General features: G+C 43.0%; 53 protein-coding genes and 1 riboswitch (2 of these 54 cut by a window edge). Of the genes, 16 read left to right on the top strand and 37 right to left on the bottom strand.

The features are described 5' to 3' along the window. Positions 1–1,518 carry the 5' portion of an acetate--CoA ligase gene (acs, locus tag FTU58_RS06930; protein WP_180062250.1) on the bottom strand. The gene continues 426 nt to the left of window position 1, outside the view, so the window shows 1,518 of its 1,944 coding nt (coding positions 1–1,518); its start codon is at positions 1,516–1,518; its stop codon lies beyond the left edge, outside the window. A 470-nt stretch (positions 1,519–1,988) separates the two neighbouring features. On the opposite strand from acs, the gene FTU58_RS06925 reads away from it, so the two are divergent. Further along, a complete protein-coding gene (locus tag FTU58_RS06925) occupies positions 1,989–2,975 on the top strand; it encodes a mechanosensitive ion channel family protein (protein ID WP_131261199.1) in 987 nt (328 codons plus the stop codon). Here FTU58_RS06925 and FTU58_RS06920 read toward each other — a convergent pair. The 5 genes from FTU58_RS06920 to prfB form a co-directional block, all read right to left on the bottom strand. Next, the gene (locus FTU58_RS06920) at positions 2,949–3,662 is read right to left on the bottom strand and encodes a 16S rRNA (uracil(1498)-N(3))-methyltransferase (RefSeq protein ID WP_180062249.1); all 714 of its coding nucleotides are present in this window, start codon (positions 3,660–3,662) and stop codon (positions 2,949–2,951) included. The genes FTU58_RS06925 and FTU58_RS06920 overlap by 27 nt on opposite strands. A 2-nt stretch (positions 3,663–3,664) precedes the next feature. Beyond that, positions 3,665–4,945, bottom strand: coding sequence for a 3-deoxy-D-manno-octulosonic acid transferase (locus FTU58_RS06915; RefSeq protein ID WP_180062248.1), 1,281 nt, complete (start codon positions 4,943–4,945; stop codon positions 3,665–3,667). 84 nt (positions 4,946–5,029) lie between these two features. Continuing rightward, positions 5,030–6,109, bottom strand: coding sequence for an alkene reductase (locus tag FTU58_RS06910; protein WP_096901672.1), 1,080 nt, complete (start codon positions 6,107–6,109; stop codon positions 5,030–5,032). Between the two features lie 20 nt (positions 6,110–6,129). Next, positions 6,130–6,429, bottom strand: a complete 300-nt coding sequence (locus FTU58_RS06905) for a helix-turn-helix transcriptional regulator (protein ID WP_180062254.1) — start codon at positions 6,427–6,429, stop codon at positions 6,130–6,132. A gap of 166 nt (positions 6,430–6,595) precedes the next feature. Continuing rightward, positions 6,596–7,691, bottom strand: a protein-coding gene (prfB, locus tag FTU58_RS06900) for a peptide chain release factor 2 (RefSeq protein WP_104852716.1) whose coding sequence is annotated in 2 segments (ribosomal slippage) — positions 6,596–7,618 and positions 7,620–7,691 — 1,095 coding nt in all. Because the reading frame shifts where the segments join, the coding sequence is not laid out codon by codon here. A 572-nt stretch (positions 7,692–8,263) separates the two neighbouring features. Here prfB and FTU58_RS06895 point away from each other — a divergent pair. Beyond that, the gene (locus FTU58_RS06895) at positions 8,264–9,040 is read left to right on the top strand and encodes a putative porin (protein ID WP_004974263.1); all 777 of its coding nucleotides are present in this window, start codon (positions 8,264–8,266) and stop codon (positions 9,038–9,040) included. Positions 9,041–9,214: 174 nt separating this feature from the next. After that, positions 9,215–9,964, top strand: a complete 750-nt coding sequence (locus FTU58_RS06890) for a putative porin (RefSeq protein ID WP_004974262.1) — start codon at positions 9,215–9,217, stop codon at positions 9,962–9,964. Between the two features lie 58 nt (positions 9,965–10,022). Here the strand turns inward: FTU58_RS06890 and recJ are convergent, their stop codons facing one another. The 10 genes from recJ to FTU58_RS06840 all read right to left on the bottom strand — a co-directional run bounded on the left by recJ (position 10,023) and on the right by FTU58_RS06840 (position 23,780). Further along, complete coding sequence (recJ, locus tag FTU58_RS06885) at positions 10,023–11,726, bottom strand: single-stranded-DNA-specific exonuclease RecJ (protein ID WP_180062247.1); 1,704 nt, start codon at positions 11,724–11,726, stop codon at positions 10,023–10,025. A 13-nt stretch (positions 11,727–11,739) separates the two neighbouring features. Further along, a complete protein-coding gene (gene pdxH, locus FTU58_RS06880; RefSeq protein ID WP_096901662.1) occupies positions 11,740–12,396 on the bottom strand; it encodes a pyridoxamine 5'-phosphate oxidase in 657 nt (218 codons plus the stop codon). 14 nt (positions 12,397–12,410) lie between these two features. After that, positions 12,411–13,742: a phosphoglucosamine mutase gene (gene glmM / locus FTU58_RS06875; RefSeq protein WP_131261207.1), complete on the bottom strand. Its 1,332-nt coding sequence runs from the start codon at positions 13,740–13,742 to the stop codon at positions 12,411–12,413. A 142-nt stretch (positions 13,743–13,884) separates the two neighbouring features. Further along, the gene (guaB, locus tag FTU58_RS06870; protein ID WP_004974257.1) at positions 13,885–15,351 is read right to left on the bottom strand and encodes an IMP dehydrogenase; all 1,467 of its coding nucleotides are present in this window, start codon (positions 15,349–15,351) and stop codon (positions 13,885–13,887) included. Positions 15,352–15,679: 328 nt separating this feature from the next. After that, positions 15,680–16,045, bottom strand: a complete 366-nt coding sequence (locus FTU58_RS06865; RefSeq protein ID WP_004974255.1) for a YkgJ family cysteine cluster protein — start codon at positions 16,043–16,045, stop codon at positions 15,680–15,682. Positions 16,046–16,151: 106 nt separating this feature from the next. After that, a complete protein-coding gene (locus FTU58_RS06860; protein ID WP_004974253.1) occupies positions 16,152–16,949 on the bottom strand; it encodes an MBL fold metallo-hydrolase in 798 nt (265 codons plus the stop codon). A 185-nt stretch (positions 16,950–17,134) separates the two neighbouring features. After that, the gene (locus tag FTU58_RS06855) at positions 17,135–17,710 is read right to left on the bottom strand and encodes a TMEM165/GDT1 family protein (RefSeq protein WP_004974251.1); all 576 of its coding nucleotides are present in this window, start codon (positions 17,708–17,710) and stop codon (positions 17,135–17,137) included. Positions 17,711–17,782: 72 nt separating this feature from the next. After that, a riboswitch (yybP-ykoY riboswitch) is annotated at positions 17,783–17,942 on the bottom strand. A 98-nt stretch (positions 17,943–18,040) separates the two neighbouring features. Then, positions 18,041–20,023, bottom strand: coding sequence for a 2-oxo acid dehydrogenase subunit E2 (locus FTU58_RS06850; protein WP_180062246.1), 1,983 nt, complete (start codon positions 20,021–20,023; stop codon positions 18,041–18,043). A 2-nt stretch (positions 20,024–20,025) separates the two neighbouring features. After that, positions 20,026–22,728: a pyruvate dehydrogenase (acetyl-transferring), homodimeric type gene (aceE, locus tag FTU58_RS06845; RefSeq protein WP_096901655.1), complete on the bottom strand. Its 2,703-nt coding sequence runs from the start codon at positions 22,726–22,728 to the stop codon at positions 20,026–20,028. A gap of 368 nt (positions 22,729–23,096) precedes the next feature. Continuing rightward, complete coding sequence (locus tag FTU58_RS06840; RefSeq protein ID WP_004974246.1) at positions 23,097–23,780, bottom strand: M23 family metallopeptidase; 684 nt, start codon at positions 23,778–23,780, stop codon at positions 23,097–23,099. A 106-nt stretch (positions 23,781–23,886) separates the two neighbouring features. Here FTU58_RS06840 and FTU58_RS06835 point away from each other — a divergent pair, with 106 nt between their 5' ends. Continuing rightward, positions 23,887–24,327 carry a DciA family protein gene (locus FTU58_RS06835; protein WP_004974242.1) on the top strand — a complete coding sequence of 147 codons (441 nt, stop codon included), beginning with the start codon at positions 23,887–23,889 and terminating at the stop codon, positions 24,325–24,327. Positions 24,328–24,424: 97 nt separating this feature from the next. Here the strand turns inward: FTU58_RS06835 and lpxC are convergent, their stop codons facing one another. The 8 genes from lpxC to gshB form a co-directional block, all read right to left on the bottom strand. Then, a complete protein-coding gene (lpxC, locus tag FTU58_RS06830) occupies positions 24,425–25,327 on the bottom strand; it encodes a UDP-3-O-acyl-N-acetylglucosamine deacetylase (RefSeq protein WP_004974240.1) in 903 nt (300 codons plus the stop codon). A gap of 123 nt (positions 25,328–25,450) precedes the next feature. Next, positions 25,451–26,632, bottom strand: a complete 1,182-nt coding sequence (gene ftsZ, locus FTU58_RS06825; protein ID WP_004974238.1) for a cell division protein FtsZ — start codon at positions 26,630–26,632, stop codon at positions 25,451–25,453. Positions 26,633–26,791: 159 nt separating this feature from the next. Continuing rightward, positions 26,792–28,054 carry a cell division protein FtsA gene (gene ftsA, locus FTU58_RS06820; protein ID WP_004974236.1) on the bottom strand — a complete coding sequence of 421 codons (1,263 nt, stop codon included), beginning with the start codon at positions 28,052–28,054 and terminating at the stop codon, positions 26,792–26,794. Positions 28,055–28,121: 67 nt separating this feature from the next. Next, complete coding sequence (locus tag FTU58_RS06815) at positions 28,122–28,976, bottom strand: cell division protein FtsQ/DivIB (protein WP_004974235.1); 855 nt, start codon at positions 28,974–28,976, stop codon at positions 28,122–28,124. Between the two features lie 2 nt (positions 28,977–28,978). Then, a complete protein-coding gene (locus tag FTU58_RS06810) occupies positions 28,979–29,908 on the bottom strand; it encodes a D-alanine--D-alanine ligase (RefSeq protein WP_004974232.1) in 930 nt (309 codons plus the stop codon). A gap of 56 nt (positions 29,909–29,964) precedes the next feature. Next, on the bottom strand, positions 29,965–31,413 hold the full coding sequence (gene murC / locus FTU58_RS06805) for a UDP-N-acetylmuramate--L-alanine ligase (protein WP_096901645.1): 1,449 nt from the start codon (positions 31,411–31,413) through the stop codon (positions 29,965–29,967). A gap of 3 nt (positions 31,414–31,416) precedes the next feature. Then, positions 31,417–32,520, bottom strand: coding sequence for an undecaprenyldiphospho-muramoylpentapeptide beta-N-acetylglucosaminyltransferase (gene murG / locus FTU58_RS06800; protein ID WP_004974229.1), 1,104 nt, complete (start codon positions 32,518–32,520; stop codon positions 31,417–31,419). 319 nt (positions 32,521–32,839) lie between these two features. Continuing rightward, positions 32,840–33,784 carry a glutathione synthase gene (gene gshB / locus FTU58_RS06795; protein WP_004974228.1) on the bottom strand — a complete coding sequence of 315 codons (945 nt, stop codon included), beginning with the start codon at positions 33,782–33,784 and terminating at the stop codon, positions 32,840–32,842. 116 nt (positions 33,785–33,900) lie between these two features. Here gshB and FTU58_RS06790 point away from each other — a divergent pair, with 116 nt between their 5' ends. Next, positions 33,901–34,116, top strand: coding sequence for a DUF3565 domain-containing protein (locus FTU58_RS06790; protein ID WP_096901642.1), 216 nt, complete (start codon positions 33,901–33,903; stop codon positions 34,114–34,116). A 112-nt stretch (positions 34,117–34,228) separates the two neighbouring features. On the opposite strand, the gene FTU58_RS06785 is transcribed toward FTU58_RS06790, so the two are convergent. Then, entirely contained in the window at positions 34,229–34,735 is a 507-nt protein-coding gene (locus FTU58_RS06785; protein WP_096901639.1) for a hypothetical protein, read from the bottom strand. Positions 34,736–34,950: 215 nt separating this feature from the next. After that, a complete protein-coding gene (pyrE, locus tag FTU58_RS06780) occupies positions 34,951–35,601 on the bottom strand; it encodes an orotate phosphoribosyltransferase (RefSeq protein WP_096901637.1) in 651 nt (216 codons plus the stop codon). A gap of 39 nt (positions 35,602–35,640) precedes the next feature. On the opposite strand from pyrE, the gene FTU58_RS06775 reads away from it, so the two are divergent. Together FTU58_RS06775 and FTU58_RS06770 are read left to right on the top strand one after the other, a co-directional pair. Next, positions 35,641–36,459, top strand: a complete 819-nt coding sequence (locus FTU58_RS06775; protein ID WP_179988755.1) for an exodeoxyribonuclease III — start codon at positions 35,641–35,643, stop codon at positions 36,457–36,459. Between the two features lie 544 nt (positions 36,460–37,003). Further along, on the top strand, positions 37,004–37,351 hold the full coding sequence (locus FTU58_RS06770) for a Spx/MgsR family RNA polymerase-binding regulatory protein (RefSeq protein WP_026438350.1): 348 nt from the start codon (positions 37,004–37,006) through the stop codon (positions 37,349–37,351). Between the two features lie 95 nt (positions 37,352–37,446). On the opposite strand, the gene FTU58_RS06765 is transcribed toward FTU58_RS06770, so the two are convergent. Further along, positions 37,447–37,884: a DUF2147 domain-containing protein gene (locus FTU58_RS06765; RefSeq protein WP_004974208.1), complete on the bottom strand. Its 438-nt coding sequence runs from the start codon at positions 37,882–37,884 to the stop codon at positions 37,447–37,449. Positions 37,885–38,038: 154 nt separating this feature from the next. Here FTU58_RS06765 and FTU58_RS06760 point away from each other — a divergent pair, with 154 nt between their 5' ends. Further along, positions 38,039–38,950 carry an alpha/beta hydrolase gene (locus tag FTU58_RS06760; RefSeq protein WP_004974206.1) on the top strand — a complete coding sequence of 304 codons (912 nt, stop codon included), beginning with the start codon at positions 38,039–38,041 and terminating at the stop codon, positions 38,948–38,950. A gap of 107 nt (positions 38,951–39,057) precedes the next feature. On the opposite strand, the gene FTU58_RS06755 is transcribed toward FTU58_RS06760, so the two are convergent. From FTU58_RS06755 to FTU58_RS06730, 6 genes are all read right to left on the bottom strand, one after another. Beyond that, the gene (locus FTU58_RS06755; RefSeq protein WP_096901633.1) at positions 39,058–39,621 is read right to left on the bottom strand and encodes an FMN-dependent NADH-azoreductase; all 564 of its coding nucleotides are present in this window, start codon (positions 39,619–39,621) and stop codon (positions 39,058–39,060) included. A 166-nt stretch (positions 39,622–39,787) separates the two neighbouring features. Continuing rightward, a complete protein-coding gene (locus tag FTU58_RS06750) occupies positions 39,788–40,468 on the bottom strand; it encodes a glutathione S-transferase family protein (protein ID WP_180062245.1) in 681 nt (226 codons plus the stop codon). Then, a complete protein-coding gene (gene dsbD, locus FTU58_RS06745; RefSeq protein ID WP_180062253.1) occupies positions 40,465–42,297 on the bottom strand; it encodes a protein-disulfide reductase DsbD in 1,833 nt (610 codons plus the stop codon). Before dsbD ends, FTU58_RS06750 begins: the two co-directional genes overlap by 4 nt. 172 nt (positions 42,298–42,469) lie before the next feature. Continuing rightward, complete coding sequence (locus FTU58_RS06740) at positions 42,470–43,240, bottom strand: transporter (RefSeq protein ID WP_179994152.1); 771 nt, start codon at positions 43,238–43,240, stop codon at positions 42,470–42,472. Positions 43,241–43,256: 16 nt separating this feature from the next. Beyond that, entirely contained in the window at positions 43,257–43,799 is a 543-nt protein-coding gene (locus FTU58_RS06735; RefSeq protein WP_136144366.1) for an ankyrin repeat domain-containing protein, read from the bottom strand. 164 nt (positions 43,800–43,963) lie between these two features. Next, positions 43,964–44,329, bottom strand: a complete 366-nt coding sequence (locus FTU58_RS06730) for an HPF/RaiA family ribosome-associated protein (RefSeq protein WP_004974190.1) — start codon at positions 44,327–44,329, stop codon at positions 43,964–43,966. A gap of 545 nt (positions 44,330–44,874) precedes the next feature. Between FTU58_RS06730 and FTU58_RS06725 the strand changes: the two genes are divergently transcribed. From FTU58_RS06725 to FTU58_RS06710, 4 genes are all read left to right on the top strand, one after another. Further along, on the top strand, positions 44,875–45,606 hold the full coding sequence (locus tag FTU58_RS06725; protein WP_179988758.1) for an outer membrane protein OmpK: 732 nt from the start codon (positions 44,875–44,877) through the stop codon (positions 45,604–45,606). 173 nt (positions 45,607–45,779) lie between these two features. Beyond that, positions 45,780–46,562, top strand: coding sequence for a sulfite exporter TauE/SafE family protein (locus FTU58_RS06720; protein ID WP_180062244.1), 783 nt, complete (start codon positions 45,780–45,782; stop codon positions 46,560–46,562). 176 nt (positions 46,563–46,738) lie between these two features. Beyond that, a complete protein-coding gene (locus tag FTU58_RS06715; RefSeq protein ID WP_096901624.1) occupies positions 46,739–48,154 on the top strand; it encodes a DASS family sodium-coupled anion symporter in 1,416 nt (471 codons plus the stop codon). Between the two features lie 137 nt (positions 48,155–48,291). Next, positions 48,292–48,993 (top strand): phospholipase D family protein, encoded by a 702-nt coding sequence (locus FTU58_RS06710; RefSeq protein ID WP_004974184.1) that lies wholly within the window; start codon positions 48,292–48,294, stop codon positions 48,991–48,993. A gap of 76 nt (positions 48,994–49,069) precedes the next feature. On the opposite strand, the gene parE is transcribed toward FTU58_RS06710, so the two are convergent. Beyond that, on the bottom strand, positions 49,070–50,950 hold the full coding sequence (parE, locus tag FTU58_RS06705) for a DNA topoisomerase IV subunit B (protein WP_004974183.1): 1,881 nt from the start codon (positions 50,948–50,950) through the stop codon (positions 49,070–49,072). Between the two features lie 14 nt (positions 50,951–50,964). Then, positions 50,965–51,549, bottom strand: a complete 585-nt coding sequence (locus tag FTU58_RS06700; protein ID WP_179988760.1) for a YqiA/YcfP family alpha/beta fold hydrolase — start codon at positions 51,547–51,549, stop codon at positions 50,965–50,967. 308 nt (positions 51,550–51,857) lie between these two features. Between FTU58_RS06700 and FTU58_RS06695 the strand changes: the two genes are divergently transcribed. Then, on the top strand, positions 51,858–53,189 hold the full coding sequence (locus tag FTU58_RS06695; RefSeq protein WP_154320171.1) for an alpha/beta fold hydrolase: 1,332 nt from the start codon (positions 51,858–51,860) through the stop codon (positions 53,187–53,189). Between the two features lie 137 nt (positions 53,190–53,326). Here the strand turns inward: FTU58_RS06695 and FTU58_RS06690 are convergent, their stop codons facing one another. Both FTU58_RS06690 and gshA read right to left on the bottom strand, forming a co-directional pair. Then, on the bottom strand, positions 53,327–53,860 hold the full coding sequence (locus FTU58_RS06690; protein WP_180062243.1) for a disulfide bond formation protein B: 534 nt from the start codon (positions 53,858–53,860) through the stop codon (positions 53,327–53,329). Between the two features lie 18 nt (positions 53,861–53,878). After that, the gene (gene gshA / locus FTU58_RS06685; RefSeq protein ID WP_180062242.1) at positions 53,879–55,456 is read right to left on the bottom strand and encodes a glutamate--cysteine ligase; all 1,578 of its coding nucleotides are present in this window, start codon (positions 55,454–55,456) and stop codon (positions 53,879–53,881) included. Positions 55,457–55,774: 318 nt separating this feature from the next. Here gshA and FTU58_RS06680 point away from each other — a divergent pair, with 318 nt between their 5' ends. The 3 genes in view from FTU58_RS06680 to FTU58_RS06670 are tightly spaced (at most 45 nt apart) and all read left to right on the top strand, a layout consistent with a single transcriptional unit that may run on beyond the window. Then, the gene (locus FTU58_RS06680; protein ID WP_180062241.1) at positions 55,775–56,314 is read left to right on the top strand and encodes a DUF924 family protein; all 540 of its coding nucleotides are present in this window, start codon (positions 55,775–55,777) and stop codon (positions 56,312–56,314) included. Positions 56,315–56,359: 45 nt separating this feature from the next. Beyond that, the gene (locus tag FTU58_RS06675; protein ID WP_104852739.1) at positions 56,360–56,935 is read left to right on the top strand and encodes a hypothetical protein; all 576 of its coding nucleotides are present in this window, start codon (positions 56,360–56,362) and stop codon (positions 56,933–56,935) included. An 18-nt stretch (positions 56,936–56,953) separates the two neighbouring features. Continuing rightward, positions 56,954–57,671, top strand: the 5' portion of a protein-coding gene (locus tag FTU58_RS06670; RefSeq protein WP_180062240.1) for a DUF445 domain-containing protein. The gene runs 611 nt beyond the window's last position; the window shows 718 of its 1,329 coding nt (coding positions 1–718); its start codon is at positions 56,954–56,956; its stop codon lies beyond the right edge, outside the window.

Below are 57,671 nucleotides of genomic sequence, written 5' to 3'. Positions count from 1 at the left end.
GCCATCTTCATCACGGCGTGCACCATCTCCTGTAAAATACGCACCCGGATAGGTCGAAAAATACGCTTCAATAAAACGTGCAGGGTCGCCCCAAATACCGCGCATTTGCCCTGGCCATGAATCTTTCATAATTAAATTGCCTTCGGTCGCGCCTTCCAGTTCATTACCTTCGGCATCGACAATAGCAGGTTGCACGCCAAATAATGGGCGGGTTGCCGAACCGGGTTTCAGTGGCGTTGCACCCGGCAATGCTGAAATTAATATGCCCCCAGTTTCGGTTTGCCACCATGTATCTACAATTGGGCAACGTCCTTCACCTACTACGTTGTAATACCAGTTCCATGCTTCAGGATTAATTGGCTCACCGACTGAACCAAGTAAACGCAAGCTGCTGCGGTCACTTTCACGTACAAAACGATCTCCCTCTCGCATCATGGCGCGAATGGCAGTCGGCGCGGTATATAAAATGGTGATGTTGTGTTTATCAACAATATGCCCTGTGCGCGCCCAGCTTGGATAGTTCGGCACCCCTTCAAACATCACGGTAGATGTACCATTCGACAATGGCCCGTATAAGACATAAGAATGCCCTGTAATCCAGCCTACATCTGCGGTACACCAAAACACATCATCCTGTTTCAGGTCAAAGACTTCTCGAAACGTGCTGTTCACATAGGTCAAATAACCGCCTGTGGTATGCAAAACGCCTTTGGGTTTTCCAGTCGAACCCGAGGTATATAAAATAAATAGTGGATCTTCGGCATTCATCGGCTCGGGTGGGCAGATATCATTCACCGACATAATTTCCATGTGATACCACAGGTCGCGTTCGGGCAGCATCTCAATCGGATTGCCTGTACGATGCACCACAATCACATTTTGCACACAGTCAGTACCTGCTACTTTTAGGGCAGCATCGACATTAGCTTTTAAATAAATTGGCTTACCACCACGCATGGCCGAGTCGGCAGTGACAATTAACTTGGCCTGACAATCTTCAATTCGGCTAGCCAAAGCATCGGGAGAAAAACCACCAAAAACCACACAATGCACTGCACCAATCCGCGCACAGGCCAGCATGGCAATCGCAGCTTCGGAAACCATCGGCATGTACAGCACCACCCGATCTCCTTTTTGCACCCCGTTCTTTTTCAGCACGTTGGCAAAACGGCAGGTTTCATCATGCAAAGAAGCAAAAGAAACCACTTTATGCCGAGATGGATGATCTCCTTCCCAAATAATTGCAGGTTTATGCGGATGTTCTTTTAAATGGCGGTCTAAGCAATTGGCACTGACATTCAGTTGCCCATCGGCAAACCATTCAATTTTAAAATGCTCAGGGTCAAAGCTGGTATTTTTGACTTGGGTAAAAGGTTTAATCCAATCTAAGCGTTGGGCCTGCTCTGCCCAATAAGTTTCAGGGTCATCTATAGATTGTTGATAGCGTTGAAAATATTCTGCCTCAGTGGTGCGGGCAGTCTTTTTAAATTCATCTGGAACAGGATATACGTCTTTCATCTGCTACTTCCTTGATGTTCTCGCATCTCATCACGAGATGTATGCCACGTTATTGATTATTATTTCTGCATATTTACAGTATGAACTTTCTTTTTTATGGCTCACCATTCGGCTTTAGTCGCATAAGTTTTATACAAAAAATAGCATGCCAAAGCGTTGATCAAATGCCATGTTCTTGCATTCATACTTTTCAGGTTTACATTCCACTGTACTGCACATTGCATTATTTTTAAAGAAAATATCGTCTAATAACCGTGAGTATTAACATTTTTTTTACGCAGCCAATCATTCATACCTGCGACCCTGTCTTACAGATAAAACCACATACAACTCGCAGTTTAAATGCTACAAAATAGTACGCTCATCACTTCTATCCAAGTTGTCTAAAATACTGGCAAGTAAGCATTGCTCATTAACCAAATTGAGTTTTTCAGGCAAAATAGTCGCTTCATTTTGAATTCGGAATTATCGTGGCAGAATCCAAACCCTCACTCAGTGAAGTTTCTGAAAACACCAGTCAGCTGTTGCAGGAAGCCACTGAAAAAACCACGCAAACCGTGATCAATCATACGGCCAAGTACAATGACGCCTACTCCACCATCGACAAAATTATGGAAGGATTTTGGGAACGTGTGCCGTATTTGATGATTGCAGCCGTGGTGCTGATTCTGTTTTGGCTGCTTGCCCGACTGTTTAAATGGTTTATTCGCAAGACCCTGAACAATCGTTCCTATACCCGACAAAATTTGGTTTTGGTGCTGAATCGGGTCGGTAGTTCCGCAATTATTTTCTTTGGTTTTCTGATTGCGATGGTGATTGCAATTCCGGGTTTTACCCCAAGCCAACTGATGAGTGCTTTGGGTCTAGGCTCTGTTGCAATTGGTTTTGCTTTTAAAGATATTTTCCAGAATTTATTATCGGGCGTGCTGATTTTGATTGGTGAGCCATTTAAAATTGGTGATGACATTATCGTAAATAATATGGAAGGTACGGTAGAAGATATTCAGATTCGTGCCACCTTCCTGCGCTCTCCCGATGGACGTCGCATCGTGATTCCAAATGCTACGGTGTATACCAGTGCCGTGACGGTCAATACGGCTTATACCCGTCGTCGTTGCGAGTTTGTGGTCGGTATTGGTTATGAAGATGACGTACAAAAAGCCAAAGATATTATTTTGGCCATTTTAGACCGTGACATAAAAATCTTGAGCCAACCTGCATTTAGCGTCAATGTCACTGCCTTGGCCGATTTTTCGATTAATTTAAATGTGCGTTGGTGGGTAAATACGACGGAAACCACCACTTCAGCATCCATCAGTGAAGTGCAAGAACGGGTAATTGCCGCTTTTGCCGAACATCACATTTCGATTCCTTATCCTGTGCAGGAAGTGAAAGTTTATCGTGGTGATGCAGCAGTCAATGAAGATGATTCAGCCCGCACTAAACAAACGCCCTAAAACATAAGCAATCACAGTTTCAGTACGAATAATACGGTTGCCCAAGTGCCGCGCTTGGCAGCCGTTTTTTTCGAGCAAATCAATTTCGTAGGGAATAAATCCACCTTCTGGGCCAATCACAATACTGCATGGATGTTGGATGGCATGTGGCATAGCTTGATCGGTATAAGGATGCGCCACATAAGCAGGACAATCGGCAGAAATCAAACTGGGGAAAACATCTTCCACAAAGGGTTTAAAGCGTTTATAAAGTTGAATCTCAGGTGCAATGGTATCGCCTGCTTGTTCCAATCCCAACGTTATATATTGATCGAGCTGCTGCAAAAATGGCGTTTGCCAATAGCTTTTATCAACCCGATAGCTGTGCAGCAAAATAATTTTTTCCACACCTAGCGTCACGCTATCCATAATTAAACGACGCAATACTTTGGGGCGCGGTAAAGCCACAATCAGGGTCACAGGCAGTTTTTTCGGTACAGCTTCTTCATACAGGGCTTTGACTTGAATCCGCTGCTCACTAACGTCCACCACTTCGGTCAAATAACGCTTGCCACCGCGAATCCCGACTTTTAAGCTGTCACCGACTTGTACACCGACATGCGTGTGTAAATGCTGCACTTGGCGCTGGGCGCTAATAGACCACACTTCATTTGTGGTCTGCCGAGGGTCAAGCAAAACGATATTCATATTTAAAGATACTGATTCATCACGTGAATATGCTCAGTCAAAGAGCCACGATTTTTATACATAATCACTTGAGCATTTTGATTCAGCTGAGCACGCAACGCAGGTTCAAACAACAATTGCGTTAACGTATTTACAGCTTGTTCAGCATCTTCGACCACATACACGGCTTCTGCTGCAACAAACTCATCCACAATACTTTGAAAGTTAAAATAATTTTTGCCCAATACCGTGGCGACATTTAAGGCCAAAGGCTCTAAAATATTATGCCCACCGCCAGGTTCATTCAGCGAACCACCGACATAACAGGCCTGACTTAAGGCGTACCACAACCACATTTCACCCATGCTATCGGCTAAATACACTTGTGTTTCGGGTTGAATCGCTTCAGCCAAACTACGGCGCTGCATATTGAGTTGCAGTTTTTTCACCTGCACAGCAACTTCATCAAAACGTTCTGGATGGCGCGGCACAACAATACATAACAGTTCAGGATGCTGTGCGAAATAAGGTTTCAAAGCAGTCAATAATTGCTGTTCTTCAGGCGCATGGGTACTGGCAAGGGTGATAATTTTGCGATGTGCCAATTGCCATGTCTGTTGCAACTGCGCGGCTTGCTCTACAAAATCTTCTGGCGCAGTAATATCAAATTTAATATTACCCACCACGTTTGTACGCTCGGCAGGCATCCCCAATGCGATAAAACGCTGCTGTGTGGCAGAGTCTTGCGCCAAAAGTTGCTGCAAATTTTGCAACATGCCGCGAGTTAATCCTTTAACTTTGGCATAACCTTTGGCCGATTTTTCCGAAAGCCGCGCATTAATCAACAAACACGGGACTTGAAAATGCTGCGCCTGATCAATCAAATTAGGCCACAATTCTGTTTCGACCAGTGCCAATAATTTAGGCTGATATTTCTGATAAAACTCACGAATTAAATGCACCTGATCGGCAGGTAAATACACGGCTTGAAATAAATCTAAATACGGTGCTTTTAAAAATAATGATTTGGCGCGTGCCTGCCCCGTTTTGGTGGTATTGGTGACTAAAACGGGATGTCCCACTTTTAAATAATGTTCAATTAAAGGTTGTGCGGCATTAGTTTCCCCCACCGACACCACATGAAACCAAATGGCATGTAAATTTTTAGCAGGCTGAAATGGGCCAAAACGCTCAAGCAGTTCTTGTTGTAATTGCTCAGGATATTCGGCACGTTTACGAATACGTGACTGATAAATCGGTTTTAACAGCGCCAAGGCTGCGTTATACCAAAATGGAGTAGCCAAAAGATGCGCCCCAAAGAAAGATTATCGGCAAAATATAACAGAGCCACACGCGCATGTTAATTGCATGTGGCGCTATACTGGCTTTTATTCTACAGCGTGTTGTGTTTCCGCCAAAGTTGGATAATCGATATAGCCTTCTGCAACGGCTGTACCAATCATGTTTTCCAGCTTGAGTTCGTTTAAAGGTACATCTGCCAATAAACGCTCATACAAGTCTGGATTGGCAATATACGCCTTACCAAATGACACCGCATCGGCCTTGCCCGAAGCCAATAATTCCACGGCATCAGCACGACTTAAACGCATGTTCGCGATATATGGCACACCGCCTGAACGTACTTTCATTTCTTGGGAAATGCTGTCTTCGGCTAAATATTCGCGGGTAAAGAAAAACGCGATTTTACGCTGCCCCAATTGCTGCATGACATAGCCAAAGGTTTCACGTGGATCATCATCTCCCATGTCGTGCTCATCGCCACGTGGTGCTAAATGCACACCGACTCGACCTGCGCCCCAGACTTCAATTAAGGCGTCCATCACTTCTAACAAGAAACGCGCACGATTTTCAACCGAACCACCGTATTCATCGTCACGTTGGTTGGTTTTGCTTTGCAGGAATTGATCAATCAAATAACCATTGGCTGCATGCAACTCTACCCCATCAAATCCTGCTTCTTTGGCACGGATGGCGGCTTGTTTATATTGCTCGGTAATGGTGTGGATTTCTGCAATTTCTAAGGCACGTGGCAACACATATTCACGTTTAGGACGCAACAAACTGACATAACCTGCTTGTTGTACCGCACTTGCCGATACTGGTGTTGCACCATTGAGTAAATCTGGATGTGAAACACGACCTACATGCCACAGTTGCGCCACAATCAAACCACCTTTGGCATGCACGGCATCGGTAACGAGTTTCCAACCCTGCACTTGAGCATCGGTAAACAATCCTGGGGTATTTAAATAACCATTGGCTTCTTCAGAAATTACCGTTGCTTCTGAAAGAATCAAACCTGCACTGGCACGCTGTGCATAATATTCTGCCATCATTGGCGTTGGAACACGGTCATCGCTGGCGCGGCTACGGGTTAAAGGTGCCATCACCACACGGTTTTTTAGATGCAGATCACCCAAAACTAAAGGAGAGTCTAATTCAGCCATTTTTGCCTCTAATCTCACAGTTAAAGTGAGTGTTTTAAATATTCGACATATTGCTGAATGAGTGCTTCATTACGAGAAAAATACGACCATTGTCCATATTTTTCTGCACGAATAAGACCTGCCTGTTGCAGTACCGATAAATGATTTGACATGGTCGATTGCGACACGTTGCCCAAACGCTCAATGTGTCCTGCACATACGCCACGCTTAAAGTCGCCACACTCTTCTACCGACAAAAATTGGTCTGGTGCTTTTAACCATTCTAAAATTTGCCGACGGGTAGGATTGGCTAAGGCTTTAAATATTAAATCGACATCCATCATTCAGACACATATTCGTAAATATAAGCCCAATTCAGCAGCTGCCTTTAATATATCGTATTTTTTCGATATTAATATCGTTTTTTTACGATTTATGCAAATTGTTTAAACAATTTAAGCAGATCAACCGAATTGGGCAGACTTATTGGGTACTGTAAATTTAAACTTACAGACCTTGTTTCAAACTGGCTTCAATAAATTTGTCTAAATCACCATCTAAAACTGCACCCGTATTTGAGGTTTCCACCCCTGTACGCAAGTCTTTAATCCGCGAGTCATCCAATACATAAGAGCGAATTTGGCTGCCCCAACCAATATCAGACTTCGAGTCTTCTAAAGCTTGAGCCGCCTCATTACGTTTACTCATTTCCAGTTCATACAACTTAGCACGTAACTGTTTCCACGCATGGTCACGGTTGGCGTGTTGCGAACGCTGGTTCTGACATGCCACCACAATACCTGTAGGTGCGTGGGTTAAACGTACCGCAGAGTCAGTTTTGTTAATGTGCTGACCACCCGCACCTGAAGCACGGTAAGTATCGGTACGAACATCGGCAGGGTTAATATCAATTTCAATGTTGTCATCAACTTCTGGCGAAACAAACACCGCAGAGAATGACGTATGACGACGGTTACCTGAGTCAAATGGCGATTTACGCACTAAACGATGCACGCCCGATTCGGTACGCAACCAACCATAGGCATATTCACCTTCAACGCGAATAGTCGCAGATTTAATCCCTGCTACATCACCATCCGACTCTTCCATCAATTCTGCTTTAAAGCCGTGACGTTCAATCCAACGCATATACATACGCAACAGCATCGATGCCCAGTCTTGTGCTTCTGTACCACCCGAACCTGCCTGAATTTCGACATAGCATGGGTTTGGATCCATTGGATTGCTGAACATACGGCGGAATTCTAATTTCGCCAGTTCTTCTTCTGCAGAAGTCAATTCAGACTGCACATCCACCAATAAATCTTCATCATCGGCTTCAACGGCTAAATCCAGCATGGCTTGGGCATCTTCTAACTGGGTCGCCAAACCTTCTAGAACATGAATCACGTTTTCAAGCTCGCCCTTTTCTTTGGCCATGGCTTGCGCACGACTTTGATCATTCCAGATTGCAGGATCTTCTAACTCGCGGAGAACCTCTTCTAAACGCTCTTTTTTCAGATCGTAGTCAAAGATACCCCCGTAGTGTTTGACCACGTTCGTTCAAGTCTTTTAATTGGTTTAGATAAGGATTAATTTCCACGTAAATTCTCTCAATTAACAATGAAGCTTATTAACTGATAATTGTAGCACAGACATGTTCTGGCATTTCTATCCTGCTGTAAATTCCAGCATAACTTTTCAGCTTTTATAAGTTGAATGCTAAATGTGGTTAAAAATAAAGATCGCTTTAAACTTTTAAAGTGAAAGCCTGATGATATCCAACCTAAAATAGCATGCACGATTAACACGGATATTTATCTTAATGGCCGATCTATCGCCCTGATTTTTTGCCTGACACATTCAGCTGAAAACATGCTTAAAAAGTGGTGTATGGTAATTGCTTCAACCCGCCAAAATAAAACAAAGATGAAACAAGTTTGATGATTTAATGATCAACTTTAGTAAAATTCACAAAATACACATAGTTTTAATAAAACAAAACATTTAATTATTTCATTTTTATTTCAATCACTTAAACTCAAAATATTACACAAATTTACGCTTGTAACAAAGCGGCAACTTTCCTGTGATTGACGCTGATTTTTTTTCGCCTAGACTAAAAGTTGTAACAAAAAGTTTAACTGTTAACCAGATTTCAGAGGGGTACTTTCCATGAAAAAATTAGCAATCGCATCAGCCCTACTTTCAGCTTTGGCTATCACTGGTACTGCGAACGCATACCAAGCTGAAATTGGTGCATCAGCAGGACTGATTGATCCAGACAACGGCAGTTCAAGCGGTTCATTCGGTGTAGATGGTACTTATTACTTTAACCCTGTACAAACCCGTAATGCACCTTTGGCAGAAGCAGCGTTCCTTGATCGTGCTAGCAACGTAAATGCCAAATACCAATATGACGAAGTTGGCGACAATGAAGCGCATACTTACGGCGTAGGTGCAGAGTACTTTGTACCGAATTCAGACTTTTACTTAAGTGGTAATGTGAGCGGTCATGACTTGAAAGACAATGATGACCTAAACAATGATTTAACCACCTATGGTGCAGAAGTTGGTTATTTACCAGCACCAGGCTTGTTAATCGCAGCAGGTCTTAAAGGTTGGGATAATGACCGTGATGATGGTGTAGACCCGACTTTACGTGCTAAATACGTAACTACACTTTCGAATGGTAAAGACATCAACCTTGAAGCAGGTGCTGCTTTTGGTGATCTCGATGAATACAATCTTGCTGCGGATTACTTCATTGATAAAACGCTAAGTGTAGGTGTCGATTATTACAGCAACGATATCAACGATAATGATGAGTTTGGTGTGAGTGCACGTAAATTCTTTACACCACAAGTCAGTTTGGAAGGTCGTGTAGGCTTTGGTGAAGTTGGTAATGCTGACTACAACCGCTTTGGTGTCGCTGCGAAATATCGCTTCTAAGCTTAAGTCTAATTCCTTACTCAAATAGCACCCTTCTTCGGAAGGGTGCTTTTTTATGCACTAAAATAAAGCAGTTAGGTAGAAATAGTGCATTGACGTGCTGAGTATTTTCCGTACAATCAGCAACAACTGTAACAAAACAGTCATATTTCTATAACAGAGGGAATCTCAATAATGTTTAAAAAACTTGCGCTTGCAACTGCTCTTCTAGCTGGTTTAAGTACTGCTCATGCGTATCAAGCTGAAATTGGTGGATCACTTTTCGTCATTGATCCTGATCACGCAGATACGTCTACAGGTTTTGCGCTTGATGGAACTTTTTACTTTAATCCAGTTCAAGTGAAGAACTCACCATTAAATGAAGCTGCGTTTTTAAATCGTGCGAGCAACGTTAGTGCCGCTATTAGTTATATGGATTTTGATGTAGCCGAAAGCACAACTTTTGGTATCGGTGTTGAATATTTTGTTCCAAATACAGACTTCTATGTAAGTGCTAGCATTGGTCAATCAACAATTGAAAAAGATGGTTCTGAGGATTTTGACACTACAAGTTATACAGCTGAGTTAGGTTACCTTCCAGTTTCAGGTTTACTCATTGCAGCGGGTATTGCTGGTTTTGATAACGATAATACTGATGATTCTGATGCAACATTACGCGCTAAATATGTTACTCAAGTCGGTGCATACGACATGAACTTTGAAGGTGGCGTTATTTTTGCTGATGATGAAATTTTCACCCTAGGTACTGATCTATATCTCGACAAAACATTTAGCATTGGCCTCGGTTATACCGATGACGGTGAAGATGATACCTTCCAAATTCGTGCTAAAAAATTCTTCAATCAACAAGTCAGCCTAGAAGGCTCTATTGACTTTGAAGAAAATGCAAATGTCTTCGGTCTTCGTGCTGCTTATCGCTTCTAATCCCTTACATTAAAAGCAAAAAAATCCGCTCAAATTTGAGCGGATTTTTTTATTTGGATTACTGCTCCAAATGCACAATCTGCAACTGCAAACTCACATTGCCATTAAACACATTGCGCTCTAACTCATAAACCAAACGCACATCATCCCGCATCGGGTTAAATTCAAATTTATCTTTAGCACCAAACGCAATCGCATCAACCACTTGCCCATTGTCCAATGCCAAACGCAATTTTAAATGACTGTCCTTCAACCATCTAAAATCAACCACTTTAAACCGTCCCTCAAACACAGGCTGCGGAAACTTTTGTCCCCACGGTGCTAAATGCTGCAATAAATCTACCGTGTGTAAAACAAAAGCTTCTTGCGGCAATTCACCATCTGTCCACAGCACGGCATGAAATAAATCTGCATCCATTTGCGCAATGATCTGTTCAAAGACCTGTTTAAATTCTGCAAAGTGCACCTTTTTTATGGTCAAACCTGCCGCAGCCGCATGTCCACCAAAATGACTCACCAAATGTGGATATTGCTCTGCAACCAATTCAATGGTGTCACGTATGTGAATCCCCTCAATTGAACGGGCAGAGCCTTTAATATGCTCACCATCTTCATCGGCAGCAAATACAATCGCAGGGCGATGAAACTGTTCCTTTAAGCGTCCTGCAACAATTCCAATTACACCTTGGTGCCAATGTTCTTCAAACATGATCAAGGCATGCGGTAAATCGCTTTGATCTAACTGCAGCTTTTCCAACTCTGCCAGCGCATCCTGTTTAATTTGCCCTTCAACCTGACGGCGTTCCTGATTCAAAGCATTTAACTGACGCGCCAAAGCATAAGCACTTTGCATATCCGCTGCCAGTAAACACTCGATTCCAATGTCCATGGTTTCCATGCGCCCTGCAGCATTGATACGTGGCCCCAAGACAAAACCCAAATCCTGCGCTTTGAGCTGTGCGGGTTCACGTCCTGCCAAATCCAGCAATGCGCTAATCCCAGGACGACATAAATTCTGCTGTATCCGTTTCAAGCCTGCATCCACCAAAATACGGTTGTTATAATCCAGACTAGCGACATCGGCATAGGTGCCCAAAGCCACCAAATCTAAATATTGCGTTAAATTTGCAGCAGATTTACCCTGTTTTTTACGCTGACTGGATAAGTTGGCCAACACATAAAATGCCACGCCCACACCTGCCAAGGCTTTACTTGGGAAATCACAACCCAATTGATTCGGATTCACCACAGCCTCTGCATTTGGAGTGGCTTTTGTAGTGAGGTGGTGATCGGTGATGATGACCTGCATCCCCAAAGCTTGCGCACGATCCACGCCCGCATGACTGGAAATCCCGTTATCTACCGTAATTAATACATCAGGCGCATAACGCTCAAAAGCCAAATCGGCAATGGCGGGGGTTAAGCCATAACCATATTTAAAACGGTCAGGTACTAAATACTGCACGTGTGCGCCCATTTCGCGCAATGCCAAAATCATGAGTGTGGTACTGGTCGCGCCATCGGCATCGTAATCGCCCACAATTACAATTTTTTTCTGCTGATCAATCGCCTGATCCATCAGCTGAATTGCTTCTGGTAGACCTTTCATGCTTGGAGCAAGCAAGTGCTTCAGTTTAAGTTCCAGCTCCTGCTCAGACGCAACGCCACGGCGCGCTAAAATTTGGGCAACAAATGTAGAGACGCCCTGAAAGTTTTCAGGGCGTGTAAGTAAAGGTCTTTGCTTTATTAGAATTTTTGACATAATTTCCAGTGATTTAAGGCATCAAGCGTTGTAGTTTCCACTCACCTTCAATTTTTTCATAAGCTAAGCGGTCATGCAAACGGTTCGGACGGCCTTGCCAAAATTCGTAATAATCAGGCTGCAAGCGGTAACCGCCCCAAAATATAGGTTTTTGCAATTCAGATTGATCGCCCACTTGGGCATGCAAGTCTTGGAAACGCGCCTGTAGTTCTTCACGGCTGGCAATCACACCACTTTGCGGAGTGCTAATATGCGCAGCGATTTGGTTGTCACGTGGGCGTTTGTGATAATACGCTGTCGATTCTTGCTCATCAATTTTTTCGACATAACCGCTGACACGAATCTGACGTTCCAGTTCAGGCCAGTAAAATAACAATTCAGCATAAGGATTGGCCGCTAAATCCAACCCTTTTTGACTGTCATAATTGGTATAAAAGTCATAGCCTGCTTCGGTGGCTCCACGCAGCAACACAGTACGCACATGCGGACGACCTTGCGCATTGGCAGTCGCCAATGACATCGCATACGGTTCATGCAGCTTGGCTTCTAAGGCATGGTTAAACCAATTCAAAAACTGAATATGCGGATTGGCACTGACCTGTGCTTCTAGCAATTCACCTTTTTGGTAACTTAAACGCAGCTCACTTAAATCTTTAATTAAATCACTCACGATTTACCCCCCTTTTAGACGGCATGACGACGTACAGCATCTGCTAAATCTTTCGCCATTGCCTTCACTTCAGCCAAATCATCACCTTCCACCATGACACGAATCACAGGTTCAGTGCCCGATTTACGAATCAATAAGCGTCCACGACCTTTCAGCTGTTCCGTAGCACGGTCAAACTCTTCCACCAAGGCAGGAACGGTATACGGATCAAACATATTTGCTAAGCGCACGTTTTCCAGCACATTTGGCAACAGTTTAAAATCTGCCACCAATTCATGTAGGGCTTTATTTTGTTCGACCATCACCGTTAACACTTGCAAGGCAGCAATAATTGCATCACCTGTGGTGCTCTTGTCCAAAGTCAAAATATGCCCCGATGGCTCACCACCAATAACCCAGCCATTTTCTTCCAGACCTTGTAGCACGTAACGGTCACCGACATTGGCACGGAGTAATGGTACTTGGGCTTTTTCTAACGCCAATTCCAGCGCCATATTGCTCATTAACGTCCCAACAATACCTGCAGGTTTTTTCGAGCCTTGTGTGGCAAGAATATATAAAATGTGGTCACCATCAATTTGCTTGCCTTGACTATCCACCAAAATCACACGGTCTGCATCACCATCAAATGCAACACCCAAGTCCGCCTGATGCTCAAGCACTGCTTTTTGCAAACTTTCAGGATGGGTTGAGCCGCAATTTTCGTTGATGTTTAAACCATTTGGCTCATTGTGAATGGCAATCACTTTCGCACCTAATTCACGGAATACCGCAGGGCCAACATTGTAGGCAGCACCATTGGCGCAATCGACCACAATGGTGAGGTCATTTAAATCTAAATGATATGGAAAGGTCGATTTACAAAACTCGATGTAACGCCCATTGGCATCTTTAACACGAACGCTTTTACCCAAGTTGGCCGTATCATCAATTTTTAATTCTTGCTGCAATTCTTGGTTAATTTCTTCTTGCAAGGCATCTGGCAGCTTTTTCCCTTCGCCCGAGAAAAATTTAATCCCGTTATCAAAATACGGATTATGCGATGCTGAAATCACAATGCCTAAACTGGCATGCAAAGCGCGGGTTAAGTGCGCAATAGCGGGCGTCGGCAATGGGCCGAGCAAATGCACATAGACACCTGCGGCATTTAAACCCGCTTGTAATGCTGCTTCTAAAATATAGCCTGAAAGACGTGTATCTTTACCTAATACCACAATAGGTTTATTTTTTTTGGTGTGTTTTTTTAAAACTTTACCTGCTGCAAAACCTAGTTTTAATGCAAAATCAGGTGTAATTGGTAACTCTCCAAACTTCCCTCGAATGCCGTCTGTACCAAAATAACTCATATTGTTCTCACTTCTTAGGGGTGATCTTTATCATCACTTTTTTACTGCGAGTTACTTTACACCAAAAATGAAAAAGCCGTCACATTGATGACGGCTTTTATTTGAAAATGCTACTAAATATCAACCAACGCGATAGTTCATATTAACCAACGCGATAGTTCGGCGCTTCTTTAGTAATCGTCACATCATGCACGTGAGATTCCTGCATACCTGCTGCAGTAATTTTCACGAATTTAGCATTTTGGCGTAGATCTTCAATAGTTGAAGAACCTGTATAACCCATAGATGAACGTAAACCACCCATCATTTGATGCACGATGTTGCCCATTGGGCCTTTGTACGGTACACGACCTTCAATACCTTCTGGTACAAGTTTTTCTGCACCTGCTTTCGAGTCTTGGAAATAACGGTCTGCAGAACCTGTTGCACCTGCCATTGCACCCAATGAACCCATACCACGGTATGCTTTGTAGTAACGACCTTGGAAGAATTCAACTTCGCCCGGTGCTTCTTCAGTACCTGCAAGCAATGAACCGACCATAATGGTACTTGCACCTGCACCAATTGCTTTGGCCATATCACCAGAGAAGCGAATACCACCATCGGCAATTAATGGAATCTGTTCTTTCAATGCATTGGCAACAGCGTCAATTGCAGAGATTTGCGGCATACCAATACCTGCCACAATACGTGTGGTACAGATTGAACCCGGGCCAATCCCCACTTTCACTGCATCTGCACCTGCATCTAACAATGCCAAAGCAGCATCGCCAGTTGCAATGTTACCGCCAATCACTTGAACTTGTGGATAGTTGGCTTTTACCCAACGTACACGCTCAATTACACCTGCAGAGTGACCGTGTGCTGTATCAACCACAATCGCATCGACACCTGCTTCAACCAATGCTTCTACACGGCTTGGTGTTTCTGCGCCTGTACCCACTGCAGCACCCACACGTAAACGACCTAAGTCATCTTTACAGCTGTTTGGATACAATTCTGCTTTACGGAAATCAGTGACCGTAATTAAGCCTTTTAATTCCTGCTGGTCATTCACCACCAAGACTTTTTCAATACGATGCTGTTGCAATAAAGCTTGAATGTTTTCTTTAGATTCGTCTTCGCGTACTGTCACTAAACGATCTTGACCTGTCATGATATTGCTGACAGGTTGTTCAAGGTTGGTTTCAAAACGTGTATCACGTCCTGTCACAATACCGACAACTTTGCCATCTTTTACCACAGGTACACCACTAATATTATTGGCTTGAGTCAGCGCAATCAATTCACGTACTGTAGTTTCTGGCGTTACGGTAATCGGGTCTTTCACCATACCCGCTTCAAATTTTTTCACACGGCGCACTTCGGCTGCTTGCGCAACGATGTCCATGTTTTTATGCAAAATACCAATACCACCGTTTTGCGCCATCGCAATTGCCATACGAGATTCAGTCACCGTATCCATTGCTGCTGAAACCAAAGGAATATTCAGGTCAATGCCGCGCGTAAAACGTGTCTTTAAGGAGACATCTTTTGGGAGAACAGTAGAATAGGCAGGGAGTAATAAGACATCATCGAAGGTTAACGCTTCTTGAACGATGGTCAGCATAACAGTCTCACTGGTAATTTCCGTGAGCCATTATAAACAAATCTGGGCACAAATTTCATTTGTTCTCTAAGAAATATTTTTTATTCTGCCCTTCTGGGGGATGCGACATGAAAAAATCGGTAATTTTCATCTAAAAATTGAAGTTTTCATCCTTAGTTTGCTTTTTAGCCGTGCAGGTTTAAAACTTGCGATGTTTCATTTTTCAGGCAGATAAAGCCGCTTCAATGTGAACCATGATTGGCTATTTATCCAAAATTAGCCGTAAAAAAAAGCAAAGCCGCAGCTTTGCTTTTTCAATCTGGATTGCGATCAACAACTTAAAGCACCATTAAACCACTTGATCGAAGTCATCATCATTCACAGAAATGGCTGGATCGACTTGCACAAATGGAATCATGTTATGCGCACGACGTGCTTTATTGCATTGATCATCGGCAATTTGCACTTCTTTACAAGAGCTGCTGCGTAATTCATAAATCCCGCAGCTCACTTGCTGTCCAACTTCACCTTCTAAAGCGACACAACGCGGCTGACTCTGATTGGTACCACACATGCATGAATAGACTGCTGTTACTGGTTCCGTGTAGTGCTCAGGCATATTCATGCCTTCAGCCCAATAAAATGAAACACGGAAATAAGCGCAACACGCGCCGCAGCTTAAGCAGGCATCTGCTGTAGGTACTTGAGACAACATTCGTTAAGTTCTCGTCATCAAAAAAATCGTTTTTGGGCGAAAATCTTAAAAAAAGTTGTTTTTGCACTCAAGTTTTTTTTACAGTTTTTTCAGCTTTTTTTGTCGCTTATTCAGGGCAGCTAAAAACGTGTTCGTCCATCAAATCGACGCCACATTCCAGTGTTTCAATCCAGTCTAAGAATTGATTCACCTGTTCTTTGCCCACAAATGGCGTACCGTGTTGCGGCACAATCATTTCAACGTCCATGGTGCGTACCATATTCACCCAGAGGCGAATCACTTTATTGGAACACATATAGCGCTGATGGAAGCCTTTCATCGCAGGAATATGCGCAGCAAAATCAGTCAATGGAATTGAAGCATCTTCCACCATTGACGCACCCATATCACCAGAAAATAAAATTTTGGCGATAGGATCATAAAACTGGAAATTACCAACAGAGTGCAAGAAGTGCGCAGGCACAGCAATAATTTTAGACTCGCCCAAAGGAATTGCCTGACCTTCATCTGGCAGTTCCACCAAACGATCTAGCCAGTTGCCTTTCATACGATCACTCATAAAAGATGAGCTTAAGTGCGGCAAGAAACGCGCCCACAATTTTGATGCTACGATTTTTGCTTCGGTATAGACCAACCAACGTGGCATTGAAGTGATGATGTCTGGGTCTTGGTGCGATGCCATGACATAGTCAAGATTGGTCAAACGGGTATATTTGTTTAATTCCATGGTCAGTGGTACATAGGTCAGGTCGCCACCCGGGTCTAGCACTGCGGCACGGTTATTATCAATGATCAGAAATTGGTTGGCCTGAACACCTTCACCTTTGACCAAACTGGTAAAACTAATACATTTATGTGTCCCATTATCAAATAAGACCTGCGATGTTGTACGGTCAAATGCCATAACCAATCCCCAATTTTTTCATTTTAAAAATAGATTTTCTATCATTGAATAACATATAGCTATTTATGGAAAGTTACAATAAATAAAATGGCTCAGATTATCTGAAATATCAGTGAATTGCAGTACCATTCACATAAATAAATCCCGAGCAGTTTGCTCAGGATTTATGCATTTTAATGAATAATTTAGAATAAATAATGTTGCGCCAAAGTCGACACACCAATAATTAGGAAAATCAGTGCACCAATTTTATGAATTAAAGCAATTGGCAATCGGGTCGCTAATTTATTGCCAATAAATACCGCAGGTGCATTGGCCAGCATCATCCCCAAAGTGGTTCCAAGCATGACCCAAAACACGCTGTCATAACGTGCGGCTAAAGCCACTGTGGCAATTTGAGTTTTATCGCCAATTTCTGCCAAAAAGAACAATACAAAGGTCGCGCCAAATACACCGTATTTTTGCCACTTGTTGATGCTTTCAGTTTCATCATCTAGCTGGTCTGGAATAAGCATCCAAATCGCCATGCCAATAAAACCTAAAGACAAAATCCACAATAAAATTTCTGGGCTAAGTACCGTGGTAATCCACTGCCCCAAAACTGCAGAAAGTCCGTGGTTAATGAGTGTTGCCAGTAAAATAGCAACCAAGATTGGAGCAGGTTTACGAAAACGTGCCGCGAGTAATAAAGCCAGTAATTGGGTTTTATCACCCATTTCGGCTAAGGCGACAATGGCAGTCGAGATGAGGAATTCATACATGATGTTTTTCTCTGGCTAGCACACATACCAATGACCTATCCCTCCTGCTAGCCAAAATCTGCAGAGTGATAAATCAAAGGTCTTGCCAACAAAAGAAAGCTTGAAAAAGCAGACTTGGTTCTTTGCTATGATGACCATGTTCTGTGGAACAAATATGTTGACCATCACCTTTTTACTGCATTCAGTTTGAACAGAAATTAGTAAAAAGCGGCTACTCCCCAATGAAGTAAAGCTATTCTAAACGGAATACTGCAGTTAAGCAAATTTAGCCGAGTAACGGCAGTGACAAAAAACCCTGCCGCAGCAGGGTTTTATAAAGCTTTTCTGAGTTTAGAGCAGCAAGCTACGAATATCTGCCAACAATTGCGTCAGTTTATGGGTAAAACGTGCTGCATCTGCGCCATTAATCACCCGATGGTCATACGACAATGACAACGGCAACATCAAGCGCGGATCAAAACCTTCACCATTCCAGACAGGCTGCATGGTCGCTGGTGAAATACCCAAAATCGCAACCTGTGGCCAGTTCACTAACGGCGTAAATGCCGTACCACCAATCGAACCTAAACTGGTGATAGTAAAGTTTGCACCTTGTAAATCTTTAGGCGACAACTTTTTATCACGCGCTTTTTGGCTCAACTCGCCCAGTTCGATCGCAATTTGTTTAATCGATTTCTGATCTGGATTGCGTAGCACAGGCACGGTTAAACCATCAGGGGTTGCCACGGCAATGCCCATGTGGATTTCTTTACGCAGCAGCACAGACTTTTGATCATCTGCCAAATGCGCAGCGAAATACGGTTCATCTTTCAGCAAATGCGCTACAGCTTTGGCAATGAACGCCAAAATGGTCAAGCTAACACCTTCTTTTTTGAAGTTGGCTTTCAATTCACCGCGCCACGCTTCTAGCTCAGTAATATCGGCCAAATCAAATTGCGTGACTTGTGGAATGTAATTGTTCAGGGACAATTGCGGAATTGACACTTGTTGTAAGCGCGTCAAACCTTTTTCTTCCACGCCACCAAATGCACTAAAATCAGGCAACTTTGGCAAACCTGTAACTTGCTGTGTTGTAGCAGCGACAGGAGCAGTCTGCGGCGCAGTAAGACGCGCTTTAACATAAGCCTTCAAGTCTTCTTTGAGTACACGCGCATGCGGGCCAGTGGCGTTTACATCGGCTAAAACAACACCTAACTCACGCGCCAGTTTACGCACAGCAGGGCCTGCATACACTTTTGCATTGGCTTCATTTTGCGCCTTGCTCAATTTGTCTACATTCGTATGTGCACTTGCTGCAACCGTTGTGGTTTGTGCTGTAGATGCAGCACTGACTGCTGGCGATGCACTTGGTGCAGAGGCAACTTGCGCTGCCGCAACTGCTGCTGGTGCAGCTGCGCCTGCAGTTACTATCGTCACTAAGGCATTGCCCTGCGCAACACTTTGTCCTAATTCCACGTGGATGGCTTGAATCACACCTGCGGTAGTACTTGGCACCTCAACCGTGGCTTTGTCTGATTCCACCACAATCAAACTTTGGTCAGCGGCGACTGTATCGCCTACTTGTACCAAAATTTCTGCCACTGTGGCTTTATCGACCCCTAAATCAGGCACTGCGACTTCAACCTGAGCTGATGCTGCAGTTTGTGGTGCAGATGCAGTTGCTGCGTTCACTGGTACAGCAGCCGCTTCTACTGGTGTCGCTTGAGGTGTTTCCACCTGTGCAACTGCGGCAGCAGCGGCAGTTTTCACTTTCAGAATCACCACACCTTCTTTTACCGTATCACCCGTAGTGATTTGGATCGCGGTAACTGTACCCGATACCGTACTCGGCACTTCTACCGTGGCTTTGTCCGACTCCACCACAATAATACTTTGATCAACATCAATCGCATCGCCCACTTGTACTAAAATTTCCCCAACAACGGCTTTTTCCACGCCAATGTCAGGTACTTGTACATCTACTTCTTGTGCTGTGGTTGATGTCGCCGAGCTTGGCGCTGCAGCGACCACTGGTTCAGCATCTTGCTTCGGTGCAGCGTCCACTTCGGCTTGCGGTGCAGCAACTTCTGTAGCAGCTGCGGTTTGAGCTTCAGTTTCTAGCTCAATTAGCACCGCACCTTCAGTCACTTCATCGCCTTGTTGTACCAAAATACTTTTCACTACCCCTGCAGCGGTGCTGGGTACTTCAACAGAAGCTTTGTCTGATTCCAACAGGACAATGCTGTCATCAACTGCAATCGTGTCGCCAACTTTCACAAGAATATCTGCAACTGTGGCTTTATCGACACCAATATCAGGCGTTTGAATTTGCATGATCAGTGCTCCTCTTTGTAGTCAGCAACCGCTTGTACTTCAGGAACCGCTTGCGGTGCCCACGCGACAGGACGATCTGTATCTAACTCAAATGTCGAGATTGCATCTTTGACCAAACGCGCATCGACTTCGCCTTCATCAGCCAGTTTTTTCAAGGTGGCTACCACAATATGTGCTGCATCGACCCCAAAGTAGCTACGCAAGTTACCGCGGGTATCGGAACGACCATAACCATCGGTACCTAAGGCAACAAATGGACGATTGTCTGGCAAGTAACCGCGAATTTGCTCGCTATAGGCGCGCATGTGATCGGTAGCAGACACGACAATGCCATCTTTGCCACGTAACTGTTGTGAGATCCACGGCTCTTTGCTTTCTTCAGCCAATGGATGCAAACGGTTGTATTCTTCACACGCCATACCATCACGCGCCAATTCATTAAAACTGGTCACACTGTAGACATTCGAGTGGATTTGATACTCTTCACGCAAGATTTTCGCCGCTTTGATGACTTCACGCAAAATCACACCTGAACCTAGCAATTGAACCGTGGCTTTTTCATCTTCCTGCAGTAAATACATGCCGCGCTTAATGCCTTCTTCCACACCTTGTGGCATTTCAGGATGCTCGTAGTTTTCATTCATTACGGTGAGGTAATAGAACACGCGCTCCTGATTGACATACATGCGTTGCAAACCATCATGCACAATCACGGCAAGCTCATAACCAAAGCATGGGTCATAGGACACACAGTTTGGAATAGTATTGGCTAAAATATGCGAGTGACCATCTTGGTGTTGCAAGCCTTCACCATTGAGTGTGGTACGTCCTGCAGTGGCACCCAACAAGAAACCTTGCGCCTGTGCATCACCTGCCGCCCATGCAATATCCCCAATACGTTGGAAACCAAACATGGAGTAATACATATACATTGGGATCATTGGTAAGTTATTGGTCGAATAACTGGTACCCAAAGCTGCCCAAGCACTCATTGCACCTGCTTCGTTAATGCCTTCTTGCAGCATGTGACCGTCTTTGGCTTCACGATAATGCATCAATTGTTCTTGGTCTTCAGGGGTGTATTTTTGCCCATGTGCGGCATAAATACCCAGTTGACGGAACATGCCTTCTAAACCGAAAGTACGTGCTTCATCGGGTACAATGGGTACCACACGGTCTTTAATGGCTTTTTCTTTGAGCAGGGCAGAAATCAAACGCACCATCACCATAGTGGTCGATTGTTCTTTGCCACCTGAACCTGCCAAGACTGAATCGAAAACTGATAATTCAGGAATTTGTAAAGCTTCGCTGTCTTTACGACGCGCAGGCAAATAACCACCCAACGCTTCGCGACGCGCTTTCATATATTTCAATTCAGGCGAATTTTCACTTGGACGATAGAACGGCACTTCTTCAAGTTGCTCATCGCTAAATGGCAAGTTGAAGCGGTCACGTACATATTTTAAAGAATCCAACTGCATTTTTTTGATTTGGTGGGTTTTGTTCACCGCCTCAATTTCATCAGACAAACCATAACCTTTGACAGTTTTGGCTAAAATGACCGTTGGCTGACCTTTGGCCTTACATGCTTCAGCATACGCCGCAAATACTTTGTACGGATCGTGACCACCACGGTTCAGGTTATCAATATCTTCATCGCTTAAATCTTTGACCAATTCTTTGGCTTCAGGATATTTACCAAAGAATTTCTCACGAGCGTATGCACCACCTTTCACTTGCAAGCGCTGATAATCACCATCCACCGCTTCTTCCATAATGGCTCTTAATGCACCTGTGTCGTCTTTGTCTAATAAAGCATCCCAATGACGCCCCCAGACCACTTTAATCACGCGCCAACCTGCGCCACGGAATAACGACTCAAGTTCTTGAATGATTTTACCGTTACCGCGTACAGGGCCATCTAAACGCTGTAAGTTACAGTTCACCACCCAAATCAGGTTATCTAGCTTTTCACGACCTGCCAGTGAAATTGCACCCAAACTTTCTGGCTCATCCATTTCACCATCGCCTAGATATGCCCAGACTTTACGGTCTTCTTCTTTAATTAAACCGCGGTTCATTAAGTATTTTTGAATATGTGCCTGATAAATTGACATGATTGGACCCAGACCCATCGACACCGTTGGGAACTGCCAATAGTCAGGCATTAAATAAGGATGTGGATAGCTAGGTAAACCGTTACCGCCCACTTCACGGCGGAAATTATTTAATTGATCTTCGGTTAAACGCCCTTCTAAAAATGAACGGGCATAAATACCGGGTGCACAGTGACCTTGGTAGTAGATCATATCACCGCCAAAATGATCACTATTGGCACGGAAGAAATGGTTAAAACCAACATCATATAATGTGGCTGAAGATGCGAAACTTGCAAGGTGACCACCTAAATCATCACCTGTTTTATTGGCACGCAATACCATTGCCAACGCATTCCAGCGAATCAGGGCGCGAATACGACGCTCCATATCCTGATCGCCCGGCATGGCAGGTTGTTCTTCCACTGAAATGGTATTGAGGTAAGGAGTATTTAATCGCTGAATGGGTACATGCTTTGCAATTGCACGTTGGTACAGTTTTTCGAGTAAAAATGCTGCCCGTTCAGTACCCATATGTTGTAACACAGCATCAAAGGCGTCTTGCCATTCTTGGGTTTCTTGTGAGTCCGTATCACCGTAAAACGCCATAATTCACTATTCCTAAGCCTAATCGTATGCTTTATATGTATCATAATTTAGACTTTAGTAGATATGGCTAATCTTAAATGCATATCCTGCATACTATTTAGAAAATAAATAGTGATTGACACATTCTTACAGCAAATAACAAAAAACCGCCAATTTAGGCGGTTTTTTATACAATAAAGCAGATACTGCGTGTTATTATTTTTTTAGGTGATAAGTTGATGTCTGAAATGTCTCACTAGATTTTGCTAAAAGCTAAAACGTGAGTATAAAGAAAAGCGACCTTTGCCGCTTTAATTTCATGTTTTAATTTGTAGTTCGCGTGTAGTTTACAGTGAGTGTGGCTAGAGCATGAATTTCTAGCCAAAACATTACGGCAACATTGCTAAATAGGTAGAAGGGTTCTTACGTTGACCATCTTTCACTACTTCATAATGTAAGTGAGGACCTGTACAACGACCTGTACAACCCACGTTGGCAATATGTTCGCCTGCATCTACACGGTCACCCACACGTGCAATTAAACGTGAAGCGTGTGCGTAGCGCGTGATATAACCATTACCGTGGTTAATTTCTACATATTGACCATAACCTGTGCCCCAGCCTGACTTGGTCACAATACCTGGGCCAGTCGCATAAATTGGAGTACCGCTTGGTGCAGCAAGGTCTAAGCCAGAATGGTTTTCAGCACGACCACTCATGACACGACCGCCATAGTTCGAGCTAATACGTGCATTTGGTAATGGATGTGACACTAACCAAGCATAAGGATTTGAAGAAGCAAAACGGGTGCTGGTATTGGTACCGTATTTTTTTGCTAAAGACGCATTGTTTAATTCTGTAGTCTTTTCACGAAGCTTAACGGTCATCTGCGTTTGTGCAGGAACATCAATGTCTTGTGTTTCTGTATAAGAACCTTGTGACAAGGTGCGGGTTAATTGCTCAATACGATCAGTCGATGAATTTTGAGAATCTAACTCAACTAAATCAGCAAATGCGACAGATGCTGCCGAAGCTGCCAGTGAAAACGCTAATAAAATACGGCGCGAATGCATAAAAAAACCTCTTAACTGTTCTTACTTGAAGTTCCTTGTGATCTCTTCCTTGATATCTACTGAAAGGAGCGCATAAGATTAGGGCATAAACATGAAGGAATGATGTATGTCCGAACCTGTGAATCTCTTTCAACAAACAAGAAAACACATAAAAACAGGAAACCTAACGTTTCTCTCAACCCAAGTTGCTGCATGGCAGAAACTTGGCAAACTTATTCAACCTTTACTGCCACAACCAGAGCAATGGCAGGTGGTTTGTTATCAACAAGGTGTCTTAACCATTACTGGAACGAATCAAGCGATGGTCAGTCAACTTGCTTATTTGCAAAAGCAATACATTACTCAACTGTCACAACTGCATGAACTGAAAGATATACAAAAAATTCAAGTTCGTTTAAGAGTTGAATCTCAAACGCCCCCAAAAAGCGAAAAGCCTTTAAGAACACTTAGTCCAGAAACTCAAGATATGTTACGAGGTGCTGCTGACTTTGTGAGCGACCCTAAGCTTAGCCAAGCTTTGTTACGTTTGGCAAGCAATAAAAAATAATTGTTTGCAGAAAACACCAAAAACTCGTGCTCAAATTTGTGATGAAATTCACATATTATTGTTGTTACATTATAACGTAGTAAGAAAAGACAATGACTTATGTCACATGCACAAAAGTGATCGGGCAAGAATTTATGTCATCAAATGTTACAATTTCATAACTGCTTGGATCGCTCTGAACATTGCGTAATAACTGATTATTTAAGGCATGTCCTGATTTATAACCATCAAACTTGGCAATAATTTGATGTCCAAGCAAGTACAAATCCCCCACAGCATCTAAAATTTTATGCCGTACAAACTCGTCCGAGAAGCGCAAACCTTCTTCATTGACCACGCCTGTATCATCTACCCCAATGGCATTATCTAAACTCGCACCCAAAGCCAAATTATTGGCTTTTAAATAGTCCAAATCTTTCATAAAGCCAAAAGTACGTGCGCCACTGACTTCATAGACAAAGGTTTCTGTAGAAAAATCGATGGTGGCAGACTGATATTCTTTTTTAAAGGCAGGATGATCAAAGTCGATGGTGAAATTGAGCTGAAAACCTTCATGCGGACTGAACACCGCACGTTTATCGTCAATTAAAGCTTCTACAGGTTTTAAAATTTTGATGAACTTTTTCGCAGCATCCTGTTCTTTTAAACCACCCTGCATCAACAAATAAATAAAAGGCCCTGCACTGCCGTCCATAATGGGCACTTCAGAGGCAGACACTTCAATAATCAAGTTATCAATGCCCAACCCTGCAATTGCACTCATAACATGCTCAATAGTGCCAACTTTGGCATTATCCTGAACCAAATTCGAGCACATAAATGCTTCTTGAATCAGCATGGCATCGGCTGGAATATCGACAGGCGGATTTAAATCGATACGACGAAACACAATTCCCCCATCGGCATGATGCGGCACAAAGTTGATCAATACTTTTTGACCACTGTGCAGACCAATACCGCTCGCCTTGACGACACGTTGTAGGGTACGTTGTTTCAGCATGTTCTCAATTCATCTAAATTTTAAAACCGCTATACGTTAGCATATTTAGCCATTGATAAAAAACAAAAAAGGCAGTTTAAAACTGCCTTTTCCCGATCACACAATGAAATTGAGGATCTTGGCTTATTTACGCTGCTGATTTTTCAAATAGTCTTGAATACTCATTGGCGTTGGACGCGCAGAGCCTGATGTTGTTGTCGCACTAATTGCAGGCGCAGTTTCTGCCTGCTGACGCTGAATTGCAGGCACATCATCTTCTTCTACTGCCGCTGTTGGTGCTGCAGAAGTGGTTTGTGTCACGGTGCGTTTTGCAGGCTCTGGTGTATCGCCTGTGTTACGCGCTAAACCAGTAGCAATAACAGTCACGCTAATTTCGTCACGCGCTTCAGGATCAAATACCGTACCGTAGAATACTTGGGTTTGTTCGGTATCTGAAAGTTGATGAATCACGTCCATGATCTCTTCGATTTCACCGAAGGTCACATCATCACCACCCGTTACGTTAATCAACAAGCCTTTGGCATTGGCAATGGTTACGCTATCGAGCAATGGGCTACGAATCGCTTGTTCAGCCGCTTGACGCGCACGGTTTTCACCACGACCTGAACCAACACCCATCATCGCATAACCGCGCGTACTCATCGCAGTTTTCAAGTCAGCAAAGTCTAGGTTGATGTGACCTGGACGTACCACCAAATCAAAAATACTGCGTACACCGTTCAACAAAACGTCATCGGCTTTTTTATACGCATCTTTCATTGAAATGTCGCGGTAAACTTTCATTAAACGCTGGTTTGGAATAATGATTAAAGAGTCTACATGCTGTTCTAATGCCGCAATCCCTTTTTCCGCAGAAAGTAAGCGACGCTTACCCTCAAAGTTAAATGGCGTAGTCACCACACCAACAGTCAAAATGCCCATTTCTTTGGCAATTTCAGCCACAACTGGCGCAGCACCTGTACCTGTACCACCGCCCATCCCTGCAGTCACGAACACCATGTCTGTGCCTTCAAGTTGCTGACAGATCAGCTCGCGGCTTTCTTCCGCTGCAGTTTGACCCACTTGAGGATCACCGCCCGCGCCTAAACCACGTGTGCTTTGCTCACCTAGCTGGATTTTGAATTGCGAATTCATGCGATCCAATGCTTGTTTGTCCGTATTGGCACAAACAAATTTTACACCCTGAATATCCGACTCAAGCATGTGCTGCACAGCGTTACCACCTGCACCACCCACACCAAACACAGTGAAACGGGCTTGACCGTTGCTATCGGTTTGATCATCTATAAATTCAAATGAGGCCATGACCTTTAGATTTCCTAATACGTTATTGGCAGTCACTTAAGCCCGTATACTGCCTTGATCTTCATAAAAATTATTTTTAAGAATGCTGTTCAACTTCTGGCTTGTCAAGTACCAGTGATGATCCGTACAACTTCCTAACAATATTCCCAAAAAACTCAACTAAAAAATAGATTTTAACTTTTCGTTCAAGCCAGACCATGCCCGTCCGACACGCCCCCAAACCGATAAGGTTTCAGGGTCTTCATGTTCTACAATCGTGTCTTGAGTATAGTTTTGACTATAAAGCAATAAGCCTGAAGCTGTTGCATATTGTGAACGGCGTAAGGCGGCCTGATGCGGTTCATCGGCATAAACTTGTGAAGGATGATTCCCCAAGTGTGCCGAAACACCCAACATACGACGTACCAAGCTGATCATGCCTTCAATTTGTGAGGCATCACCCGCCAAAACCACACCATGATATAAACCATGAATGGCACCGCTCTTTTCGAGTTCCTGACGAATTTGTGCAAAAATTTCTTCATAACGCGCAATAATAATTTCCGCCAGTTCAATACGGCTAATGGTTTGCGGCCCATCAATGCCCTGAATCTGAATCATGTGATCAGGTTTGACCACTTTCATATCTACACAGCCATACAATAGCTTAATCCGTTCAGCTTCTTCAGTTGTGGTTTGTAACACCGCTGCAATATCGCGGGTGACATGCTCACCACCACGCTGCAAAGTGTGTGCCAAGGCCAAACGTCCATCTAAATAAACTGCAATACTGGTCGTACCTGCGCCAATATCTACCAGACACACACCGTATTCTTTTTCATCTTTAAGCAGACTGGCTTCTGCAGTGGCTAAATTTGACACCACCATTTTTTCGACACCAATATTGGCACCTTTTAAAGCACGGTCTAAATTCTGCATGGTGCTAATAGGCAACATCATCAATTGATAATGCCCCGTCATGCTATGTGCTGACATACGAATTGGGTTTTGTACCCATTCACCCGAATCATCTAAATCGAAACCGAGTGGTACTGCACTCACCAAATAATGGTCTGAGGTGAGGTGACTGGCTTTGGCCAAGTCCAAGGCGCGTACCACTTCACTGGTGGTAATGGTGTGATCACTACTTTCAATAGGTGTGCGACCTGAAGCATAAAAGCTTTTTAGCTCTGCACTAGGAATAGAAATCCATGCCGAATGCACACGGCATTCCGCCATATCTTCCGCTTCTTGCACGGCATTTTTAATTGCAGTAATCACTTTATCGAGACTGACAATTTTTCCCTTACTCATGCCTCGATTACGTGCGGTGGCCATACCAATGACTTGGATATTGTCTGGCGCATGGACCTTAGCAATCAAAACTGAAACTTTGTGCGTCCCAATGTCAATCGCAACAACCGAGGGAACAGCTTCACTCATTTATTCACTACCATTACCAGTATGTTTAATTTATGGCTTAATGCCTCTATTTTTTTAAAGCCCAATATTATGGCTTTGCTCTTATTCCCTCTGCAATGCTTGTGTCATCAATCGTTACAACAAAGTGACCATTTGCAATTTTTGGCGGAATTGAGTTTTTCCATTGAATGGCTAAACCATTGCGATAACGCAAATCGATGGCGGATATTTTAGACCATACAGGTTTCAAATCACTTTGTGCAAGATGCCCCAAGCGCTGCAGCTTACTCATGGTTTGATCTTTATCTACAATAACACGTAGACCTGAATCAAACTGCATAAACCACGTCATACGTTCTGTTAAATATAGTTCTTTTAAACGATCGTTGACGGGTAAGAATAATTGGTTAATTTCATTATAACGACGCATCATCATTTTAGATTGATGCGTTGGCCCGTGTAATAACGGTAAATGTTGATTATTTTGTGGCGTGACCTCGGTAAAGACTTCACCGCTGTCACTGAGCAAACGACCTGTCCCCCAACGTGCAATTGGATGACGCGGCATAACCCGCACACGAATAGCATTCGGCCACGCACGTGAAACCACCACTCGATCTACCCAAGACAACTCCAAAGCGGTATCGCGGATTTGCTCTAGGTCAGAGGTGAAATAGTTCTTGGTCATTACAGGGTTCACATGCGTCATCACTTGGCGGTGTTCCGCATCTGAACGTGTACCCACTACATCTAGCTTGGCAATTTGTGCATCGGTCATGACTTTGTATAGCCCGTACGCACCCACTGCCAACACGAGCACCGCAACGCACAGCATTACCCAACCGCCAAAATGAATCAGCTTTTCTTTGGCTGTTGGCGGTTTGTCATGAATCGAGGTAATCGCTGCCCGTTTACGGCGCAAGGATGCAGGAAGTTGAGCCATATTTAGTGTGCTTCACCTGTAAGGGTTTGTGCCAAAATTGCCACACACAGCTCATCAAAACTATAGCCGACTGCATTTGCCGCTTTCGGAACTAAAGAGTGGCTGGTCATTCCCGGCACGGTATTCACTTCCAATAGCCAGAAATTGCCGTTCTCATCTTGCATGGCATCAATACGACCCCAGCCACTTGCACCCACGGCTTGGAAGGCACGTAATGCCAAAGCTTGTAACTGTTGCTCTTCGGCAGTGCTTAAACCACACGGAATACCGTATTGCACATCATTACGTTGATATTTGGCTTCATAATCATAGAACGCCACATCTTTCGGTGGTTCTAAACGAATAATCGGTAAAGCCTGACCATTTAACAGCACGATGGTAAATTCACGTCCTGTAATCCATTTTTCAGCCATAACAATAGCGTCATGTGCAGTTGCTTTCGCTACAGCATCGGCAAAGTCTTCTACTTTTTCGACTTTGCTCATGCCAATACTTGAACCTTCATGTACAGGCTTGATGATGAGTGGTAAACCCAATTCGGCAACCACGTCTTCAATATTGGAATCTTTGCTAACAATACGATATGGCGCAGTTGGCAAGTCAGAACCTTGCCAAATTTGCTTGGTCTTCACTTTGTCCATGCCAATGGCTGAACCTTGCACGCCCGTACCCGTGTATGGAATATTCAACCATTCCAAAACACCTTGAATTTGACCATCTTCACCACCGCGCCCGTGTAACACAATAAAGGCACGATCATAATTGACCAATTCGGTCACGCTACGTGTTTGTGGATCAAATGCTTCTGCATTGACCCCAGAACGTAGCAGTGCTTCGAGTACTGCTTGACCGCTGTCTAGAGAAACCTCACGCTCAGCAGATTTTCCACCCAATAACACGGCAACTTTGCCGAACTTTGAAGCATTTGACACGTTTATATCCTTAAACTTTAAACTGGTCGATCAAATTCAAACATCACAGGTTGTGATTATTTTAAATATAAATGGTTTTGTGCAAGCTCGATTGAAATCGCCCCCACATTACCTGCACCTTGGGTCAATAACAAGTCATTGGCCTGTAACACTTGTTTCACAATATTCGGTAGGTTGCCGTCATTTGGATCGACCAAAATTGGCTCAACCTGACCACGCAAACGAATACTGCGTGCCAAAGTACGGCTATCTGCGCCAACAATTGGTTTTTCACCCGCAGGATAAACATCGAGCAATAACAATTGATCGACTTGTGACAACACTTCCACAAAGTCATCAAAACAGTCACGGGTGCGACTAAAACGGTGTGGCTGGAACAACATCACCAAACGGCGATCAGGATGACTTTGACGCGCAGCTTTAATGGTGGCTTCCACTTCTTTCGGGTGATGTCCGTAGTCATCTACCAATTTCACATTGCCGTCTGCTACCGCAAACTCACCTTGTACTTGGAAACGACGACCGACACCGCTAAAGCCTTCTAAAGCACGGCAAATTGCACCATCAGAAACGCCTTCATCGGTGGCAATTCCAATTGCAGCCAAGGCATTCAATACGTTATGCAGCCCCGGTTGATTCACCGTCACGCGTAATGGTTCGCGGTCTTTACGCAGTACAGTAAAGTGTGTGCGCATACCGTCTTGATCAACATCAACGGCACGAATATCGTTGTCTTCATTAAAACCATAGGTCAATACAGGGCGCCCGATACGCGGCATGATTTCACGAATATTGGCATCATCACCACACACCACAGCCAAACCGTAGAATGGCAGTTTGTGCAAAAATTGAATAAAGGTATCTTTTAAGGTATCGAAACTACCACCATAGGTGTCCATGTGGTCGGCATCAATATTGGTCACCACAGCCGCCATTGGCTCTAGGAATAAGAACGATGCATCAGATTCATCGGCTTCTGCCACGATATAACGGCTAGCACCCAATGCTGCATTGACCCCAGTACGGTTTAGCAAACCACCAATCACGTAAGTTGGATCCATGTTTTCTTCGGCCAACATACAGGTGATTAAACTGGTAGTGGTGGTTTTACCATGTGTACCCGCGACTGCAATACCATGACGGTAACGCATCAACTCGCCCAGCATTTCAGCACGACGCACCACAGGAATACGGGTGTCAATTGCTGTTTTAATTTCTGGGTTTTCTGGGTCAATTGCAGTAGACACCACCAACACATTGGCGCCTTTAATATTCTCTGCCGCATGCCCAATATAAACCTTGATGCCGTTTTCTTCTAATTGCGCTGTGGTTTTTGAAGCTTTGATGTCTGAACCCGACACTTTATAGCCTTGGTTTTTCAAGACTTCGGCAATACCACACATCCCCGCGCCACCAATACCCACAAAATGAATGTGTTTGATACGGCGCATTTCAGGCACTTTGATTAATTTTTTCGCTTGATCAGCGGGTGTAGAAGGAGACATATTTTACTCGAACAATGCTTGAATAAGACGAACCACGTGTTGAGTTGCATCAGGCTGCGCCTGCTGACGGGCTTTGACCGCCATTTCAGACAACAATTGACGATTCATTAACGGGGTTAATAATGTTGTTAAACTTTCAGGTGTCATGCTGGCTTGCGGACAGATTTTTGCTGCACCAAGATCGGCTAAAAACTTGGCATTGGCAGTTTGGTGATCATCCACCGCACTAGGCAATGGTACAAATACTGCTGCAACACCTGCAGTCGCGACCTCGGTTACCGTGAGTGCGCCCGCACGACAAATAATTAAATCGGCATCACTATAGGCTTTGGCCATATCTTCAATAAAAGGCTGTACCTCAACCTGTAAATGGTCAGGCTTGTGTGCATAACGTGCCTGCGTCGCTTCGGCATGGTTTTGCCCACATTGATGATAAACATCTAAAGCGACATTTAGTTGCTTTAACGCTTCAGGTACACATTCATTTAAGGCTTGTGCACCTAGTGAACCACCCACAATTAAAATACGAATTGGCAAGCCTGCTTTTTCACGTTCCTGATAGCGCCATGCAGGGCTTAAGGTCGCAGTGATTTCTTCACGAACAGGGTTGCCTGTGGTGACAATTTTGTTACTGTTTGGAAAGGTATTTGGGAAAGCCTGACACACGGTTTTTGCCACACGTGACAATTGAGTGTTGGTAAAACCCGCAACTGCATTTTGTTCGTGAATCAGCACAGGAATACCCAAAGCACGTGCTGCCAAGCCACCTGGCCCTGCCACATAACCACCAAAACCTGCAACAGCATCAACTTTTAATTGCTTCATGTAACGCACAGCACTGAGCGTTGCGCCTAAAATTTTAAATGGTGCAGCCAGTTTACGGATCAAACCGTTGCCACGTACACCTTGAATATTAATTTGGTAAATTGGGATATTATGATTTTTAAGCAGACGATTTTCCATGCCCGTTGGGGTCGCCAACCATGACACTTGAATCCCTTGTTGCTGTAATTGTTTTGCGACGGCCAAAGCGGGAAAAACATGTCCACCTGTACCTGCGGCCATCATCATGACATGTTTAGGCTGTTGTTGCTGTGCGTCAGTCACGGTTTAATTCTTCAACTCAAAATAAGGCAAATAAAAATCTTGTATAAGCTATCAATTGTAATCACAAACGCATGGGCTTGAAAGGTTATTTACTTTTTTTCACCAAGTGCTTGATTGTTTTTTTCTACAGATTTTCAAGTTTAAACTAGTTTTATTATTAATCTACGGAAAATGTTAAGTTTTATTCAATTTTACCTGCTTTGATTGATCTATTTTGCAAAGTGTTTAAGTTGTTTTTTGTATCCACGTCTCTAAAAACAAGGCCGCTTTCAAATAGAAAACGGCTTTTGTATTGATACAGTGAGCATAAAGCCCAAACTTAGTTGGGACGACCTGCTTCAAGTACGGTAAATAAATCATCGGCAATGGATGTACCAAACTGTGCATCAATTTCACGAATACACGTTGGACTGGTCACGTTGATTTCAGTGACATAGTTGCCAATCACATCTAATCCGACAAAAACCAAGCCTTTTTCACGTAAAAATGGCCCGACTTTGGCGGCAATGGCTTTGTCGTTTTCAGTCAATGGACGTGCTTCGCCTAAACCACCTGCAGCTAAGTTGCCACGCACTTCGCCATTTTGTGGAATTCGTGCCAAACAATAAGGCACAGGCTCACCATTAACCATGAGGATGCGTTTATCACCATCTACAATTTCTGGAATATAGCGCTGCGCCATGATTGGCTGAGTGCCGTTGTTGGTCAGAATTTCAATGGTTGAGCCAATATTGACCCCATCTTGGTACAAACGGAAAATTCCCATGCCGCCCATGCCATCGAGCGGTTTAACGATCACATCACCATGTTGCTGAATAAATTCACGAATCAGGCTTTGTTGTGAAGTGACCAATGTCGGAACTTGTAGTTCTGGGAATTGAGTCGCAAACAGCTTTTCATTACAGTCACGCAGGCTTTGCGGCTTGTTGATGATCCATGCGCCTTCGCGTTCAGCTTGCTCTAAAATATATGTGGTATAAACGAAATTCATGTCAAAAGGCGGGTCTTTACGCATGAGAATGACATCATAATCAGCTAAGGATTCTTTGCGTTTTTCGCCCAATTCGTAATAATGGTTATAATCTTCAAAGACTTTGAGCGATGCAATCAGACCAAATGCCTTGCCCTGATCAATATATAAGTCTTGCTGTAATGCATAGCCCAAGGTATGCCCACGACGGCTTGCCGCCCATAACATCGCCATGGTTGAGTCTTTTTTCAAATTGACACTTTCGATGGGATCCATCACAACAAGTACGCGCATATTTCGGTGCTCTTTTGAAGAATTGAATAAGCAAAAGTATAGCGGAGTTTGGCTTTGGTTTTGCTGCAATTTTCGTAACGCTTTATCCACGATCATCATGCACTTAGGAGTATGCGATGCAACAAGCGATTATTGGTTTTCATTTAGATGAAGAAAATGATTGGGTCGCAGATTTGGCCTGCGGTCATGGGCAGCATGTGCGGCATAATCCACCGTGGCAAAACCGCCCGTGGGTAATCACAGAGCAAGGGCGCAAGGAAAAGTTGGGGGTGATGCTGGAGTGTAAGAAGTGTGAGGAGGAATTGGAGTGGGTTTTGGATAAGAGATTTTAGGTTAAAAAGATAATCAAACGACCCATGAAGCGGGGCTTTCGTATAACGACCACGATTATGTTAAATCGAAAATTTAAGTATATTTTCTTAGATGATAATTGTGCTGACACCGTCAAATTAAAGATAGTATGGGCGCCCCAAACTCATCTACAAGTTCAATATCAGCAGCTTTTAAACGATCTAATGGATCCCCTGTTTTTAAACACCATCCATCAGGCATTTTGTTTTTTAAGCCACATGTCTTGGAATCTAATTTTTTTTGCTCGTCATGAGTAATATAAGCTATGCCTAAATTTCGTTTGAGAATCGTTGATAATTCTTGATTTGATAATTGATCGGTTTTTATTAAACCCCATAAACCATTGAAAAGATAAGACATAGGTACGATGTGTTCTTTTCTTGCAGGAATAGAGCCCACAGGTAAATTTTGAAAAACAGGATTAGAGTATCCCTTAAAAATTAATTCATCTTCTGGATGAACTAATCTCTCTATAAATCTGGAGTGATATCCCCAAGACTTTTGAATATTAGCTTGAAATACCATTATATTTTTAAGGTGTTGAATGACAAGATCACAAGTATTATCTAAATACTGATTAATATATTCTTTATTTTTCATTGAAAGACATCGCTCATAATATTTTTAAGAATAAGCTATTCTAAAATCGACATCATACACCTTTAACACATCACGAAAATTATTCCACATAATTCAGTCCACTGCATACAAAAAAAGCCCAAACCTACAGATCTGGGCTTTTTATAAACTTGTTACGTTCCGCGCTAAATTATTAATCAACGCTCAATATTATCATTAAAGAGAATTGATAAGACTTAAATCCCATACTTTACACGGTACGCTTCCATTTTCGCCAAGGCATCTTTTTCACCTTTGGCATCCAAATAATTCATTAAATCTTTCATGGTAATTAAAGCATGCACAGGAATTTCCAACTCTTTTTGCACTTCCTGAATAGCAGACAAATCGCCCTGACCTTTTTCTTGACGGTCTAAAGCCACCAATACGCCCGCAATTTGTGCGCCTGCATTTTTCAAAATAGTCACCACTTCACGAATAGCCGTACCCGCAGTGATCACATCATCAATAATCCAGACTTTTTTGCCTTCAACCGCAGCACCCACCAACACACCACCTTCACCATGGTCTTTGGCTTCTTTACGGTTAAACCCCCACGGCACACTTACGCCATGATTTTGCGATAAAGCCACTGCTGTAGCTGCCACAAATGGAATACCTTTATAGGCAGGCCCGAAAATAACATCTACATTTTTGCATTGCATGAGTTGATCTGCATAGCCCGAAGCCAATAGCGATAAAGCTTCGCCATCATTCAACAAACCTGCGTTAAAAAAATAAGGACTCACACGACCCGATTTTAAAGTAAACTCACCAAATTTAAGCACACCACGTGATAAGGCGAGTTCGATAAAAGCTTGCGGGTTAAATTGAGCTGGCGATGTCATGAGGTGCTCCAAATTAATACATTGAGGTAAGACCTGAGCATGATACCAAAGAGTAGCTATCCGAGTGATCAAAAAATTCTTCGAGTGGTTTCAATTAACGTCAATGGGTTGCGTTCATCGGTAAGCAAAGGCTTACTCGAATGGTTGGAAAAGTCTGAAGCAGACGTGATTTGCATGCAGGAAAGCCGCATCACACACGCCCAATGGACCGATAAATTTAAGCCAGAAGGCTGGCACACGCATCTTTTCCCTGCAGAACGCGCAGGCTACGCAGGGACAGCTATTTATAGCCGTTTGCCGTTTGTTTCTGTGCAAAATGGTTTAGGCTTTGAATTGGCCGATTCTCAGGGTCGCTTTATCAGTGCTGAATTTGATGTAGGACTGGATCACCCAATTTACATCTGTTCACTGTATTTGCCTTCTGGCTCTTCAGGTGAAGAAGCCCAAATGCGGAAAGATCACTTTTTAGAAGAGTATCAAAAAATTCTAAAACAGTGGCGTGAAGACAATAAATCGATCATTGTCTGTGGCGATTACAACATCGTGCATAAGCGCATTGATATTAAAAACTGGTCGGGCAACCAAAAGTCTTCAGGTTGTTTGCCGCATGAACGTGCATGGTTAGATCATATTTACAATGATTTGGGCTATGTTGATACCTTCCGTGAAGTGCGCCATGAAGCGGAGCTGTATTCTTGGTGGTCAAATCGCGGGCAAGCCCGTGCCAAGAACGTTGGTTGGCGGATTGATTATCATGCTTGCTCACCCGACTGGAAAGCACGCACTGTCAATGCTTGGGTGTATAAAGACGAATGGTTTAGTGACCATGCCCCTGTGATTATTGATTATAAGATCTAATATTCACACAAATTTCACAGCCTATATGAGTGAACAATTGTTCACTCAACTGAGGTTCAATTCGCACATAATCTGTCGACTTTGTGTATTTATCTTCAAGTCGATTCAGCGCATTATTGCATCACGGCAAAGGGACAGTCAGGATGACACAAAAGGATTGGAAGCCGAAGGATGGAAAGTAAACTAACTGGTTTTGGTTAGTTTCAAGGATGTAACAATGGACGTTAAAATGAGACCCGCATAATCAGGATGATTAAATGCGGGTTTTCTCTTTTTATCATCTTATTTTCTGTTTTGCGCTGTTACTGTTGTTCTTCACTGTATTTTTTATTTTCACTAGAGTCTGTTCTTATCAAGTTTTTCATTTTTTCTGTTTATGCGTCCCATTTTAGAGCGATCAAGTGTCAATTTGGTGACATCGGTATGACGTATTGATGACACATACCATTTAAACAGCCAATCATTGTTCACTGCAAGTTTCTAGCACTTAGCGCTGTTTTGGGCTAGGCTATAGCCAGTTTGATGATATTAACGTGAAAAAAATATGTTAAAAATTTATGGGATTAAGAACTGCAATTCAATGAAAAAAGCCTTCGATTTACTCAATGAATTGGGGCTAAGTTATGAGTTTCACGATTATAAAAAACAAGGGATCGATGCCGACACTGTCAAAAGTTGGTTAGATGCGCTTGGGCAAGATGTAGTACTGAATAAAAAAGGCACCACTTGGCGCAAACTCAGCGAAGCAGAACAGCAAGCTGCTTTGGCCAGTGAAGCCAACTTAATTGAAGCACTTTGCACTCACACCAGTTTAATTAAACGTCCTGTCTTAAAAACTGAATCAGGCTTTATTGCGGGTTTTGATGAAGCGGCTTATCGTGCTTTAGGTTAAGTTTAAAAAAATACCAATAAAAAACCTGCTCACATGGAGCAGGTTTTTTTATATCCTGTGCAATATAATTTCAACTGCACAGGTGGAATACATGCTTAGTTCGCACGAATCCATGTTTGGTTACGACCCAATGCCGCTACACCAATGAAACCACGCAATTCCAGTTTCTTACCACCATCGGCAAGTTTACCTTTTAGCTTGTAGGTTTTACCTGTTTGCGGGTCAAGAATTGAACCACCATCGTAGCTCGTGCCGCCTGTATTTTTCAGACCGCGAACAATGGTCAAACCTTTGAGTGATTTGTTGTGATACGGACCTTCACATTTTGTACAGGCATTTTCTTCACCAGGCGTTAAAATTGACTGAATGCTTGCGGTTAAAGTTCCATTTTTTTGCTCAGTAAATCTTACCGTGGCTTTGGGTTGTTTGGTTTTGTCGTCAATTGTTTTCCAAACTGTGCCGTTAAGCGGATCTGCAGCATTGGCCAAAGCGCTTAAACCTAACAGCCCGAATGCAAGTGCAATTTTTTTCATTGTTTTGTTTCCCTGGTCTACTATCAGACAACTTTATTATTAAAAAGTCACAACAAATTTGCAATTTTTGAATGTGACCGTTTAGTGTACCCTTGTAAATTATGTTGGTAAATACACAAATATCCGATCAAATAAAGAACAAGATGGAAAAATCATGAAGATTAACCCCATGTGGAAACAAATTATTACAGAGCAGTTTTTAAAAACCACCATTCGCAAACCAAGCCAATTTAATTTACCCCCCAATTCTGTACGTTTTGCACTAGAACAAATGTGCCGTTTATTTCCCATGCAAAAGTCGGTGCAGGTACGCGCGCTGCGTTTAGCAGGTCTGCATGCCGAAGAATTAAAACCACAGAATGCTGCAACACAGCTCATTTTTCATATTCATGGCGGGGCTTTTTTTCTGGGTTCGTTAAATACCCATCGAGCATTTTTGAGTCAAGTTGCGGCACGCACCCAAATGCAAGTGATTCATGTCGATTATCCGCTTGCACCTGAGCATCCTTTTCCACATGCTTTGGAAGCCGTGTTTGATGTCTATCAAAGTCTGTTGGCGCAAGGTATACACGCCAAAGATATTATTTTGTCAGGAGATTCTTGCGGTGCAAATTTAGCGTTGGCGCTAGCTTTAAAAATACGTGATGAGCAATTGCCGCAAGTGAGTGGCTTAATGCTGCTGTCACCATTTTTAGATTTAACCCTCACCAGTGAATCCTTGCGTTATAACAGCAAGCATGATGCCCTGCTGTCAATTGAAACGCTGGAAACAGGCATTGATTACTATGTACCGCCTGAACTTGATCGGGCAGACCCGCAAATTTCGCCATTGTTTGATGATTTACATGAATTACCACCAGTTTTAGTACAAATTGGCTCTAAAGAAATTTTGCTGGATGATGCAACACGTTTTAAAGAAAAAGCCGAACAGGCAGGCGTAGAAGTGCATTACAAACTCTACACGGGTATGTGGCACAATTTTCAAATGTTTTCACCGTGGTTTGAAGAAGCCAAACGTGCATTGGCAGATTTAGCAGAGTTTGCACATCGGCAAGATCAGAGCTAAGTTCAACCATAACAAGGCTTTGCTAACCAACCCTTTTAGCCGATCCATCTATATAAAAAAAGCTCAGCACCCTCAAGGCACTGAGCTTTTTTTATTGAAATAGTGGGTTAAATCGCCTGAATTTTTTGCATCGCATTGGCAACAGCTTGGTCTTTAAATTCCGACATACTCACCCCTTCAGCGCGAATAATTTCTACATCATTCACCCCTGTAAAGTTGAAGATGGTTTTCAAGAAATCTTCCTGAAAATCAGCAGGGCTATTATCACCATACACACCGCCACGGCTGCTGGCGATATAGGCTTTTTTCTCACCCGCCAAACCTACAGGCCCTTGCTCGGTATATTTAAAGGTTCTTCCCGCCACGCTAATGCGGTCAATCCATGCTTTTAAAGTTGAAGTCAAACCAAAGTTATACATGGCTGCACCCACCACCACGACATCGGCATCAATATATTGCTGGATGATTTTTTCACCTAAAGCCGCTTGTTCTGCATCCTGCCCCATTAAAATTTCGGCAGTTAAGTGCGGAATCGGCTGTTGTGCCAAATCTAAATAATCGACCTGTGCATTGCTATTTTTTGCAGTCAATTGTTGCACAATCGCTTGGCTTAACTGACGTGAAACTGAGTTTTCACCTAAAATACTCGAGTCGATGTGTAAAATTTTCATGGGGATGTTCCAATCTTGTATTCATTTAATAACGCTATTTTAATCGTGCAGCGTAAATAGAATAATTGGGAAAACTAAGACACTATGTTTTATTTTTGGAACAAAAAAGACCACTTTACCGCACAAAAACTTCCGCAGTATTTTTCCTAATCCTGCTTTTTCCAAGTCATTTTGCTGGTTTTTGATAAGGCTCTAAATAATTGACCCACATTGCTTCTTGTAAAGCTGCCTGCACCCAAGCCTGCATGGCAGGATGTTGCATCACCCGCTGCATATAGTGTTGGCTTTCTGCGCTCACAGGCAAAGCATAGCTCATAAAACGTGTCACCACAGGGGCATAAAACGCATCGGCAATGCTAAATTCACCACACAAGAAACCATCTACAGCAGGACGTTCCACCCAAATGTGTTCAATGCGTGCCACATCCTGTCTTAAACCCGAATGTTCTTGCCATAACTTTGCACCCACCTCTGCTAAATTAGCGCGAATATTCATGCCGCATAAACTGCGTAAATCGGTAAAACCGCTGTGCATTTCTGCGCTGATGCTACGCGCCCAAGCGCGTTGCTGTGCATCACGTGGCCAAAGTGCCTGTTCAGGATATTGCTCTGCCAAGTATTCGCAAATGGCGAGAGAATCCCAAATCAACATGCCCTGATCTAATAAGGCAGGCACTTTACCATTGGGGTTAATTTCTAGGACACGTTGTTTAAAATCGCCCTCGCCACGCTCGCAGGGAAAGTTCAGTTGTATTTCTTCAAAAGCCAAGTCAAACGCCTTCAGTACCAACCACGGGCGCATCGACCAGCTCGAATAATTTTTATTGGCAATATACAGCTGCATCATGACGATGACTCCTGTGTGGTTTGAAGTTGCTGCAGTTGATTTAACAAAGTGCTCTCGTTAAATGCACCTGTTAAACGCAGACTGCGAATTTCTTGTTGTTGTGCATCCAAAAATAAAAAGGCAGGTGGCCCTAAAATTTCCCATTGATTCAACAAGGCTTGATGACTGGCATCGTAATGGCTTAAATCGAGTTTAATTAAATAAAATTCTGCAAGTGCCTGTTTCACGGTGGAGGATGTCAATACCTGCTGTTCAATCGGACGGCACGCCACACACCAATCGGCATAGACATCTATAATCATGCGCTGATTTTTCGGAGCTTGGGCAAGTAACTGTTGTAATTCCGTTGCAGTCGTTGCACGGTGCCATTCTAAAACCGCATCGTTTTCCTGCTGCCAAAAACGCTGGCTGTGTTGATATTGGTTATAAATCAGATACGGCACCACCACCAATAACGCACTCAGATAAATCGCCCGCAGCGTACCATGATAGCCACTCAAACGATGCAGCACATAGCCGACAAAACCCACTCCAAGTGCCAAACTAAGCCATTGCATCCATGCTTCACCCAATAACGGACGAATAAAATACAATGCCAATGCCAACATAATAAAGGCAAACAGCACTTTGACTTGATGCATCCACAAACCTGCGCGTGGCAAAGCTTTTGCCCCAAGCACACTGGCCAACAATAACGGCGTACCCATGCCAAACCCGAGCGTAAATAGCAGCAACGCCCCCTGCATCTGACTTTGGGTTTGTGAAATAAACAATAACGCCCCTGCCAATGGCGCAGTCATGCATGGGCCGACCAAAAGTGCCGACAACATGCCCATGAGTGCAGCACCTGCCAAATTGCCGCCTTTTTGCATAGATTGCGCCTGATCGAGTCGATTGACCCAAGCACGTGGTAACTTGATCTCAAACAGTCCAAACAAATTTAAGGCAAACAACACAAACAGTAAACTAAAGGCAATTAAAGTAGCAGGTTGTTGTAACCAACGCTGAAAATTCAAACCTGCGGATGACGCAATTAAACCCAATATGGCATAAACCATTGCCATGCCACAGACAAAAACCAGAGCAATCGTCCACGCTTTGACACCTTTATGTTCACGCACCAACAAGGAGGTCAAAATCGGTAGCATCGGCAAAGAACATGGGGTAAAGGCCAATAAAACCCCTAAACCAAAAAACAGCAGCAAGCCATAAGCAAATGAACTCTGTGCCAGTTTTTCTGACCACATTTGATCTTGTGCTGTGATGGGTCGCGCTGTCGCAACACTCGTTGAGGATGCTAGTGTGGAATTGGCAGGCGTTGTCGAAAACACATTCTGGGTTGGGTTACTGTGTCCGCCCCACAGATTTTTTTGTGCTGCGCTTTGATTGTCTAAAATCACCAAACCAGTGCTGTCGGTCTGAAATTCAATGCGCTGTGGTGGATAGCAAAGCCGATCTTGCGCACAACCTTGCCAACTCACTTGATAGCGCTGTGCAGCCTGCGTGGGAATTTTAAAACTGACTTGTTGATAATAAACCTGAGTATGTCCATAGTTTTCATCATAAACATCTTCTGCGGGAGGCAACTCTAAAGCCAGTATTTGCTGTCCATGCTCAACCTTAAATTGATGCTGATACAAATAATACTGTTCAGGCATGTTCCAACGCAGTTCAGCTTGCTGGGGATTGACCGATTCAACGCTAAACTGAAAGGCTTGTTCGGGTGGGAGTAAAGGTGCTTCTGCGTGTAGGCTTAACGAACACAGCAAAAATAGACTTGCGAGCAGACAAGATAAGCCCTGCGCCACATAACGTAAAATATCAGCCATTAGATCAACAGCAACTTGCCAAAAGGTCTGAAATAAGGACTGCTTCATGTTCTGCTCGCCTCGGCATGAACTTTATTAGGATGAAAACAGATCTGCAGCAAGCTTAATACTTAATAACTTTGGCCTGCTGCAGCATACAACGTATTTTAAAGCTTTAAATGGTTTCGATTGCTTAGAACAAAAACGCCATACCTAAACCTGCACGGTAACTTTTATCTGCACCGTCTAAATCTACACCGACACTGGCATCCAGTTGAGTGCGTTCATTCAGTGCGTAAATCACTCCCGAAATTAAGCCATATTCATTGTCCTGACTTTCAGCTTTGCGATAGACCAATTCTGAAAAACCTGACCATTGATCGCTTAAACGGTACTGAATATTGGGAATTGCTGTAACCGCCCAATCGCTATTTTGCACATCGTAACGCATGTTGATGCCTGTTTTTAACAGCTCGCTGTATTGATAGCTGACTGCCGTACCCAAGCTATAAATATCATCTTCTTCGCTAAAGCCATCATTGCCTGTGGCAATTAACGCTTGCAACAACACGGCCATAGAAAGTTTGTCATCATTTAAGTCAATGGCTTGTTTCAAACCAATGCTGACATCGCCCAAACCATCTTCTTCAACCGATTGACCTGCGGTTTTGCTTTTACTCCATGCAGGACCTTGCCAGCCCAGCTGTAACTCTAAATCTTGCGCCAAACCTGTACGTAACAGCATGTCAGCATTAAGGCGAGTGGTTTTAACTTTTTCGCCCGAAGCATCGTTACTTTCTTGATAACTTGCACTTGGCAAAGCTTGTTCCCAAGCCAACTTCCCTACAGGTGTAATACCCGTACTCACTCCTGCACCAGGACGATCAAACTCAAAATCTGCCGCGCTCACCTGCATGCTGATGCCTGCCGCCACGATTAACCCAACTGTTTTTAATACTGACATATTTTTATCTCTGCTCTTAGGCCAATTCTTTGCTCATTTTTGCGCCATAACGACGCAACAATTCTAAAGTCTGTTGTTCTTCTGGCAAAGCATCCGACCACTGAATTTCATCAAAATCACAATCAAACAATAAATCACTAATCGAAGATAAAATGGTTAAACCATCTTCATCTTTGCTGTTTGGATCGACTTTTTCATCCAATAAACGCTGCACTGCAGGAACACATGCTGCAGAAGCTGCATCCCACAATGGGCCGTAAATTTCTTCGGCATCCCATAAGTGCAAATTCACTTTGGCTTGAATCAATGCCTCTAAAATATCTAAATGCACTTGCAAATCTTGCTGTTTTTGCTGTTCTGTGAGTGGCTGACCTGCTTCGTATGCTTCGCAGACTTTTTCCCACCATTGAAATAAACCATCTGACCAGACTGAAATCACAGGGCCTTTTTCGGCATCCATAAAGTTAGGGTCTAAACCGTCTGCCAATAGGCGTTGCACTTGGGCAAGGTCTAATTCTTCTATTGCTTGCACCAAGACTTGTTGTTGCGCAGTTAACATGCAGAGAGCTCTCTTATTCAATGTTTAATTTAGAACTATTATGCCCAATAAAGCGACATTTGTATGAGATAAATGTCAGCAAATCGTGAATTTAGTGCATTGGCTACATGCAAACACAAAAAAGCCTCGCAAAATTTGCGAGGCTCTTGGAATCTGTCTGATCCTTATTCGTCGTCGCCACCAACATCTGTATCTACAAATTCTGGGCGAGCACCACGAGGATTTTCATTTTTCTCAAACGCATGTTCTAGGCTGCGTTTTAAACGGTCAATCGCACCGTGAATGGCTGTATCAATATTATGACCACGATGATTCACAACCACTGGTTTTAGACCTGCTGGACGTGCTTCAATCATACAACGAATATCATCATCACCGCCTTTTTCACCATTTTCATCACTAAAATGCACTGAAAAATGGGTAATACGCTCACTGTGGCGTTGGAATTCATTATTCAGTTCTTCACGAACGTAACTAATTAATCGATCACTGTTTTGAATGTTTTTATCGGTACGGATTTCAATGTTCATGATTTCATCCTCTTGCGTTCGTTATTTCTGAATCTTGTTGTGCCAAAATCTTACACATAATTTTATATATACGTTTTGGCGTGTTTATAATGTGCTGTTTTTACAGCATAAAGTACATCTTCAACTTAGTTTGGAATCACTTCCTCCTACGTGAATGATGAACACTTTTAATTCTGCAGAACCGTGTCCCTATACCTTGAATATCGGGCCTATCTGAAAAATATGCAAGCGATATTTATAGAAAAGCAGCAAAAGAATAACCCTTTTATCACCAATTTCAGCTTAGATGTTCAATAAGCGATCAATTTGGATAGCACTACGTTGTTCAATCTATTGCCAATGAGAAACTTGATGCTTTTAAAGGGTTTAGTCACACCTGCAATATTCACCTTTACATTTTGACCATTGGTTTTAAATCGTTTAAAAAGTATTCAACCCAAAAGCTGATAGAAAACACCCCAAAATGACCCGTCAATAATCGAATTTTGCTTTATTTTTGCTAAAGAATCTGTATCCTTGAAACGCTTTTATTGGGGTCTATTTTTATGAAACTTACACATATTGCTGCGCTGTGCGCAATCTCCACTGCTGCAACTTTTACGCAAGCTGCACCGATTTGGCAAGATTCTAGCCTGACTGCTCTTTATGGTGAAAACTATAAATTAGGTACAGAAGATCGTACGACTCTTACTGCTGAATATGCAGCTAAACTCAAATATTCTGATGTGTTCTTCTTCGTTGACCAACAATGGGATGGCAATGATGATGACTCAACCTATTTTGAATTAGCGCCACGTTTAAGCTTGGGTGAAACTACAGGTCAAAACTTATCTTTTGGCCCAGTGAAAGATGTTCTCATTGCAACTACTTGGGAACATAATGCTGGACACGGTGCTAATCCTGAATTCAATAACTTTTTATACGGTATTGGTTTTGCTTTAGACATTCCATATACGCAATATGCAAATGTAAATTTCTACAAAGCAGACAACGATCTCACTAAAGATGATTATCAAATGACCATCACTTATGCTGTACCATTTAAAATTGGTTCAGAAGAGTTCTTGGCTGATGCCTTCCTAGACTGGTCTACTGCAGAAGATGACCATGCCAGCGAATTAAACTGGACTTCTCAATATAAATGGAATGTGGGCAAACACATTTCACCTAAAACCAAATTATACGTGGGTATCGAACACTCTGTTTGGAACAACAAGTTTGGTATTAAAGGCGTAGATCAAAACGATGTCAGCGCATTGGTCAAATACCATTTCTAAGCTGTATTTTTCTCTGTTCAAAAAAAGCAAGACTTCGGTCTTGCTTTTTTATTGGTCATTAAAATAGTTTCCAATAAATATGCTTTGCTCATAACCATGCAACCCATTTGTACTTAGCGCAAAACTCCGCTACATTGAGTTAAATTTCAAATAAAAAGCACTGTGAAGCCCACATGCAAAAAACCGATTTCATTATTCTGCTGTTTTGTGCGATTGCTGCAATTTTGCATGGCATGAGCGGTTTTGGTTTTCCTATGCTCAGTACGGCTGCGGTGGCGATGTTATATCCACTCAGTACTGCGGTTGCTTTGGTTCTGATTCCCTGTTTGCTTCTCAATATCTACATGCTGCGGGGCGATGCCACACAATCTATATTCAGCAGTTTATATGGCTACTGCAAAAAATATTGGGGTTTAATCTTCAGTGCGCTGATTGGCAGCTATTTGGGCGTCAGTTTGCTGCTCATTCTGAACGAAGGTTATTTAAAATTGGCAATGGGCGTACTGATTTTATTGTACGTGGCCGATCAATTTCGACAACGTCCTTTTCAAATTTCTGCCTCACTCAAAAATATGCTGATTTTTGGTTTGCTGGCAGGTGTGATTGGTGGTGCGACCAATGCCATGGCACCATTTCTAATGATGTATTTACTCAGCACTCAACACAGCAAAACCGATATTGTGGTGATTAGCAACTTAAACTTTATTATTTCCAAACTCATTCAATTGGCAGTTTTATATCCAGTAATTCAACAGTTTAGCCACATACAATTAAAAGTTTTAGCCCTGATTTGCATCATCTCTATGCTGATGGTGTATATCGGCAGTCTGATTCGTAAACAAATTTCCCAGACATTATTTAAGCAGATTGTATTTACGTTATTGGGTTTTATGGCACTTTACGCGATTGCTCAAGGATTATTCATCATCCAAACATCACCTGCTTTATTGATATAAATCAGACCAATAAACATAACAAATGGAAAATTATTTAGATTTTTTTTGGCTTAAATAATTATTTACACCTATAATTAAGACCAGCTTAAAAAACAGTCTATTCAGACTGCTTCGGTCGTTTGCATCGACCAATCTTCCCTCTTTTCTTTTAATTCCTTTTGACGGAGTGAACTTCTATGGAAAATAACCATATAGAAGTGCCAGCCAATATTAAGCGAAAAGAACTGATCAAGACCTGGGTGATTGTTGCAATTGCAGCCCTGCTCTCTTTCGGTTTATACAATGTCTTGCCCTATGATGAAAATGCAAATAAGGGTCTAAGTCTGTTGCTTTTTATTGGTATTTTATGGCTCACCGAAGCTGTACACATTACCATTACCGCACTTTTGGTGCCGGTGCTTGCCGTAATTTTGGGCATGCCTGTTGAAAATGCCAGCAAAGTGCTTGAGCCAATTAGCACCAGCAAGGCATTGGCGACTTTTGCCGATCCTGTTATTTTCCTGTTCTTTGGTGGTTTTGCTTTAGCAACTGCGCTGCACATTCAGAAACTGGATCGTAAAATTGCGATGTGGATTATTTCCATGTCGGGCGGTCACTTGGGGATTTCGGTTTTATCTATTTTTATCGTCACTGCTGCGTTGTCGATGTGGATTTCCAACACAGCCACGGCGGCGATGATGTTACCGTTGGCACTAGGTTTGTTATCACACCTCGATGCCACCAAAGAGCGTAAAACCTTCGTTTTCATTTTATTGGGGATTGCCTACTCTGCCAGTTTAGGTGGTTTGGGTACGTTGGTGGGTTCGCCACCAAACGCTATTGCAGCCAAAGCATTAGACTATGACTTTGCTGACTGGATGAAAATTGGTTTACCAATGATGCTGATTTTGCTACCAGCGATGTTGGTCAGCTTATATTTGGTATTGCGTCCAAATTTAAATCAAAAAATTCATTTTGAAACTGAAGTGATTCCTTGGACCAAAACCCGTGTTGCAACGATGATTTTATTCGTATGTACTGCAGTGGCGTGGATTTTTGGTAAAAAACTTAGCGAAACCTTCGGCATTAGCCAACCCGATACATGGACTGCATTAGCTGCTGCATGTTTGGTAGTCATGCTAGGTACTGCATCTTGGAAGCAAGTAGCTGAAAATACCGATTGGGGCGTGTTATTACTGTTCGGTGGTGGTTTAACCCTCAGTGCGATCTTAAAAGATTCAGGCGCATCTTTGGTATTGGGTCAAACCCTTGCCAATACCTTTGGTGATACTTCGCCATTGGTAGTGATTTTTGCGGTGACCATCTTCATTATTTTCTTAACTGAATTTACCAGTAATACAGCGTCTGCTGCGTTATTGGTTCCTGTATTTGCTGCAATTGCAGACCAAATGGGTATTCCAAAAGAAATTTTAGTGGTGATTATTGGTATTGGTGCATCGTGTGCCTTTATGTTACCTGTGGCAACGCCACCAAATGCGATTGTATTTGGTACAGGTCAAATTAAACAAAGTGAAATGATGAGTGTGGGCATGGTGTTGAACGTCATGTGCGTATTTATTATTTCATTATTTGTATATTGGTTCTTTAGTTAAGGATCAATAAAAAATGGAGCACAAGATGCTCCATTTTTTTCGCCTCAGTTTTAGAATATTTTTAATCATCAAATCATTACCTAAGTAAATTCGCTATACTCGAAACATAATAATTTAGACACGATGAGGAGGGTTAAATGGCTAAGTTTTTAAATACGAGCGCGACCAATTTTTTCTTAGAAGAACTGATAAAAAATGCCAAAGAAAGGTTAATTTTAATTAGCCCATATTTACGTTTAAATGACCGTATTAAAGAATTACTTGAAGATAAAGATCGACTCAAAATTGATATTCGAATCGTTTATGGAAAAAGCGATTTACATCCTGATGAAATAAAATGGATGCAAAAACTTGATTTTGTTCGGCTCAGTTTTTGTAAAAACTTACATGCTAAATGCTATCTCAATGAATCTGAATGTATTATTTCTAGTCTAAATCTTTATGAATTTAGCCAAATTAATAATAACGAAATGGGCATTTTGATTCGCAAATATGAAGATCAAGATGTCTTTAAAGATGCTTATGAAGAAGCGCAACGTATTATTCGTATTAGTGATGAAGTTAGAATTAGTTTAGATGAAGTGAAAGCCGAACCAACAAATGAATCTGTTGAAGAAACCAATGACAATAATGTTGGTAAATTAACATCATCTAAACTTGCAGCAAAACATAAAATGAAAACCAATGAATTGTTGGCTCATTTTACCGAAAAAGGCTTATTAAATATCAATGATGCTGGAAAGCACATACTCACTCAACAAGGCAAAGACGTAGGTGCAGAATTTAAAACCAGTCAATATGGTGGATATTTTTTATGGCCTGAAAATATTGAATTATAAACACCAATCAAAATTACAATAAAAAGCATCCATTACTTTTTTGAAATAATGGATGCTTTTTCTAAATTAAATCAGCTTAAACCGCCAAATCGGCTAAATTACCTTTTTGCTCTAACCACACTTTACGGTCTGCAGAGCGTTTTTTAGCCAGCAATTTATCCAATAAACCCGCGGTAAAATGACTATCATCCAAATCCAATTGCACCAAACGGCGTGTATTTGGATCCATCGTGGTTTCACGTAACTGACTGGCATTCATCTCACCCAAACCTTTAAATCGGGTAATTTGCGGATTTTTGGTTTTGGCTTTTTTCAGCGTATTTTCTAGCTCATCTTCATCTAGCGCATAATGCACATCTTTACCGTCATCAATACGGAATAACGGCGGCATGGCGACGTATAAATGCCCATCTTCCACCAAACTTGGGAAATGTTTCACGAATAAAGCACACAGCAAAGTGGCAATGTGTAAACCATCTGAGTCGGCATCGGCCAAAATACAAACCTTACCATAACGCAATTCAGATAAATCATCACTGCCCGGGTCAACCCCAATCGCAATTGCAATATCGTGTACTTCCTGCGAACCCAAAACCTCGTCCGAAGATACTTCCCACGTATTTAAAATTTTTCCGCGAATTGGCATGATCGCCTGAAAGTTTTTATCACGTGCTTGTTTGGCAGAACCACCTGCGGAATCACCTTCGACAATAAACAGTTCCGATTCTTCACGGGTTTGTCCCACGCAATCTGCCAATTTACCCGGCAAGGCTGGGCCTGAAACAATTTTTTTACGTTCTACTTTTTTCGCTGCTTTTAAACGACGACCTGCTTTGGAAATTGCCATTTCTGCCAGCTGCATGGCAATGTCAGAGTTTTGGTTTAACCACAAGGCAAAGGCATCTTTGGCAATATTCTGCATAATGCTTGCCGCTTCACGGCTCGATAAACGCTCTTTGGTCTGCCCTGAAAACTGCGGTTCTTGGAACTTTAACGATAAAATGTAGTTGACCCCATCCCAAACATCTTCGGCAGATAGCTTTAAATTACGCGGCAATAAATTGCGTAATTCACAGAATTCACGTAACGCATCGGTCACACCAGAACGTAGTCCATTGACATGCGTACCGCCTTGCGCAGTCGGAATCAAGTTGACATAACTTTCTTGAATTTGCTCGCCGCCTTCTACATTCCAGCAAATTGCAAACTCTGCACTGGCACGCTCTGCCTCACCTGTCGCCACAAAAGCAGGGGCAGGTACAATCTCTCGATCTTCCAGCTCATCCATCAAATAGTCGACTAGACCATTTTCAAACTGCCAGACAATTTTTTCATCGTTAATTTCATCAATGTAATGAATTTCTAAACCTGCAGCTAGTACCGCTTTGGCTTTTAAATTGTGTTTTAAGGCTTTTAGCGCAAATTTAGGTGAATCGAAATATTTAGCTTCAGGCCAGAAATGTACCAACGTACCCGAAGCACGTTTTGGGGCTTTGCCTTCCAAGACTTCTAAAGGTGCAGCAGCTTCGCCCTGATCAAAAGCCATTTTATACAGGTTGCCCTGACGCTGTACGGTCACTTCAACCCGACTGGACAAGGCATTCACTACAGAAATACCGACCCCGTGCAAACCGCCCGAAAATTGGTAGTTGTCGGTGCTGAACTTACCGCCTGCATGCAGCTTGGTCAGAATAATTTCAATCCCGCTTTGCCCGTATTCTGGGTGAATATCGACAGGCATACCACGGCCATTGTCTTCTACCGACAAAGAGCCATCTTTATAGACTTTTACGGTAATTTTATTGGCATGCCCTGCAAGTGCTTCATCCACCGCATTATCAATAACTTCTTGCGCCAAATGGTTTGGACGTGTGGTGTCGGTATACATGCCCGGACGACGACGTACTGGATCTAAACCAGATAAAACTTCAAGAGATTGAGCGGTATATTGAGACACGTTGTACTGTTTCCTTAAGCTAGGGAATCCGATAAAAATTGCAGTAACATCGGAATTTTGTCTGCAAAATCATCCATGGCATGATTGCCGTGCGCTTCAGTCATGATCATGGCCGAAGGTGAGGCAGCACTATAATAACGCTGCGCTTCACGATAATCCAAAACTTCATCGCCTTGTTGCAATAACACCAATATTTTGTCTGCATCTTGCGCAACTGGCAACGCAATGTCTGCTAAGTCATCCAATTGCGCTGCAGTTAAGCTCCAGTTCGGATGTACCACATAGGGCAGCACATCGCCAAACAAGTCCTGAAACAATTGCCATGGTCGCATAGCAGGGTTAATCACAACAGCAGGCACATGATGCTGTGCGACCAGTTGTGTCGCATAAAAGCCGCCTAGACTGCTGCCCACCAATGCCACATTGGGCAAACGTCGAATCAATGCCGATACGTTTGCCAAAACCTCTAAAGGTGGAGCATTTAAATCGGGCAAATGCATCTGAATACCAGGGCGATGCTGCTGCACATAGGCATACAATAGCTGCCCTTTCATGGACAAAGGACTACTTTGAAAACCATGTAAATAAATTAAATTCATGCGCGACATTTCTTAGTAACACCATTCAATTTTTGGCTGATACAGCACTTATTTTGCGTTTTTAATTTAATTTTCATGGAAAAATGCAATTGTTAGACAAAAAGATGCGAACATCTTGGCAGTCATCGGTATTTTACAAGTAGTTCAAGATGAACACGATAAAATAAAAGTATCGGGTTTGGTGACAATTCATCTAAAAATTTGCAGTTCTGTAAATTCATGAAATGCCAGCAGACCCTTGAGTTTATACCGCGAACCCAAGTAAAAATAAAGCGTTCGGTATATGGGAACACAAGGGGCAACACAGTATGCCAAGTTTAACACCGCTGCATGAAACGTATTGTAGATGGGATCGTACACCTCCAAGTCAGGCCGATATCTTAGAAGGCTTGGCACAGTTGGTCAGCACGCGCCTGAATGCCGTGATGAGCGAAGTGATTCAAACCATTCAGCGTGAAGTTTTGCTCAGCGTATTTGGCATGAGCGAACAACGCTCGCAAAAGTTTCAAAAAACCGCAACTTTTCAAAAGTTGTATAAGTTTGCCTTCCACAGCTTACAACAATACGGCTATCACTTTGTTGCACCAGGTTTACGTCAAATCATTGCGCAATTTCCCAACTTACATGACAAAGCACTCACGCCAAGCCTGCATTTTTTAGTCGGTGTACTGAATGGCGTACTGGGAGATTATCTACTCGAACAGCAAAATCCGCTCGCCTTACCTATGGTGCTCTATGACCATTATGGCGAAGTCCAACAAGGCGATTTGTCTGGACGTGTGGTAATTTTTGTGCACGGTTTATGCCGCAATCACCTCGATTGGACTACACACCAATTTGGTGGTTTTGGTGAAAAATTACTGGCACAACGTGACCATAACACCATGTTATATCTGAATTACAATACAGGGCGTCGCATTTCTGCCAATGGCCGCAGTCTTGCCAATACCTTAGATGATTTAATTCAGCGTCATCCTAAAATTACCAGTATTGATTTAATTGGGCACAGCATGGGTGGCTTGGTGTCGCGCAGTGCGCTGTTTTACGGCAAGCAAAATTTGCAGCACTGGATTCACTTGGTCGAAAATCTGGTCTGTTTAGGCTCACCACATCACGGAGCAGTGTTGGAGCGTTTTGGTTTCCATTTACAGGAAAAATTAGGTCGCTTTCCCATTGTGAAAATTGTCGGGCATCTGGTCAATATTCGCAGCAACGGCATTTTAGATTTGCGCTATGGCAGTGTGCGAGATGATGACTGGGAACATAATCAGGCACGAATTGGACAGGTCGATGACAACCGCAAACCCGCACCTTTGCCGACCCATATTAATGCTTATTTCGTGGCAGGCAGCATTGAGTTTGAGAAAAAGCAGAACCTGACCCGCAAAGTCATTGGCGATTATTTAGTCAGTATAAAAAGTGCTTTGGGGGAACATCCTAACCCACGTTTTCAATTAAAACTGCCTGAATCGCACAAAGCTGTGTTCTATGGTCTGAACCATTTTCAGTTGCAATATCATCCGAGTGTGGCTGAGCAATTGGTGAAATGGTTTTATCCTGCGCATGAAGAAGTGCCAGAGCAGCAAATTCGTGAGTTTATTGGTGATTGGTCAAGCTTAGAAGGCATCGCGCTCACCTAACATAGTCTAAACAGTTCAAAATACCCTACAACACGATGATTTTTAGATAGATTATCAACAGATACACAAAAAAAATGCGCCATCGCAATTTTATGGATGACGCATTTTTATCAATTCAGTGGGTAGGCTCCCGGAATTTATTTTTTCTTCACTTTGCCAAATGTAGTCGATGCCACAAAAGGATAGTTACGCAGCAATTGCCATAAACTAATGATCGCCAACACGCTAAAGAACAGCAATGACCACACAGGTAAAGACTGCCCTAAGAACGTCCAGTCAATCACAGCACATTCACCTGAACCCGACAGTACTTGTTGCAATACGGCTTTCATGGGTAAGGCATCTACCAAATAATCTAGCCCTGGACCGCAGCTTGGCACTTGATCAGGCGGTAAGTTTTGCAGCCAAACATGACGTGCTCCCACACCCACCGACCATAAAATTCCAATACTGCCGAACAGCGCATAAATACGCTTAACCACGTTAGATTTAGGGTTATGCACAAAGGCAATCAGTGAAACCAAGCCCAATACAATTAGGCCCACCCGCTGAAAAACGCACAGTGGACACGGCGCTAAACCTTGCACATGCTCCAAATACAATGCAAATGTCATCCCAATGACACTGGCTAAAAATAAAACACCACTTAGCAGACGATAACTCAATTGCATGTTTAAATCCCTGAACTGTTATCTATATTGTGCGACATAGTCTGCAAAACTCAGACCTTGTGCTTGTTCAAGTTGTTGTTGTTGCTGAATAGATTGCACTGCAATTTCATCAAAATATGTTTGTGTTTCAGGACGAAGCGTATGTTGTTCATACGCATGTGCATGTTGCTGCGCCATATAACTGCCAAAGCCCCACGTACCACCATGACGAATAGTATCGGCAATCATGTGTGCCGACAGAGTTTCATCGACTTCATGCAAACGCACCATCATGCGTTCTAAAGCTTGAGAATACAGCTGCGTCGCATAACTTTGGTCGAGTAAAGCAGCCAAAGGTTGCATGGCGGTGACATACTGCTGTCCCCACGCTTCAATTGGGGTTTTAACATCGCTCTCTTGAATGTGCGCATTTGGCGCACGCCCACGATTGACCACTTCGGTCTGATTTTTTTCGATGATGCTTTGTTCCGCATCTAACAAGGCTGGGCTGTCTTGCAACAAACAATACAATGCTAAGACTTCCAAAAAGCCTGCGGTATGTTCATCTATCCCAATTGGGCTATACGGATTAACATCTACCGCGCGTAATTCGACATAACCAATACCACGATTGGCAAGTGCTTGAGATGGGGTTTCACCCTCTTGTGGCACTTGTTTTGGGCGCACTAAACTATAGTACTCATTTTCGATTTGCAGCACATGGTCATTAATTTGAATTGGCTCACCCGTAGCATCATCTAAACCTAAGCGGCTAAATGGCAAGTACGGGGTTTTCACGGCTTTTTGCAAACCATCTAAATAACCTGTTAAGTCATTGTAATGAATACCAAGTTTTTTCTGCGCCGAGTTTTGATAGCCAAAGTTACCCATACGCAACGCAGTCGCATACGGTAAATACAACGTGCCTCTTAACAACGGCAACAAATGATGTTCACGCCCTGTCATAAAACACTGACAAACCGATGGACTCGCACCGACTAAAAACATCACCAATGGCGTTAAACGAATAAAGTTACGAATTAAACCTAAATAACGATGACTACGATAATCTTGCAAACTCAGTGCTTTGAGCTGCTCATCACTTTCATGTTGTTGCAAGGCGGCAAATAAATGTTCAGGGAAGGATAAATTATAATGCACCCCTGAAATGGTCTGCATACGGCGACCATAGCGCACACCTAAACCACGGCGATACAAGGTTTTAAAGCGCCCAATATTGGAGCTGCCATATTGCGCCAGTGGAATACCGTCATCGGTTTCATCGAGCATACACGGCATCGACAGCGGCCAAAGTTTTTCACCTTCGCCTAAGTGTTGATGCACCACGCTATGAATATCTCGCAAATAATCAAGCGCGTGTTGAATGCTGCTTTGCGGTGGAGTAATGAACTCCATCAACGCTTCGGAATAGTCCGTAGTAATATGCGGATGTGTGAGTGCCGAACCCAAGGCTTGAGGATGTGCTTGCTGCGACAAGAAGCCATCGCTTTGCATACGCAGACTTTCGCGTTCAATCCCGCGCAACATCCCTTGAAGCAACGCAGCGTCTACCCATGTTGGTAGAACATCTTGCGCATTTGGTTCGGGTTGACTCATTACACTCTCGCTTAATCCAATACACTACAAATACGACATAAACCACAGGCTGATTTTGGGTCGGTGGCAATTTTCTCTATCATGCAGATGATCTGAGATGAAATTGCTACCGTTCAAGTATAACTTGATTTGGCATCAGCACATGCGCTTGGGCTGTTTTTTCTAACAAAATGATGATTTTGGGGCATGCTGACATTTAATAAAGTGGTCAACGTCAATAAATTTTAATTTGGCAATTTTTTATCACAAAGTTGCACTATAAGACATGCTAAATTTGTGATTTTATAATCAAAAGAACAGAGGTAAATAATAAAGCGTATGAATTATCAGGATTTTTTAGATTTTTGGTTTTCTCCTGCTGCGGAACCGAACTGGTTTGTCAAAAGCGCAGAGTTTGATGCCGTGCTTGCAGAAAAATTTACCGATGTACTGCAACAAGCGGCACAAGGAGAACTATGGACATGGCGCGAAACACCTGCAGGTCGTTTGGCTGAAATCATTATTTTAGATCAATTATCACGTAATTTATACCGTAATGACCCGCGTGCCTTTGCCCAAGATGGAATGGCCTTGGTGTTGGCACAAGAAATGATTCACTTAAAATTGGATCAGGACTTAAACCCAACCGAACGTCGTTTTCTATATATGCCGTTTATGCACAGTGAATCCAAACGTATTCACGAAGTCGCATTAACGTTGTTTGAAAGTTTGAATGACCCCACCGTGTTGGGCTATGAACTGAAACATAAAGTGATTATTGACCGTTTTGGACGTTATCCACATCGGAATCAGGTGTTGGGACGTCCTTCGAGTGCAGAAGAACTTGAGTTTTTAACCCAACCCAATAGCAGTTTCTAACTGGCGAGCTTGTCTTGGCTGGTTGATGTGTACAGGAGCTTTCACATGAAATATTCCCTACTCGGTCTTGCCCTTGCCAGCAGTTTGCTGTTTACAGGCTGTGCCACGACATCCTCTAAACCTCTCAGCTTTGAGCAGTTGGGGCAATACAGCACCACACCACTGAATGCGCAAACCTATCGGATTAGTTTTTTAGCGGGTCATAACATGAGTTTTGGCACTGCAGAAGAAATTACTTTGGTGAAAGCAGCACAAACCACGCTGCAACACGGTTTTCGCTTTTTTAAAGTTTTAGATGATCCGAGTAACCGTAGCCAGAAACCACCTAGACAAGCCGTGGTTTACCCTGCACCAAGTTACTATCCGTATAGCTATTCGCCGTATGGATATTATCATCGTCGCGCACCATTCTGGCCTGACCCATTCTATGATATGCCGCAAGTGGTGACCCTCGATCCGACTCAAGTGTCTTACACCATTCAGTGTTTTAAAGATCAAAAATCTGCACCTGAAGATGCCTTTGATGCGAGCCTAATTTTACAATCACTGGGGGCAAAATATGGTTTAAGTCCCACAGGACAACCATTACCCCCACCAACCTCTGCCCCTGCCGCGCCCTAATGAGATAAGGATGCCTGCATGAATACAGCGTCTGACCACACTTTAACGAGCAGCTCGCAGCATAGCTCTCCGAGCCTGCAACGCAGTAAACGCTTTGCCACCATTGCTTTAGTGATTGCCGTGCTGGCATGGCTGGCATTAATGCTGACCGCAAAATTACTGCCTGAATATACGTGGTTGATTCACATTCTAATGCTGTCTGCCGAAGCAGGCGTGGTGGGTGGGCTAGCAGACTGGTATGCGATTACGGTGCTGTTTCGCAATCCTTTTGGCAAAATGCCAATTCCTAAATTCTTACGTGATCACACCGAAATTATTCCACGCAACAAAGACCGTATTGCCGAGTCGATGGGGCGCTTTGTGCAGGAAAACTTTTTATCGCCACAAGTGGTGCAAAAAAGCCTGCATAGCACTGACTTATCCTTAGCCGTGGGTAAATGGTTGGCGAATCCGCAAAATAATGCGCAAGTGACCCAAGTCATTCAGCAAACTGTACCGAAAATTTTTGAATTTGTCGGGCAAGAACAAATTGGGCGCTTTATTCAAAGCAACAGTGTGCAATGGGTTCGCAACACGCAGGTCAACCACTTGGCCAGTGAAATGCTGCGTGCAGTTTTGGAAAATGACTTCCATCAGGATGTGCTGCAACACGGTTTAGACCTTGCCCATGACTGGATGCTGAAACATCCTGAAAAAAGCCGTGAATTGACCCGTCAATTATTTAAAGAACTTGGCG

Origin of the sequence: Acinetobacter sp. YH12120 (assembly GCF_013418795.1) — a bacterium.
Lineage (GTDB): Bacteria > Pseudomonadota > Gammaproteobacteria > Pseudomonadales > Moraxellaceae > Acinetobacter > Acinetobacter towneri.
Note: the sequence above shows the minus strand (reverse complement) of the source record. Positions and strands in the feature narration are given on the sequence as shown.

Excerpts from the sequence above, each read along its gene's own strand:
- FTU58_RS06920 (WP_180062249.1), bottom strand. The coding sequence starts at position 3,662 with ATGAATATCGTTTTGCTTGACCCTCGGCAGACCACAAATGAAGTGTGG.
- FTU58_RS06910 (WP_096901672.1), bottom strand. The coding sequence starts at position 6,109 with ATGGCTGAATTAGACTCTCCTTTAGTTTTGGGTGATCTGCATCTAAAA.
- FTU58_RS06905 (WP_180062254.1), bottom strand. The coding sequence starts at position 6,429 with ATGGATGTCGATTTAATATTTAAAGCCTTAGCCAATCCTACCCGTCGG.
- FTU58_RS06895 (WP_004974263.1), top strand. The coding sequence starts at position 8,264 with ATGAAAAAATTAGCAATCGCATCAGCCCTACTTTCAGCTTTGGCTATC.
- FTU58_RS06890 (WP_004974262.1), top strand. The coding sequence starts at position 9,215 with ATGTTTAAAAAACTTGCGCTTGCAACTGCTCTTCTAGCTGGTTTAAGT.
- recJ (WP_180062247.1), bottom strand. The coding sequence starts at position 11,726 with ATGTCAAAAATTCTAATAAAGCAAAGACCTTTACTTACACGCCCTGAA.
- glmM (WP_131261207.1), bottom strand. The coding sequence starts at position 13,742 with ATGAGTTATTTTGGTACAGACGGCATTCGAGGGAAGTTTGGAGAGTTA.
- guaB (WP_004974257.1), bottom strand. The coding sequence starts at position 15,351 with ATGCTGACCATCGTTCAAGAAGCGTTAACCTTCGATGATGTCTTATTA.
- FTU58_RS06865 (WP_004974255.1), bottom strand. The coding sequence starts at position 16,045 with ATGTTGTCTCAAGTACCTACAGCAGATGCCTGCTTAAGCTGCGGCGCG.
- FTU58_RS06860 (WP_004974253.1), bottom strand. The coding sequence starts at position 16,949 with ATGGCATTTGACCGTACAACATCGCAGGTCTTATTTGATAATGGGACA.
- FTU58_RS06855 (WP_004974251.1), bottom strand. The coding sequence starts at position 17,710 with ATGTATGAATTCCTCATCTCGACTGCCATTGTCGCCTTAGCCGAAATG.
- FTU58_RS06850 (WP_180062246.1), bottom strand. The coding sequence starts at position 20,023 with ATGCAAATTCAAACGCCTGATATTGGTGTCGATAAAGCCACAGTTGCA.
- aceE (WP_096901655.1), bottom strand. The coding sequence starts at position 22,728 with ATGGCGTTTTACGGTGATACGGACTCACAAGAAACCCAAGAATGGCAA.
- FTU58_RS06840 (WP_004974246.1), bottom strand. The coding sequence starts at position 23,780 with ATGCATTCGCGCCGTATTTTATTAGCGTTTTCACTGGCAGCTTCGGCA.
- FTU58_RS06835 (WP_004974242.1), top strand. The coding sequence starts at position 23,887 with ATGTCCGAACCTGTGAATCTCTTTCAACAAACAAGAAAACACATAAAA.
- lpxC (WP_004974240.1), bottom strand. The coding sequence starts at position 25,327 with ATGCTGAAACAACGTACCCTACAACGTGTCGTCAAGGCGAGCGGTATT.
- ftsZ (WP_004974238.1), bottom strand. The coding sequence starts at position 26,632 with ATGGCCTCATTTGAATTTATAGATGATCAAACCGATAGCAACGGTCAA.
- ftsA (WP_004974236.1), bottom strand. The coding sequence starts at position 28,054 with ATGAGTGAAGCTGTTCCCTCGGTTGTTGCGATTGACATTGGGACGCAC.
- FTU58_RS06815 (WP_004974235.1), bottom strand. The coding sequence starts at position 28,976 with ATGGCTCAACTTCCTGCATCCTTGCGCCGTAAACGGGCAGCGATTACC.
- murC (WP_096901645.1), bottom strand. The coding sequence starts at position 31,413 with ATGTCTCCTTCTACACCCGCTGATCAAGCGAAAAAATTAATCAAAGTG.
- gshB (WP_004974228.1), bottom strand. The coding sequence starts at position 33,784 with ATGCGCGTACTTGTTGTGATGGATCCCATCGAAAGTGTCAATTTGAAA.
- FTU58_RS06790 (WP_096901642.1), top strand. The coding sequence starts at position 33,901 with ATGCAACAAGCGATTATTGGTTTTCATTTAGATGAAGAAAATGATTGG.
- FTU58_RS06785 (WP_096901639.1), bottom strand. The coding sequence starts at position 34,735 with ATGAAAAATAAAGAATATATTAATCAGTATTTAGATAATACTTGTGAT.
- pyrE (WP_096901637.1), bottom strand. The coding sequence starts at position 35,601 with ATGACATCGCCAGCTCAATTTAACCCGCAAGCTTTTATCGAACTCGCC.
- FTU58_RS06775 (WP_179988755.1), top strand. The coding sequence starts at position 35,641 with ATGATACCAAAGAGTAGCTATCCGAGTGATCAAAAAATTCTTCGAGTG.
- FTU58_RS06770 (WP_026438350.1), top strand. The coding sequence starts at position 37,004 with ATGTTAAAAATTTATGGGATTAAGAACTGCAATTCAATGAAAAAAGCC.
- FTU58_RS06765 (WP_004974208.1), bottom strand. The coding sequence starts at position 37,884 with ATGAAAAAAATTGCACTTGCATTCGGGCTGTTAGGTTTAAGCGCTTTG.
- FTU58_RS06760 (WP_004974206.1), top strand. The coding sequence starts at position 38,039 with ATGAAGATTAACCCCATGTGGAAACAAATTATTACAGAGCAGTTTTTA.
- FTU58_RS06755 (WP_096901633.1), bottom strand. The coding sequence starts at position 39,621 with ATGAAAATTTTACACATCGACTCGAGTATTTTAGGTGAAAACTCAGTT.
- FTU58_RS06750 (WP_180062245.1), bottom strand. The coding sequence starts at position 40,468 with ATGATGCAGCTGTATATTGCCAATAAAAATTATTCGAGCTGGTCGATG.
- dsbD (WP_180062253.1), bottom strand. The coding sequence starts at position 42,297 with ATGGCTGATATTTTACGTTATGTGGCGCAGGGCTTATCTTGTCTGCTC.
- FTU58_RS06740 (WP_179994152.1), bottom strand. The coding sequence starts at position 43,240 with ATGTCAGTATTAAAAACAGTTGGGTTAATCGTGGCGGCAGGCATCAGC.
- FTU58_RS06735 (WP_136144366.1), bottom strand. The coding sequence starts at position 43,799 with ATGTTAACTGCGCAACAACAAGTCTTGGTGCAAGCAATAGAAGAATTA.
- FTU58_RS06730 (WP_004974190.1), bottom strand. The coding sequence starts at position 44,329 with ATGAACATTGAAATCCGTACCGATAAAAACATTCAAAACAGTGATCGA.
- FTU58_RS06725 (WP_179988758.1), top strand. The coding sequence starts at position 44,875 with ATGAAACTTACACATATTGCTGCGCTGTGCGCAATCTCCACTGCTGCA.
- FTU58_RS06720 (WP_180062244.1), top strand. The coding sequence starts at position 45,780 with ATGCAAAAAACCGATTTCATTATTCTGCTGTTTTGTGCGATTGCTGCA.
- FTU58_RS06715 (WP_096901624.1), top strand. The coding sequence starts at position 46,739 with ATGGAAAATAACCATATAGAAGTGCCAGCCAATATTAAGCGAAAAGAA.
- FTU58_RS06710 (WP_004974184.1), top strand. The coding sequence starts at position 48,292 with ATGGCTAAGTTTTTAAATACGAGCGCGACCAATTTTTTCTTAGAAGAA.
- FTU58_RS06700 (WP_179988760.1), bottom strand. The coding sequence starts at position 51,549 with ATGAATTTAATTTATTTACATGGTTTTCAAAGTAGTCCTTTGTCCATG.
- FTU58_RS06695 (WP_154320171.1), top strand. The coding sequence starts at position 51,858 with ATGCCAAGTTTAACACCGCTGCATGAAACGTATTGTAGATGGGATCGT.
- FTU58_RS06690 (WP_180062243.1), bottom strand. The coding sequence starts at position 53,860 with ATGCAATTGAGTTATCGTCTGCTAAGTGGTGTTTTATTTTTAGCCAGT.
- gshA (WP_180062242.1), bottom strand. The coding sequence starts at position 55,456 with ATGAGTCAACCCGAACCAAATGCGCAAGATGTTCTACCAACATGGGTA.
- FTU58_RS06680 (WP_180062241.1), top strand. The coding sequence starts at position 55,775 with ATGAATTATCAGGATTTTTTAGATTTTTGGTTTTCTCCTGCTGCGGAA.
- FTU58_RS06675 (WP_104852739.1), top strand. The coding sequence starts at position 56,360 with ATGAAATATTCCCTACTCGGTCTTGCCCTTGCCAGCAGTTTGCTGTTT.